We start from the raw sequence: 57,671 nt of genomic DNA, 5'->3' as shown, positions 1-57,671 counted from the left end.
ACCCGCCGTGTTGCTGCTGCTCGGCATCGGAGCAGGCGCCATCGCGGCGGTCGCGAACGGGCCGGGAACGCCCGGCACCGGAGCAGCCGCATCCGCACCGACCGCAGCCCGCGGGCGTCGGTTCGGCTACGGCGTGCTCGTGTCTACCCTCGTCGCGGGCCTCCTCACCGAGGTGCTCGCGCTCGACTTCGCGCCGCTCGCCGAGCCCCGCGTGATCCTGCTCGCCTGGACCTTCGCCGCCGCGCACGTCCTCGTGGTGCGCTTCGACCGCAGCGGTGAGGGTCGCTCCCTCGGTGGGGTCGCGATCGCCGCAGCCGGTGTCGCCGTGCTCGCCGCACTGACCGCAGTCTTCCCCGAGCCGATCGAACTCGTGACCGTTCCGGTGGGCGTCGCCCTCGTGCTCGGCCGGCTGCTGGCCGGCCGTCGGAGTGGGATTGGTGGCTGTGGCCCTGACGACCGGGGCCCGCATCCTGCCGCTGCTGCGGCAGACGCCGCTCGGCCCGGACGCCCGACTCGAGGCCTGGCTACTGCCCACCCTGCTCATCGTGGTCGCGGCGGCCACCGCTCTGGTGACCGCCGCCCGCCGCACCCCGCACGACGAAATCGCCCCTTCGACGGATGCCGCCCGCCGCACCGGCTACGGCCTGTTCGTCCTGGCGATCCTGGGCACCCTCGCGGCCGAGGTGTTCGCTCTCGGCTACGTGCCGCTGGCGACCATCCGCGTGATCCTGCTGGTCTTCACCTTCTCCGCACTGCACCTCGCGGCCTTCTGGTTCGACGCCAGCCGGCCGGGCCGCCTTGTTGCCTGGGGATCCATCGGGGCCGGCGCTGTGGCCGTGGCTGCCGGAGCTGCCTGGGGCGCACCAGACACAATCGAGATCGTCAGCGTTCCGCTCGCGATCGCCCTGCTCGCCAGCGGCCGGCTACACCTCGACGCGGTGCCGCACTCCCGCAGCTGGCCGTGGCTCGCCCCTGGCCTGCTGGTGCTCCTGGTGCCCTCACTGCTACAGGACGTCACCGAGGGCGCGCTCTGGCGGATCGTTGTGCTGGGCCTGGTCGCCACGCTTGTGATCGTCGTCGGGCTGATGCGCAAGCTGCAGGCACCGTTCGTGATCGGTGCCGTGGTGCTGCTCATCCATGGGGTGGCGCAGCTCTGGCCCTGGATCTCGCGGGCCTACGGCGCGGTCCCGTGGTGGCTGTGGCTGGGGGCCGGAGGCATCCTGCTCATCGTTCTGGCCGCCCGCTACGAGCAGCGGATCGCCAACTTCAAGGCGATCGCGCTGAACGTGTCGGCGCTGCGGTAGCGGCGCTGCGGTAGCGGCGCTGCGGTAGCGGCGCTGCGTGGCGGCGCTGCGGTAGCGGCGCTGCGTGGCGGCGCTGCGTGGCGGCGCTCGAGGCCGCGCTGCTCAGGATTGCGCAGCGTGGCTGATTGTCAGCTGCACGAAGTCCGTGTTGATCAAGGCTTTCGAGAGGTAGAACGGCTGGCCCCTCAGCTCGAGGGTCTGGGTGAGAATGAGCACCGGACTGCTGGCCGGCAGCCCGAGCAGCTTGCCGCGCGTGGCACCGGGGACGCCGAGCGTGAGGTCGGTTTCGCCGGGTCCGAAGGTGGGTCCGAGCACCGCGATGAGCGCGGCGAGCGCGCTGCGCTCCGAGCCCTCGGACACCGCCGCCACCGCCGCCACCGCCGCCTCGCCGAGCCCACTCAGCCGACCGGCCGGAACGTGCTCCTGGATCAGGGCGATGGGGGCGCCGTCCCTCGAGATGACGCTCTCCAGGAACCACGACGGCTCCTCGGTACGGATACCGATGGCGTCGGCGGTGAACGCGGGCGACTCGGACTGCAGCGCGTTCTGGGTGCGCCGCACAAGCACGGCGGGGCCGGTCTCGCCCAGGAGGTCCTCGATCGGACGGATCCTCTGCAACCCGAGGTGCGGCATCCGGTCAGCCACGAAGCGTCCGATGCCCCGGCGGGAGCGCACGAAACGGTCCTCCTCCAGCAGCATGAGGGCCTCCCGCACCACGGTGCGGCTGACTCCCATGGCCGTGCCGAGCTCGGACTCCGAGGGGAGCAGGGATGCGACCGGCAGGGACCCGTTGCGAATTGCCTCCGTGATACGGGAGTACACGGCCACCCGCAGCGGCAGGCTTCCGTTCGTCTCCAGCGGACCTGCCAGGGCCGCTTCGGTGCGTCGATCCATTTTTCTCCCCAGGTCGGTGGGATGAGCATATCCTGCCATCGCACGCACTTGTATAACAAGCATGTACACTAAGCGTGTCGACCTTGTGGTTGCTCCAATGAAGGAGTCTTGTCATGCTCGTGCTTCCCCCCGAAATAGCTCCGGTTGCGGTGCGCGCGCGGGCTCCCCGGTCGGCCGCGGTGCTGATCGGCACACTGGTCTTGGCGATCCTGACCTTCCAGCTGAACGCCACTCTCCTCTCCGCCGCACTGCCGGCCGTGGGTCGGCAGCTGGGCGAGAGCATGCAGGACGTCGCGCGCGTGCAGTCGGTGTTCTTCCTCGCCGGCGCGGTCTTCAGCATGGTCTTCTCCCGCTGGAGCGACTTCCTCGGCCGTAAGCGCAGCCTCGTGATCGTGCTGACCATGGTGTTGGTCGGCACCGTGATCTGCGCGCTCGCCCCGAGCCTGCCGCTGCTGCTGATCGGGCGGGTGCTCCAAGGTGCTGCCAATGCCACCTTCACCATTTCTTTCCTCCTGCTGTCGGAACGACTCAACAGCCGCCTGTTCGGCGTGTCGGTGGGCATCATCACGTCGGTCAACGGCGGCCTGTTCGGGGTCGACGGCTTCGTCGGCGGATTCGTGACCGACACCATCGGCTGGCGATTCCTGTTCGTGATCACCCTCGCCCTCGGGCTGGTCGCGATCAGCTGCGTCGCCCTCTTCGTGCCGCGGGATGAGCCGCGCACCCAGCAGGGGTCGATGGACTGGTGGGGCGCGGGCATCCTCTCTCTCTTCCTGGTCTTGCTGACGAGCCTGATCGCGCAGATCTCCGCCGCCGGCTGGTCCAACGCGCTGACGACGGCCTATCTTCTCGGCGCGGTCGTGAGCGGCGTCGTCTTCGTGATGATCGAAACCCGCACGCGTCAACCGCTGATCCCCATCCACGCGCTGCGCTCGCGTCAGGTGTGGCCGCTCCTGCTCTCTACCGTCTTCACGCTCGCGGGCGTCTACTCCGCGGTCAACTTCACCCTGGTGCTGCTCAGCCAGAACGCGCAGGTGGGCTACGGGCTCTCCGCGTCGATGTCAGCCCTGCTCTACCTCACCCCCACCGCTTTCTTCGGCGTCACGGCGGCGATCTTCTCCGGCTGGATTGCCGTGCGGATCGGCTGGATCACCGCCCTGCGGCTGAGCAGCGGCGTCATCGCGCTGATCTCGGTGGCCATCGCCGTGTTCGCATTGGACCGTTGGGTGATCTTCGGCCTGCTGATCGTGATGGGCGTCTTCTACCTCGGCCTGTTCCAGAGCTCAGTCAACGGCGTTTCCGTGCTCAACTCCCCGCCCGAGGCCCGTGGGGCCCTCCCGGGCCTGAACGGCGCCTGCTTCGGGATCGGAATCGGCGTCGGCATCGCCCTCGTCGCGCCAGTCGTGGCCGCGGGCACGGCCGCCGGATTCCAGTCGGCCCTCTGGATCTCCGTGGGCCTCACCCTGGCTTCGTTCCTCACCTCCCTTGCTCTGCGCCCCGCAGCGAAAATCGGCGCATGATCACCCGCACTTCTTTTCCACACCCGAACGATGAGATGGATGGTCGACGATGACTCCCACACTGGCTCCGCAGCCCCGGCCGATCTACCTCGATTGCGATACCGGGATCGACGACGCCTTGGCGATCGCGTTCCTGCTGGCGACGCCGGGCATCCGTCTGGTCGGAATCGGCACGGTGAACGGATGCGTCAACCCGGCCGTCGCCGCGGCGAACACCCTCAGCCTGCTCGCGACCGCCGGGCGCGACGACGTGCCGGTGGCGGTCGGAGCCTGTGAGCCCGTGAGCGGGGTGTCCCGACGCGGGGCCACTCATATGCACGGCCGCAACGGGATCGGGGACGTCGTGCTGCCCCGGTCGCGGCGGAATCCGGTGGCGGGGACCGCGACGGAACTGCTGATTCGCCTCGCGCACGAGCACCAGGGCCGGCTTGAGATCATCGCGGTCGGCCCGCTGACGAACCTCGCGGAAGCGCTCTACCTTGACCCGGAACTGCCCCGCCTCGTGCGCCGGGTGACCATCATGGGCGGCACCGTTTTCGCGCCCGGCAACGCGGGCAAGTTCGCCGAGGCCAATATCGCCGCCGATCCCACGGCCGCCGCCGACGTGTTTGCCGCCAGCTGGCCGGTCACCCTCGTGCCGCTCGATGTTGGCGCAGAGCACGCCTTCGGCGAAACCCACCGGCGCGAACTGGTCTCGGCGTCTGGGCTGACTCAGCAGGCGCTGGCCGCCATGCTCGATACCTGCCTGTCGCAGTGCGGGAAGCAGTTCAACACCCGGCGCTTCGCCCTACCCAACTCGCTCGCCGTCGCGTTCGCGACCGGTGATATCGATCCGGAACGCGCGCCGACCCTGCGCGTCTGCGTGGACACGAGCGCCGGCCCGCGCCGCGGCCAGACCCACTTCGCCAAGCTGGAGGGGGCAGCCGGCCCGGCGGGAAGCTCTGCTGGCGGTGGTGGTCGCGCGGCGGCTGCCGCAGGTAGTGCAGGTCGCGCGGCGGCTGCCGCGGCCCACCGTGCCGGAAACCCCGGGGCGCCCGGACAGAACCCCCACGAGGCCCGCGTCGTTCTGTCCTTCCGGCACAACGCGGCGCCCGTGCTCCTGGAGCGGATCCTCACCCTCGCGCTGACACCCGCCCGCCAGTCCGTTCCTGCACCCGCGCGGGCGTCCGTCCCCGCTGCTGCCGCTGCGAGCCCCGTGCTCACTCCTTCCACCAGCCCGCTAGGCCGAGCGCCCGCTCTCGCGCGGCGGCAGGCGGAACCGGTCCCTGCCTGAGTGCCCGCAGGAATCCGTCGGCCTGAACGCCATGGCCAGGGCTCGCGGCGCAGGTTGTGGAGACGGGCGCACGGTCGAGCGTGCGCCCGCCTCCACAGGGTGCGCCGCGCGCGCAAACCGCCGGAGGACTGCGCACCGCGGTGCGACGGCGGAGCGCGCAAGCGGGCGCGGCGCGAGTCTGAGAAAATGGACGGATGACCGCAACACTCGTGGCCAAGGGCCTGGCCGGCGGGTACGCGCACCGCACCCTCTTCGAGTCACTCGATCTCACCGTCGCGCCCGGCGACGTCGTGGGCGTCGTCGGCGTGAACGGATCGGGCAAATCCACCCTGCTGAGCCTGCTCGCCGGCCTGGCCGAGCCGCAGTCCGGCACCGTGAGCCTCGCGCCGGCCGATGCCTTCGTCGGCTGGCTACCGCAGGAGCACGAGCGCATTCCCGGCGAGACCGTGGCCGGCTACATCGCCCGCCGAACCGGTTGCACCCAGGCGACCCTCGAGATGGATGCTGCGGCATCCGCTCTTGGAGACCTCTCGCCCACCCCCCACCCGAACGGCCTCGACCCCGCCGACGTCTACTCCGCCGCCCTCGAACGCTGGCTGGCCAGCGGCGCCGCCGACCTCGATGAGCGGATGCCCGTGGTGCTCGCCGACCTCGGCCTCACGCTCGGCGCTGCCGACGCCACCCTGATGACCGCACTGTCCGGCGGCCAGGCCGCCCGGGTCGGGTTGGGTGCCCTACTGCTGTCCCGCTTCGACATCGTGCTGCTCGACGAGCCCACCAACGACCTCGACCTCGACGGCCTGGAGCGTTTGGAGTCATTCGTCACGGGCCTGCGCGGCGGGGTCGTTCTCGTCAGCCACGACCGCGAGTTCCTGGCCCGCTGCGTGACGCGGGTGCTCGAACTCGACCTCGCGCAGGGCGCGAACCGGATCTTCGGCGGCGGCTACGACTCCTACCTGGAGGAGCGCGAGACGACCCGCCGGCACAAGCGCGAACACTACGACGAGTTCGCCGAGAAGAAGGCCGACCTGGTGGGCCGGGCCCGCACCCAGCGCGAATGGTCGAGCCAGGGCGTGCGGAACGCCCTCAAGAAGGCGCCAGACAACGACAAAATCCGGCGCAAGGCATCCGCCGAATCCAGCGAGAAGCAGGCGCAGAAGGTGCGCCAGATGGAGAGCCGCATCGCGCGCCTCGAGGAGGTCGACGAGCCGCGCAAGGAGTGGCAGCTGGAGTTCACGATCGGCTCCGCGCCCCGGTCGAGCTCGGTGGTGTCCACGCTGAGCAACGCGGTGTTCCGCCAGGGCGACTTCACCCTTGGGCCGGTGTCGTTGCAGGTCAACGCGGGCGAACGCATCGGCATCACCGGTCCTAACGGGGCCGGCAAGTCCACGCTGTTGCGCGCGCTTCTCGGTCGCCAGGTTCCGGATGCCGGCCTGGCCGGCCTCGGCGCCAGCGTCAGTATCGGCGAAATCGATCAGGCCCGGGCCCAGCTCGACGGCACCCGGGCCCTCGCGTCCAGCTTCGAGGAGCTCGTGCCCGATCTGTCTACGGCCGAGGTGCGCACTCTGCTCGCGAAGTTCGGGCTGAAGGCCGACCATGTCAACCGTCCGGCCGCCGACCTTTCCCCCGGCGAGCGCACGCGCGCCGGACTGGCGCTGTTGCAGGCGCGCGGCATCAACCTGCTCGTGCTCGACGAGCCCACGAACCACCTCGACCTGGCCGCCATCGAGCAGCTCGAGCAGGCTCTAGAGTCCTACTCGGGCACACTGCTGCTGGTCACGCACGACCGACGGATGCTGACCAACGTGCACACGGACCGGCACTGGCAGGTCGAGAACGGCCAGGTGACCGAGGCCTGACTTGCCCGGGGGCAGCGACGACGCCACTGCGGGCGCAGCTGACGACGCCTGCACGGGAGGTCAGCTCCCATTCCGGAAGTCTGCCGGAACGTCGGTGCTGTAGCCGATGCTGTCGAACTCAGCGTCACACCGGTCGCCCATCGGTGCCTGTGCGAGGAAGCCGACACGCACGGGACCGGCGAAATCAAGCCGGAAGACACGGACGAATGCCCAGTCGCGACCATCGGCGGACGAGTGGAAAGCCCAGCCGGCACCTGATCGAACAATGCGGAGATAGACCACCTCCTCAGCGACCAGCACCGAGTTGCAGTCATCCGAGAACCCGTTCGTCACCACTGAAACGACCATGGCGTGACCCTGGGGCGAATTCTCGAAGCAGAGCTTGGCCCAGTGGTCATTGTCGCCCCAGATCGCCAGGACGGCAGCGTCGAACGTTGTTCGTGCACCCCTGACCCGTACGCGTGCCGACAGCGAGAAGTCCTCCGTCGGCACGAAACCGAGCAGGGTCGCGGCGTGCTGTTGCGCCCCGCCGAAGGCATCATTGGTCCAATCAACGCCGGCAGCGGCAGTCAGGTGGAGGACATCCGGTGCGGACGTCTCAGCCAGACCATCACCGTTTACCCATTCGAGCGGAGGCAGCCCCGGTACGACGGTATTCACGCGAATCATCCCCCCGTCGCAGGCACCGAACAGGCGCTGCCGCCAGCCTCAGCGTACAGATCGAAGCCGACCTCCGCCTGCCTCCCGGGGGCAGTCGCGGGTCAGAGCCAGCGCTTCAGGGCCACCGAACTTCCTCAGGAGGGCCGCCGTCGTGGAGTCAGCCCTGGGTTGAGCGTGTCGATGTCGGCGGCTCTGCACCCCTCCGGGCTCAGCCCGGAGGGGCTCAAGACGGTTAGTAGCTGCCGGCCGATTCGGCCGGAGTGGCACCGGAGAGCAGAGCGGCGCTGCCGGAGACGCCGAGGCGGGTAGCACCGGCTTCGATCATGGCCAGGGCGTCATCGAAGCTGCGCACCCCGCCCGACGCCTTCACCTCGGCCTGGTCACCCACGGTCTGCTTCATCAGGCGCACCGCGTGCACGGTGGCCCCACCAGCGGGGTGGAAGCCGGTGGAGGTCTTGACGAAGTCGGCTCCGGCGGCAACGGATGCCTCACACGCGGCGACGATTTCGGCATCGGTCAGCGCAGCGGATTCGATGATCACCTTGAGCACACCCGGCGCGGGGACGCCGGCGCGCACGGCCGCGATGTCGGCCTGCACATCGGCGAATCGGCCGCCCTTGAGAGCCCCGATATCGATGACCATGTCCACCTCGTCCGCGCCCTGCTCGATGGCGAGTGCGGCTTCTGCGGCTTTGATGATGCTGTGGTGCTTGCCACTGGGGAAACCGCAGACAACCGCGACCTTCAGGTCGGTGCCGGTCGGGATGCTCAGCGGCAGCATCGACGGGGAAACACAGATGGAGTAGGCGCCGAGCTCGACGGCCTCTGCAATGAGCGCAGTCACCTCGGCGTCGGTGACCTCAGGCTTGAGGAGGGTGTGGTCGATGTAACGGGCGACGCCTGCGGCGTCTAGGGACCGTGCGGAGTCGAGGGAGATGGTGGATGTCATTGTGGTGCGTCCTTCGTTCGTGACGAGTTCGGGGTGCCTTGCGACGTCGAGACGACGTCGGCGGGTGTGGCGATGCCCGATTCGCCGAACTCCTCTGCCAATATTACGCGCCCATCCTCCACAGAGCCCACCACCCCACGCCCTCGACGACTCCGTCAGGACCTCGGTCGGGTGGCGCCTGCGGGCCTCGGTCGGCGCCGCGATGACCGCACTTTCTGGATCGCGGCCTTGCCCTGCCGGCTGCGCAGGTATTTGGTGACCAGGGTCACGACGACGGGGATGTATTTGAGCAGGCGAGCCATTGCTGTCTTTTTTCGTTGGCTGGGTGTGATGGTGAGAGTGCGGAAAGGGCTGGGCGAATCTAAACCCGCCCACCGGCGTTCCCGGAAGCGTCTCCGGCAATGTGATCGGCGCGATCGGCCGCGCCCCGGGAGCAGTATTGCTCCCAGGAGCTGCCCGACACCGGCTCGCGGGTTAGCCGACGAGCCTGGGTCTCCGACATAGAGCTCGAGGGCCGGTACGCGCATCTTCGCCACGGCGTGTGTGTCGACTCGGTCGATTCGTTCCCGGGTCAGATAACGAGAGTCTGGTCCACGAGTTCCTGGGCAACCTGGGACAGCATCACGCGGTTGCTGCGAGCGTAATTCCGAAGCAGAACGAAGGCCTCCTCCATCGAGACTCCGCGGGAATGCGAAATCACTCCCTTGGCTTGCTCAATCACGACTCGAGAGGTCAACGCGTTCGTCAGTTGCTCCCGCACCGAATTGCTCTCTCGGAGGGTGCGTTCCTGCAGAATCCCGATCGTGGCCACATCGGCCAACGCCTGGGCTGCCCGCACATCCTGTTGCCGAAGGGTGCCGGGAACAGTGGACAGCAGGTTCAGGGCGCCGATTGTCGTCTCCCGCAGCCGCAACGGGATGGCATGGACCGCAGCGAAACCCTGTTCCCTGGCGCTGTCACGAAAACGCTGCCACGCGGGCGGGCTGTTCTCCACGTCAGACAGTGAGACGACCGCGCCGGTGGCGAAGCACTCCACGCACGGGCCCGCACGGGCGCTGAGTTGCATCACCTCAACCAGCCGGCTGGCTTCGCTGGTCGAGGCGACGACTTCGAGCTCGCCGTCTCCGTCGGCCAGAAGGATGCCTGCTGCCGCAATGTCGAAGAGGGCGGCGCAGCTCTCCACCAGCGTTTGCAGGAGATCCACCACGTCGTAACCGGCAACAAGGGTGTCCGCCAAGGTCGCGAACGTATCGATCAAGCGGTCTTCTCTCGTTGCATCAATCATGAGAGCCCTCGATCTGGTTCTCATTCACCGCAAAACTCAGGCGCCGGTCGATGATCTCCTGCGCGACCTCCTGCATGGGCCGGCCGGCGGCAAACGCGTGGCCCTGGATGACCAGGAGCGCGTCTGTGGCGGGAATCCCCAGTTGGGCCAACACCATGCCCGTGGCCTGATGCACCTCGCGCCGGGAGAACTGTCGGCGGGCGTCAGCGTCGCCCTCGATGTCGCCCTCGGCCAGCCGGATGGCGCGAGCGAGGACGAGGCGGCTGACAACGGTCGCGAGACCGGAGGTCTGCCGGATACTCAGATCGCTGAGGCGTCCCGGCCTGTTTGTGTACAAATCAATGGCCCCGATTCGCAGGGGGCCCAGCAGCAGGGGAAAGGCGAACAGCGCACCCAGGCCTTCGGCGATGATGGCCTCCGAGAACGCCGGCCACACCCGTGTCGGTCGGTGACGGATGTTCGGTTCAAGAATCGGGGCCCGGGTCGCCAGCGCATCCCAACAGGGACCCTCGCCAAGATCCAATTGCAACTCGTCCAGTCGAATCGATTGCGCATCGCTGGCCGAGATCGTCTCGGCAGGAAGAAAATCGCCGAACGTCGAGATGGACAGCCCGTCCACCGGCAGCACCCCCAACAGGGGCTCATACAACCGCGATTCATCACCGGCCAACGCGGTCAACGCTCCTTCGGCTGCCTCAAATCGATCACGCATGGCACTCGCACCTGCGCTTCCGGCTGCTGCTTCGATTGAGAACTGCCCACTTCATAGTCCGAACGTACTCCGCCGTGCCGGAAACGGGCGATTCTGCGGCATCCGTCACGCGCTGTTCGCTGCTGGAATCTGAGTTCCGGCAAGTCCTTCTTCCAGGTCGTAGCCAAGCGCCGCCGCGATACTGAGCAACTGCGCCTCGAGAAGCGATTGTTCGGCGAAGGACTGCTGTTCCAGGACAGTGCCGATCCTCGCCCGAAAATCGCCGTAAATGCTGCTCATCAGCGTCTCGCCCGTCGCCGTCAGCTCCAGGAACAGACTTCGCCGGTCAACCGGGTTGGCGACTCGACGCACAACGTCCCGAGCGACCAACCGGTCACAGATCGCGGTGACCGCCCCCATCGAGAGGCCTGTGGACCCGGCCAGCATCTTCGGCGTCACCCGGCCCGCCTCCGAAATCCGAACGAGCACGCGAATCTCCGACCCCGTCAAACCTGCCGCCGCCGCCATCCCCGCACGGGTCTTGTCCAAGGCTCGCAGCAGAACGATCACGGCAGCGGTAACACCCTCAAGAACCTGGACAGTGCCACTTTCCTTGAACATGGTTTCTCCCGAGATTAACAACGCGAACCCAGCCGAATCGCCGGCAATTCCGCCTCTACCCTAACGACGACTCCTCTATTATTCCAACACAGAAGATTACGTGTCTTGAATAGTTTGAAATTCAAACTAATCGCTATATATTACTTCCCGACGCTGATTCCGAGCGGCATCGTCCGATCCCTGCTGGGCCACCGCATGGCGCTTCAGGGTCTGCTGAGAGACAGGGCCTGCATCCATGAACGAATACCGCCTGACCGTGAATGGCGACCGCTACGTCGTCGACACCGACGATGACCTGGCGGCATGGAAAACCTCCGTCGCCGACGCTGTGCGGGCCGGCGGCGGATTCATCAACGTGACCAATTCCACCGGGTTCCTGACCACTCTGCTGATCACCCCGAACTCGACAGTCACACTGCAGCGGGTCCGCCCCCCACGTCCTGAACCGTGGCCTCAGCTCCTCGCAGACGAGGCCTTCACCTACGAGGACTTCTGAGGCGATCTCCTCGATAAACCTCGAATGAGTGTCTTCGGAGCCTTCGTGCCGGGCCCGTGGCAGCGGTCCGCGCCGACAACGGTTTCGTTGAGTCACGGCCCCGTTCGTCCCCCTGGCCGCCACGGAGACGGGCGTGTTGCTGCCGGTGCGGGAACCTGCCCTCGGCACCTCACATGCGTTGAATACGGCACCGCACGAGGTGACCACGCCGTCTGGGGTCACCGTGAACGCCGATAAGGGGCCGTGGACGGCACCCTGCTCGTGCGCGACTCCCGCATCAATCTGGTCACCCGCATGCAGAAGTGGGACTCCCGCCTCGGCATCGCTGCGGTGAGGCGCATGCGGGGGCTGTGGCGGTCCTCGCTCGTGGCCCCGAGCGCGTTCTCGGTCTACCGCACCGGGAAGTCACGGCCATCGGCGGTTGGCCGGATGCCATCGGCGAAGACATCGTGATGATCTGGAGGCTGCTGGAGCAGGGCACCCTGGCGCTGTTCGTCGCGTTCGGCACCATGGACGTTGTCCCGGCCTGAGCGCTGACCGTGCTCCCGATCACGCTGGTGATTCACGGAAGCCCGCGCGCCGCTGGAAGTAGGCGCACTCTGGCGCCGCGATCAGCCCGCGGGAACTCAGCCGGCTGGAATCGAGTAGCGGTGACGCACGTGCTTGCGGCCGGGATCGGCCTGCCAGAACTCGACCTCGACCGGGCGCAGGGCGTACAGCTGCCAGGTCGGGTTGGGTGTGCCGTCGGTGCTGGGCCGTTCGGACCAGTCGGCCGCCGAGGCCTCCGCCGACAACTCCACGACCGGGCCGACCACGCGCACCTGACGGCCGAGCGCCGACCAGAAGAAGTTCATCGCGGCCAGTGGATGCTGCGTCAGCTCCCGGCCCTTGCGTGACGCCAGCGAGGTGGCGAAGTGCCAGCCCTCGGCGTCGAGGTTCTTCAGGATGAGCATTCGCGACGACGGCATGCCGTCGGCTCCGACGGTCGCGAGGCTGAACGAGTGCGGCTGGGGAACCCCGGCCGCGAGGGCCTCGTCTAGCCAGCTCCGGAACAGCTCGGCGGGGTCTTGCGGCGCGGAAGCCGGGTCGAAGACCGGTAGATCGGCGGGGAAGTCCGGCAGGGCACGCAGCATGCTGCGGAATGATTCGCTCACGCCGCGAGCCTACTGCCCCGACTGTCAGCGCACAGAAATGCCCGCTAGCGTTGACGGTGATCAGAGGAGCGAGATGACGGTACTCATTGCGGGATGCGGCGACCTCGGCACAGAGGTCGGCCTGCGTTTCGCGGCGCTCGGGCACACGGTGGTGGGGCTGCGTCGCAACGCGGCCGTGCTCCCCGCCGCAATCCAGGGCCAGTCCGTCGACCTCAGCGCGCACAAGCCGGTCGTGCCTGCCGACACGGAGATCGTGATCGTGGCGATCGCCGCGGGTAACCGTGACCCCGTGGCTTACCGGGCCGCCTACGTCGACGGCGTGCGAAACCTGCTCGACGCCTTCGACGAAGTCCACGTCATGCCCCGGCGCGTGCTGCTGGTGTCTTCGACCGCCGTCTACAACGTGACGGATGAAAGCTGGGTCGACGAACAGACCCCAGCGAATCCGAAGCCCGGGACCGACGCCATCCTGGTCGAGGCCGAACAGCTGCTGCACGCGCGCATCCCTCACGCCGTCATATTCCGCCTGTCAGGAATCTACGGTCCCGGCCGGGAGCGGCTGATCACCCAGGTGCGGGCCGGCCGCGCCACTCTGTCCGCCTCGGCCCGGCACACCAACCGCATCCACCGGGACGACGCCGCGGCCGCGATCGTGCACCTGATGCTGCGGGAGGAGGAGCCCGCCCCCCTCTATCTCGGCGTCGACAGTGCACCGGTACGCAGCAACGAAGTGCTGGTCTTCCTAGCCGAGGAACTCGGTCTGCCGGCACCGGCGGCGGAACCGACGCCGGGGCCGAAACCGCGGCCCGCGGGTGAGCCCCCTGCCACGCGCGAAAGCCGGCGCGGAGGTGACAAGCGTCTCCGCAACCGGCTGTTGCTCGACACGGGTTTCACGTTCAGCTACCCGACCTACCGCGAGGGCTACCGGGCCGTGTTGGCGGGTGGCGGCATACGACACCCGTAGCTGACGCCGCACCGGTTCGGGAACGAAACGTCCCGAACCAGACGTCCCGAATGAAACGACCAGAACGAATCGTCTAAAACGAGACGCCGCAGACCAGCGCTGCGTTCGCGAACGGCGTCGCCTCACCCGAGCGGATGAACAGCTTGGCCGATGCCGCGAGGTCCTTGAGCTCGGAGTGGCTGATGTACTCGATCGCGTCGAAACGGTCGGCCAGCCAGGTGCCCGCGGGCGCGGACTTCGCCTCCTCCGCAGCCACGCAGTGCTGAAACACCATCTCCCCGAGCAGGGCGTCTAGCACCTGCTCGAAGCGCGGAACACCGTGCACCAACGCCAAGTCGATCACGGGAACGCCGGCCGGGATCGGCATGCCGCAATCTGCGAGGAGAACGACATCCGTGTGCCCGAGGCGGGCCAGGGCGCCGGAAAGGTCGGCGTTCAGAATGCCGCGTCGCTTCATGCGTGCACCAGCGGCAGTTGGTCGTCCAGAGAAGGGTAGGACGTTTGCGTACCGCGCCCCTGCACCGCAAACGCACCCACGCGCACGGCCCGGCGAACGGCCTCGGAGAGGCTTGACCCTGCGGCGAGCTGCGCGCTCAGGGCGCCGACGAACGCGTCGCCGGCTCCGGAGCTGTCCACGGCGACGACCTGGGGCGACGCCATACTATGCGTGCCGTCCCGGTCGCCGCAGATGGCGCCCTTCGCGCCGCGGGTGAGCACGACTGAGGGAACGCCCCATTCGAGGAGCCGGGCGACGAGCTCGGCGTCCTCGGCAGGGATGACGGTGTTCGGCGCGAGTTGGGCGAGCACGAGGGCAGCCTCGTGCTCGTTGACGACGAGCGGGTCGGCCCGACGGATGCTCGCGGCATCCAGTTCGATCACGGGCGCCAGGTTCAGCACCACCCGCCCCGTGGCCAACTTCATGGCCGCCAGAATGCCGGCTGCGGGGATCTCCCCCTGGAGTACCACTACGGCGGCCTCGGCGATGACGGACGCGCTGGCCTCGACGGCCTCCGCGTTCAGCTGGGCGTTGGCGCCCGGGATGATCACGATGGTGTTCTCCCCATTGGCGTCCACGGTGACCAGTGCCAGCCCGGTCGGGCCGTCCACCGCGTGCACATTCGACAGGTCCGCTCCGGCGCGGGCGAGGATCGCTGTCGCGACCTCAGCCTGCGGGTCCCGGCCCACGCGACCGACCATGAGCACCGTGGCGCCCAGCTGGGCGGCCGCGACGGCCTGGTTGGCCCCTTTCCCTCCGGGGAGGAACTCCATCGACGTTCCGATGAGGGTCTCACCGGGCAGCGGGTGGCGTTCGATGGTGATCAGCTGATCGACGTTGATCGACCCGACGACGACGACCGTGCTGGCAGTGCCACTCATTTGGTGAAGTCGCCGACATTCGTCTTCGTGACGGAGACGACCTCAACCGGGACGGTCTTCTCGATGGTGTCGCCCGCGATGGCCTTGATGGCCAGCTCAACGGCGAGTCGGCCGAGTTCGGCCGGCTGCTGCGCGACGGTGGCGACCAGGGTGCCAGCCTCGATGGCGGCGAGTCCGTCGGAGGTGCCGTCGAAGCCGACGACGGAGACCTCGGTGCCGGCACGGGAGCCGAGAGCCTGGATGGCGCCGAGCGCCATTTCATCGTTCTCGGCGAAGAGGCCGGTCACACCGGGATTAGCCTGCAGCAGGTTGGTGGTCACGTCGAGCGCTGCGGCGCGGTCGAAGTTGGCGGTCTGCTTGGCGACGACGGTGATGTTCGGGTAGGCCTTCATGCCCTCTTCGAATCCGGCGCCACGGTCACGGCTGGCGGAGGTTCCCGAGACACCCTGCAGGTGGATGACGGTGCCCGTCTCGCCCATCGACTCGGCGAGGGCGTCGGCGGCCTGACGGCCTCCGGCCACGTTGTCGCTGGCCACCAGCGAGTTCAGCTCGGCGCCATTGACCGTGCGGTCGACCCCGATGACCGGTATCTTCGCGTTCAGCAGGTCGTTGACGGCGGATGCCGCGGCATCCGAGTCGACCGGGTTCACGATGACGGCCTTCGTGCTGCCCGATGCGGCGGTGGCGAGTTGGTTGGCCTGCGTGGCCGAGTCGTTTTGGGCGTCGACGATGCTCAGCTTCACGCCGGCCTCGTCGGCAGCGGCCTGTGCGCCGTCACGCAGTTCGACGAAGAACGGGTTGTTCAGGGTGGAGACGGCCATCACGATCTTCGTGCCGGACGCCTCGGCCCCGCCGCCGCGGCCACAGGCCGTGGTGCCCACCAGGATGAGGGCGGCGGTGGCGGTCAGGGCCGCAATTTTGCGAAACGAGGAGGACTTCATTGTGTGTTCCTTATGGTTGTGGATGGTGGTCGAAAAAGTGGGCAGGTGCAGCGGATGCCGGTCGGCAGCCGGATCAGCTGCTGCGGGTCTTGCGGCGCAGCACGTCGACCCCAACGGCGAGGGCGATCACGAGGCCGATCACGACCTGCTGCCAGAACGAGGTGACGTTGAGCAGGTTCAGGCCGTTGCGGATGACGACCAGGACCAGTGCACCAACGAAGGTGCCGGAGATCTTGCCGAGGCCCCCGGAGAGAGAGGCGCCGCCGATCACGACGGCCGCGATCGCGTCGAGTTCGTAGCCGGCTGCGGCCTGCGGCTGCGCGGAGTCGAGGCGTCCGGCGAGCAGCAGCCCTGCGAGGGCGGCGAACAGTCCGGCCAGCGCGAAGACGGTGACGAGGATGCGCTTGACCGGCAGACCCGAGAGGCGTGCGGCCTCGGCGTTGCCGCCGACCGCGTACATCGAGCGGCCGATGACGGTGCGGTTGAGCAGGAAGGAGGCCGCCAGTGCGGAGAGCACGAGGATGACGATGGGCATCGGTACGGGGCCCAGGTTGCCGCCGAGGAAGGAGACCTCGGCCGGCGTCGAGATCGGGCGGCCGTCGGAGATGACCAGGGTCAGTCCGCGGGCCACGCTGAGCATGGCGAGGGTGGCGATGAAGGAGGGCAGTTTGCCGTAGGCGTTGGCCAGGCCGTTGATGGTTCCGGCCAGGGCTCCGACGAAGAGGCCGCCAAGGAGGGCGAGCCAGCCCGGGAGGCCGGCGCTGGCGAACATCCAGCCCGACGACATGGCTGACAGCGCCGCAACTGCGCCGACCGACAGGTCGATCCCGCCGGCGACGATGACGAAGGTCATGCCGAAGGCCAGCACGGCCACAGTGGAGACCTGGATGCCGATGTTGAGCAGGTTCTGCGCGGTCAGGAAGTCCGGGGTCGCGATGAACAGGGCGAGGCAGAGAACGACGAGGCCGACCAGGGCGCCGTTGTTGGCGAGGAACTTCTTGTAGTCGATGCCGCGGCGTTTCGCCGGCAGAGTTGTGGTGGACATGGTGATTTCCCTATCTCTGTTCGTGCTTCTCGTCGACATCGCGGGCGGCGAGTGTCATGACTGCGTCTTGGGTGGCCTCGGCGGCGGTGAGCTCGCCGGCGAGTCGGCCGTCGCGCATCACCAGAATGCGGTCGCTCATGCCGAGAATCTCGGGCAGTTCGCTGGAGACCATGAGAATCGCTCCCCCGGCCGCCGTGATCGCGTTCATCAGTTCGTAGATCTCGACCTTGGCACCCACGTCGACGCCGCGGGTGGGTTCGTCGAGCAGCAGCACCGTCGAGGCGGCGATGATCCAGCGGCCGAACACGGCTTTTTGCTGGTTGCCTCCGGAGAGTGCACCGATCGGCTGGTCGATGGTGTGCATCCGGATGCGCAGTTTCTTCGCAACCTCGCCGGCGCGGCTGCGCTGACCGGCGAAGTCGACCAGGCCCAGCTTCGCGGTGGACGCCAGCGTGGCATAGCCGAGGTTGTCATTGACGGATGCGTCAAGCACCAGCCCCTGCCCCTTGCGGTCTTCGGGAACGTGCCCGATGCCCGCGGCGATTGCCGCCGAGATGCTGCCGTTGGGCAGGTACCGGCCGCGCACGGCGACCGTGCCGGAAGTGTATCTGTCGACGCCGGCGATGGCGCGGATCAGTTCGGTGCGACCGGCGCCGACCAGCCCGGCGATGCCGAGCACCTCGCCGGCCTTGACGGTGAAGCTGATGTCGTCGAACGAGCCGGCCGCGGTGAGCCGGTCGACCGTGAGGATCTCGGATGCCTGGCTCATATCGCCGGTCACCCGCGGGAACTGGTCCTCGATGCTGCGGCCGACCATGAGCTTCACGAGGTCGTCTTCGGGGGTGGAGGCTGGCACCTCGGCGATGAACTCTCCGTCGCGCAGCACGGTGACGGTGTCGCCGACCTCGGCGATTTCGTCGAGGTGGTGGCTGATGAACAGCATGCCAACGCCGCGGCGGCGCAGGTCGGCCATCACGGCGAACAGGCTCTCCGTCTCGTGGCGGGTCAGGGCCGCGGTGGGCTCGTCCAGGATCAGGATGCGGGCGTTGATGCTCAGCGCCTTGGCGATTTCAACCAGCTGCTGCCGGGCGATGCCGAGGTCGCCGACCAGAGTGTCGACGTCGACGTCAAGGCCGATCAGGGCGAGGGCGGCACGTGCCCGGTTGCGCAGGGCGCTGCGGTCAACCATGCCGCGCTTGGTGGGCATCCGCCCGAGCATGACGTTCTCGGCGATGCTCATGGTCGGCACGAGGTTCAGTTCCTGGTGGATCGTCGCGATGCCTAGTTCTTCCGCCGCGCGGGTGGTGGGCAGCGTGACCGTCTGCCCGTCCACCACGATGTGGCCGGCATCCGGCTGATACACCCCCGCCATCATCTTGATCAGGGTGGACTTGCCGGCGCCGTTCTCGCCCAGCAGCACCTGCACCTTGCCGGCGTAGACGCTGACGGTGACGTCTTTGATGACTGTCACCGGGCCGAAGGTCTTGCCCACGTTCTGCAGGGTGACCAGAGGTTGTTGACTCATGTCAGTTCTTTCTCAGGCTCTGCCCGGCTGCGGGTGAAACGAATTCGGGTGAGACGGATGCGGGTGAGACGGATGCGGGTGCGCCCGTTGCGCCCGCTGCGCCCGCGAGGGGCATCGCCGACGACGCCCGGATGATCAATTCACTGGGCAGCACCACCGACTCGGGGGTGCCTCCGCCGATGACCTCGAGCAGCATCTTCACGGCGATGCGGCCCATCTCCTCAACGCTGTGTGAGATGACGCTCAGCGCCGGGTCGAGCAGCGCGAACCACTCGATATCGTCGAAGGCGATCAGGGCCACGTCGCGGCCGATGCGCATTCCGCGCTTGTGCAGGATGGCGATCGCGCCCACGGCCATCGGGCTGTCGGCAGCGAGCAGGGCGGTGGGCGGCTGGCGCAGTTCGAGCAGTGCGTGCACTCCCAGCGAGCCGCTGGCGGCCTGGAAGTCACCGAAGTAGACGAGCTCGGGATCCTGGCTGAGACCAAACTCGGCCACGGCGCGGGTGAAGGCGGCGAACCTGTCCCGCCCGGTCGAGATTGCCTGCGGGCCCGAGATGTAGCCGATGCGGGTGTGGCCGGCCGCGGCGAGATGTTCGACGGCCTGACGAATGCCGGTTTCGCTGTCGGTGGTCACGCTCGGCACGTCGACGCCGTCCACGGTGCGGTCAACGAAGACTGTCGGGATCTTGCGCTGGATCAGCGAACGGATGCTGCCGCTGCCGTCCCCGAGAGGGGCCAGAACGATGCCGTCCACCCGCCGTGAGATCAGGGTGTCCAAATACCGGTCCTGCTGTTCCTTGCGCTCGTTCGCGTTACCGAGCAGCGTGACGTAGCCGGCGGCCAGTGCGGCCTGTTCGACCGTGTGGGCGAGGTCGGCAAAGAAGGGGTTGCGCACATCCGACACCAGCAAGCCGATGGACTCGGTGTGGGTGCTGCGCAGGGCCCGCGCCTGGGCGTTGGGTCGGTAGTCGAGCCGGGCAGCCGCGGCGACGACGCTCGCTCGAGCCTCGGGCGAGGTGGCGGGGCTGCCGGAGAGCACCCGGGACGCGGTGGCGACGGAAACGCCGGCCAGAGCGGCGACATCCTTGATCGTGATGGCAACCATCTCTCACCTCTTCGTGTTCGTGCGCTACTCGTCGTCGTGTTCGCATCCCGTGGAATCGTTTCCATGGAAACGATTCCATACTAGATCGCCCAGGAGGCGGCTGTCAATGCGCCGCGGTCGTCCCGGCGCACCTTCTGGAAGCAGGCGCAGGAGAGAACACCCGCCGCGATCCATAACCTGCGCCGCGAGGCTCTCCGCAGCTCTATCGAACGCTGTTTGGAAAGACTGTCGACAGCTGGGTGACAGGCTCTCGACTCATGTTCGCAAATTCTCAGACCCTGACCACCACCGCGGACGACGGCTGGCAAATGACGGATGCCCTCGCTCGTCTGGGTGCGACCGGCGCAGATCCTGGGGCTCTCGCCGAGGCTGAGGTCGCGTCGCTGAACGTGGACACGGTCTTCACGCGGGCCCGGCGTTTGAGTGATCGTCTCGATGCGGCCGGTATCGCTGCCCGGGAGAAGAAGGCCCTCAACGATGCCGGGCCGTAGACTCGGTGCCTGCCGGATCTGCCACTCACGGGCAGATCGAGGGCAACCGTGCACACCGGAAGCCATCCTCAGACATCCCTCGAACCGGAAGCCGATCTTAAACCTGCTCCGCTCACAGTCTGTGCAGTTTTTTCCCTCGGCTCCAGCTCCAGCTCCAGCTCGAGCTCCAGCTCAGACCGAGATAGGTCAGGGACGACCGGTGAACTTGTCCATCGATCCGTAGACGCCGAAGATGCGACCGGCGACGACGTCCCACAGGGGCAGGGGCAGCACTCCTCGCGCCACCTTCGAAAGCTGGACCGACCAGGGCATCGTGAGCATTGGTGTTCCGGCGAGCATCGCCCTCCAGACCCGATCGACCACGTACTCCGGGGTCATCACCGGTGTCAGCAGCGGTCCGCGGGCACCCTCGAACATCCCCGTCGAAATGTAGCTGGGGCAGACGGTCGTGACCTTCACCTGTCCGTAACGCTGCTGGCGCAGCTCCAGGCGTAGCGAGTCGCTCCATCCGATCAGAGCCGCCTTCGACGCGGCGTAGACACTCATACGCGGGTTCGAGAGCGTTCCAGCCGCCGACGCGATGTTCACGATGCGCGACGCACGACCGCGATTCGCCATCATCGCCGGCAGGAACTCGCGGGTGATGTACATCGGCGCGAGCGCGTTGATCTGCATGGTCGGCCGGGTGTCGGCGCCATTGTCGTGCTCCCAGAAGAAAGCGCCACGCACGATGCCGGCGTTGTTGATCAGGATGTCCGGGTCGCCGACCTCGGTGCGCACCCGCTGGGCAGTTTGGGCGATTGCACCCAGATCGGCAATGTCCACGACGTACGGTGCCACGATCGTTCCCGCTCCGGCCCGATCACCGAGGATGCCGGCGACCCGGGTGAGAGCCCCCGCGTCACGATCCCAGAGAATCACGGCCCTCGCCCCCTCGGCTACGGCCCGCTCGGCGTAGAGGCGGCCCATGCCGCTGGCGGCACCGGTGATCAGCACAAGAGCTCCGGAAACAGTTCGAGTCATGGGCCCATCATCCCAAGAAGATGAGCCGCGTGTTACGTCCAGTTGCGTGCGGACCGGCAGCATCCGCCCGCCCTCGGCTAACGTCAAGCAACTCATCACCGCCCCCGACCGAAAGACCCCCATGCCGCACAGCGCCACACCTCACACAACGACCGGCCTTCCGGCGTCCGTGCGCGCCGCCGCGGCCCGGATGCCTGCCTCGCCGCCGGCCTTCGCTGTGGAGTTCGAGGCCATCGGCCGCACGTTCGCCCCGGCGAACACCCGCGGCGCGGCGAGCAGACTGCCCCCGGTGCTCCGCGACGTCTCGCTCTCGGTGCGCCCCGGCGAGGTCGTTGCGATTCTGGGCACAAGCGGATGCGGCAAGTCCACTCTGCTGCGCATCGCCGGCGGCCTCGACACACCGAGCTTCGGCAGGGTCAGAATCGACGGCGCTCCGGTCGCCGGAATCGACCCGCGCTGTGCCGTCGGATTCCAGGAACCGCGCCTGTTGCCGTGGAGAACGGTCACCGAGAACGTCGCACTGGGACTGCCCCGCGGCACCCCTCGCGTCTCGGGCCGCGCCCGCGTGACCGAGCTGATCGAGCTGGTCGGCCTGTCCGCGTTCGCCGACCACCGCCCCCGTGCCATCTCTGGCGGCATGGCGCAGCGCACCTCCCTGGCCCGCGCGCTCGCCCGCCGCCCTGGCGTCCTGCTGCTCGACGAACCCTTCGGTGCCCTCGACGCACTGACTCGCCTGAAAATGCAGGACCTCCTTCTTGACGTGCACGCCCAGGCGCCGACCACGGTGCTGCTCGTGACGCACGACGTCGATGAGGCGCTGCAACTGGCCGACCGGATCATCCTGCTCGGCCGGGACGACAACGACCACCGCGCCGGCGCCACCATCGTGCAGGAGCTCACGGTTCCCGGAGCGCGCCCCCGCGACCGCGGTTCGGCCGAACTCGCCGAACTGCGCGGGCGGCTGCTCGCGGGCCTCGGCATCGACCGCCACGGCGAGGCGCGCGGGCTCGCCGCGACCTCCACCATCCCGGCCTTTCCCTACTGACCACCCCCTGCTGCACCCGTACTGATTGATCCCCCTGATCCCCCACCCGCTTTGCTCCCCCACCCGTCCATTTCCCGCCGCACACCGCTTTCCCCCACCCGGCCGCAACATCCGTTGCCCACCACCTGAGAGAACCCGATGACCCAATCCCGCTCCAATACCCGAATCACGCTCCTCGCCGTGGCCGCCTCCGCCGCGCTGCTGCTCAGTGGCTGCGTCGCCGGCGAGAACCAGCCGGCCGCGGAACCGGCGGCTGCCGCCGGAGAGGACACCGTCACAACCGGCGGCACCCTTGACATCGACTTCGCCACCTACAATCCGCTCAGCCTGGTGATCAAGGACCAGGGCTGGCTGGAGGATGCCCTCAGCGAGCAGGAGATCGCGGTGAACTGGGTGCAGTCGGCCGGTTCCAACAAGGCCAACGAGGCCCTGCGCGCCAACGCCATCGACGTGGGTTCCACGGCAGGCTCGGCCGCGCTGCTATTCCGGTCCAACGGCTCGCCGATCCAGGTCATCGACATCTTTTCCCAGCCGGAGTGGGCGGCTCTCGTCGTTCCCGGCAACTCCACGATCACCGATGTCGCCGACCTCAAAGGCAAGCAGATCGCCGCCACCAAGGGCACCGACCCCTACTTCTTCCTTCTCCAAGCGCTGGAGGAGGCCGGCCTCACCCTCGACGACGTGACCGTGCAGAATCTGCAGCACGCCGACGGTTGGGCGGCCCTCCAGAACGGCTCGGTCGACGCCTGGGCCGGACTCGACCCGATCATGGCCGGCGCCGAAGCGGCCGGTGCGGAGCTGCTCTACCGAAACGTCGACTTCAACAGCTACGGCTTCCTCAACGCCACCGAGAGCTTCCTGACCGAGAAACCCGATGTGGCACAGACCGTCGTCGACGTCTACGAGCACGCCCGCGCCTGGGCGTTGGCGAACCCGGAAAAGACCGCTGAGATCTTGGCCGGCGTCTCCGGTCTCGACCTCGCCGTGGCCACCACGGTGATCAGCGAACGCTCCAACCTCGATGTGGACAACGTGCCCGGCAAGGCCCAGCTCACAGTGCTGAAGAAGATCGGCCCAACCTTCGTCGCCGCCGGTGATGTGGCCGCCCAGAGCCAGATCGACGATGCCCTCGACACGATCATCAACGACACCTTCGCCATCAAGGCCGATCCGTCGGTCGTCGAGTAGCGGTCATGACCGAGACCGTGCCCCACCCGCTGCCGCGCTCGGCGGCAGGCGTCGAGCGCGCCGCCGCGCGCGCCAGTCGCGACGGCAGCACGGCGAGCGCCCCTCGCCGCCCGCTCACCTCGCGCGGCTGGGTCACGCTCATCGGCGGTGCACTACTGCCGGTCCTGATCCTCGCGGCCTGGCAGGTCACCACCGCCCTCGGCGTATTCACCATCGCCCAGCTGCCATCCCCCGCCTTGGTCTGGCAGGCCGGACTCGACCTGTTCGCAAGCGGACTGCTCGGCCAGTACGCGGCCATCTCCACCCAGCGGGTGCTCATCGGCTTCGCGGTCGGCGCCGCCCTCGGCATCGCCTTGGGTGCCCTCGTGGGTCTGTCGCGGTCCGCCGACGTTCTGTTCGCCCCCACCCTCGGCGCCATCCGGGCGGTGCCCTCGCTCGCCTGGGTTCCTCTGCTCATCCTCTGGTTGAAGATCGGTGAGGAGTCCAAACTCACCCTGATCGCCATCGGCGCCTTCTTCCCCGTCTACACGACCGTGTCGGCGGCGCTCCGGCATGTGGACCGCCAGCTCGTGGAGGCCGGCCGTGCGTTCGGCCTGAGTGGAGTGCGCTTGTTCACTGCCGTGCAGCTGCCGGCCGTGATCCCCTCCGTCGTCTCCGGGTTGCGACTGGCCCTGGCCCAGTCCTGGCTGTTCCTCGTCGCCGCCGAGCTGATCGCCTCCTCGATGGGGTTGGGCTTCCTGCTGATCGACTCTCAGAACAACGGCCGCATCGACCGCATCCTGCTCGCCATCATCCTGCTGGCCGTCCTCGGCAAGCTGACGGATGCCGCCGTGGGCGTCTTCGAGCGCTGGGCGAACCGCAAATGGGCGTGACGCCGGTGCCGGCCACCGGCAGGCAGGGCGTGGCGACGCCACCCACCGGGGCCCCGCACCCAATTGATCCGGCGAGCGCCACCATCCGTAATCTCCTGACCGAGACCCGGCGCTACCCGGCCCCGGCCGCCTTCGCGGCACAGGCCAACGTCGACGCCACGTGGTGGGATCGGGCCGCCGCCGATCCGATCGCGTTCTGGGCCGAGCAGGCCAACCGCCTCGACTGGGCCGTTCCATGGCACACCGACCACAGCTGGCAGCCGGCCGAAACGGATGACGACGGCGTGCTGTCCGTTCCCCGCGCCGAGTGGTTCACGGGTGGCATGCTCAACGTGGCCGTCAACTGCGTCGACCGTCACGTGGCCGCCGGCAAGGGAGACAAGGTCGCCTTCCACTTCGAGGGTGAACTCGGCGACCGCCGCACCATCACCTACGCCGCCCTCGAACGTGAGGTGAACCGGGCCGCCAACGCGCTCACCGACCTCGGGATCGTTCAGGGCGATCGGGTGGTGCTCTACCTGCCGGTGATCCCCGAGACCATCATCATCACCCTCGCCATCGCGCGCCTCGGCGCCGTGCACTCGCTCGTCTTCGGCGGGTTCTCGGCCGAAGCGCTGCGGTTCCGGGTGCAGGACACCGGAGCGAAGCTGCTCGTGACCACCGACGGCCAGTTCCGCCGGGGCCAGGCCGTGCCGGTCAAGGCCGCAGCCGACGAAGCCGTCGCGGGCGTGGACGCGATCGAGCATGTGCTCGTGGTGCGTCGCACCGGCGACCTGACCCCCGACATCCCCTTCACGCCCGGCCGGGATGTCTGGTGGCACGAGAGCGTCGACCTCGCATCGTCTGTGCACGAACCCGCGTTCTTCGACGCCGAGACTCCGCTGTTCATCATCTACACCTCAGGCACGACGGGCACCCCCAAGGGGCTCGTGCACACCAGCGGAGGCTACCTCACCCACGCGTCCTGGAGCCACTGGGCCGTCTTCGACGCCAAAGAGGACGACGTGCACTGGTGCACCGCCGACCTGGCCTGGGTCACCGCGCACAGCTACGTGCACTACGGGCCGCTCTCCAACGGCACCACCTCGGTGATCTACGAGGGAACCCCGAACACCCCACATCCGGGTCGGCACTTCGAGATCATCGCGCGCTACGGGGTGACCACCTATTACACGGCGCCGACGCTCATCCGCACGTTCATGACCTGGTTCCCGGAGGGGTTGCCGAGCGAGTTCGACCTGTCCAGCATCCGTCTGCTCGGTTCGGTCGGCGAAGCCATCAACCCGGCGGCGTGGGTGTGGTTCCGGGAGAACATCGGGGCCGGCAGCGCCCCCATCGTGGACACCTGGTGGCAGTCGGAGACGGGCGCCGCCGTGATGGCGCCGCTGCCGGGCGTCAGCACCCTCAAGCCCGGTTCGGCCCTGCGCGCCCTGCCCGGCCTGACGACGCACGTCGTCGACGACCACGGCCGGCCGGTGCCGTTCGGCTCCGGTGGCTACCTGGTGATCGAGGGAACCTGGCCCGGCATGGCCCGCACGGTCTGGGGCGACCCGGAGCGCTACCGCGACTCCTACTGGGCGCGGTTCGCGAAGCAGGGCTTCTTCTTCTCCGGCGACGGCGCGAAGTACGACGACGACGGTGACATCTGGCTGCTCGGCCGGGTCGATGACGTGATCAACGTGTCCGGGCACCGCCTGTCGACGATCGAGATCGAGTCGGCGCTGGTGGCGCATCCGCTGGTCGGCGAGGCCGGCGTGGTCGGCGTGACGGATGCGAGAACAGGCGAGGCCATCGCGGCCTTCGTGATCCCGGCCGTGGCACCAGCCGCCGACCTGGGCGACCCCGCGGTCTGGCTGGCCGCTCGGGACACCCTCGAACTCCTACTGCGGGCTCACGTCACGCAGTCGATCGGGGTCGTCGCCCGGCCGCGGGAGTTGTTCGTCGTGCCCGACCTGCCCAAGACCCGCTCGGGCAAGATCATGCGCCGACTGCTCGGCGACATCGTGGCCGGTCGTGCCCTCGGCGACGTGACCTCACTGCAGGACGACACAGTTCCGGGCCGCATCGCCTCGATCGTCGCGGCGTCACGGCAGAGCTGAACCGGCGATTCCAGTGGTTACAGCGCCTACCCAGCGACGGGTGGAATCGTAGTGGACAATCGCCCCGATCCCCCGAGCCAAGGAGCACACCATGGGATTCTTCGACCGCATCTTCGGCACCGAGCCCCAGCAGCCCCAGCACCAGGGCACCGCCGCACCACAACGAACCGACGACGAGATCGCCGTCGAACGCTACCAGTACCTGCTGCGCACGGCACCGCCCGAGACGATCGAGCAGGTGCACGCGGAGGCCTTCAGCAAACTCACCGATGAGCAGCGCGACCTGCTGTTCCGCCAGCTGAGTGAGAACGCCAGCGCCGGCGAACGCCCGGCGAATGCCGAACCGGCAACCCTGGCCCAGGCTGCGACTCGGGCGGAACTGCGCCAGCCCGGCACCCTCACCCGCGCCTTTGGCAATCAGGGTCAGAGCGGTCAGGGTCAGAGCGGTCCGAGCTTCGGCAGCATGGTCGGCAGTTCCCTACTCGGGACCGTTGCCGGCTACGTGGTCGCGTCAACGCTCATGAGCGCCTTTCTGCCGACGGATTCCGGTGGGGCGGATGCCGCGGGCGCCGACTCCGGCTCTGAGTCCGGCTCCGGTGACTCCGGTGGCGACTCCGGCGGCGGTGGCGACTCCGGCGGCGGTGGCGGTGGCGATTTCGGCGGCGACTTCGGCTTCTAGGTGAGCCTGTCGGAATAGCGGTTGGCGACGACAGTTCCCGGCAGGGCCGAGGCGTTAGTCGTGCCCGAGTCCGGCAGCAATTCCGTCCCAACGAATTCGACGGAGATTTTCCGAAAAACCGGCTCAACCGCTCCGGAAGGGCGCATTTTCCGCAAATTCTCCGTCGAATCGATTTGCCCCCCTCCCCCGCGAGAGCGCACAATCTGCCCCCCCATGGCGCCGCCGAGGGGGCAGATTTCGTGCTCTCGCGAGGGGGGGCGACCGGCGGGCAGGTGCAGGTGCAGGTGCAGGTGCAGGTGCAGGTGCAGGTGGACTGTAACCTGAGGGATCGTGGCGGACGATCCGCTACGGGCGGGCTGCGGTATCCGTTGCCGGGGGCACCTGAGACTGAACAGGACTGGTAGCCGTGCGCACACCGGGGGTATTGATCGTGCTTCGGCATGGTGAGAGCACCGCAAACGCCGCCGGGCTGTTCACGGGCGTACTGGATGCGCCGCTGTCGGAGCAGGGAATCCGCGAGGCCAACGGGGCCACCGCACTGCTGAACGCGGCGCTGTCCTTGGACGTGCCTCAGATCGACGCTCTGCCTCACCCCGCAGTACCGGTCACCCTCTTCACGTCGACGCTGGCGCGCGCCCGCCAGACCGCCACGATCGTCGCCGCCGGGCTGGCCCGCCCGCTCGAGGCGCTGGTGTCGGACTGGCGCCTCAACGAACGCAACTACGGCGCGCTCACCGGTCGATCCAAGGACGATGTGCGCGCCGAGTTCGGCGAGGCGCAGTTCCTGGCCTGGCGCCGCTCGGTGGCCGAGGCCCCGCCCGCCATGGACGACCGGCTCTTTGACGAGTTTGCCGCCACCGCCCTGTTCCGAGCGCTGCCGCCCGCCGCGCTGACCCGCACCGAGGCGCTCAGCGACGTCATCCGTCGAGTGGATGCCTTCCTCGCCGAGTGCGTCGACCCCCTTCTCGCTCGCGGCCGTACCGTGCTCGTGATCGCGCACGGCAACTCCCTGCGCGCCCTGTGCGCGGTGCTCGACGATCTGGACGCCGCGCAGATCCGCGACCTGAACCTGCCCACCGGACAGCCGCTGGTATACCGTTTCGATTCTGGTGGACACCCGACCATGCCTGGCGGCCGCTACCTCGACTCCGTCACGGCGCTGGCTGCCGCCATCACGCTCGCCAACGAGGGCGGCACCTAGCGCTCCGGCGGGCGCACGGCCATCTCAGCCACTCAGGGCCCAGCGCTCGGGGCTCATAGGGCTCAGGCGCTCAAGCGCCCGTCGCCCAGCCCGCCTGTGCCTCGCGCGGCACCCCGGCTGAACGTCCGAGGGCGAGGATACGACACACCGTCGCGGCGGCCCTTTCGAGGTTCGCCGGGCCATCCGTCAACGCACGTGGCAAGTCGCTGACCTCGTGAACGATCGGTACCAGCGCGGCGAAGCCCTGGTCGTAGAGCACTTCGGCCCCCGGCCCAATCCGACCGGCGAACGCGATCACGGGCACGCCGTGGCGCGCGGCCGCCTCGGCCACCCCGAGCGGGGTCTTGCCATGCAGGGTCTGCCCGTCGATGCTGCCCTCTCCCGTGAAGACGAAGTCGGCCCCACTCAGGCGTTGCTCGAGGAGGGCCACCTCCATCACGACCTCCACGCCGCGCCGCATACGGGAGTCGAAGCAGGCCAGGAAAGCCGCGCCGAGCCCGCCGGCCGCGCCGGCGCCGGGCAACTCCGCAACGGAACGGCCGGAGTCCGCGGCGAGCACCCCCGCGTAGACCGTGAGGGCTGCCTCGAGGTCCTGCACGGCCTGCGGGTCCGCGCCCTTCTGCGGGCCGAAGACGACGCTGGCGCCGCCAGGCCCGAGCAGGGGGTTCGAGACATCGCTCGCGATCTCGAACTCTGCCGAGCGCGCCCGAGGGTCGAATCCCTCAAGATCGATCGTGCTCAGCCTCGCGAGCGCTGCGCCGCCGCCGGACAGGTTGCGTCCGTCGGCGTCGAGCAGCCGCGCACCGAGGGCGTGCAGCATTCCGGCCCCGCCGTCGTTGGTGACCGATCCACCCAGCCCGATCACAAACCGGATTGCGCCGCGATCGAGCGCGTCGGTGATGAGTTGCCCCACGCCGAACGTGCTCGCGGTGCGTGGGTCGCGCTCGGCTGCCGCGACGAGGTGGATGCCGGCCGCCGCCGCGATCTCCATGATCGCCAGTCGATCGTCCGCCACGTAGCCGTAGGCCGCCCGCACCGGGCGACCACGGGCATCCTGAACCTCGACCTCGACGATCTCGCCGCCGCAGGCCGTGACGAGCGCCTCCACGGTGCCCTCGCCGCCGTCGGCCATCGGCACCCGCACGCACTCGGCGGTCGGGAACACAGAACGGATGCCGCGCTCCAGGGCCGCGGCGGCCTCGGCGGACGACATGGACTCCTTGAACGAGTCGGGGGCCAGAACGAACTTCATGCTGTTGATCCTTCCCGGTCTCGGGCGGGCGCTGCAACCGTGTGAGGTCGCCGAAGCATCCGCTGCCCAAGCGTAGGCTCGAAACCATGCGATTCGGACTCTTCATACCTCAGGGCTGGCGACACGACCTGGTCGGCATCGACCCGACCGAACAATGGGCGACCATGAGCGGACTCGCCGCACACGCCGATGGCGGTGAGTGGGAGTCGATCTGGGTGTACGACCACTTCCACACCGTTCCGGTGCCGAGCGAGGAGGCCACCCACGAGGCCTGGACGTTGATGAGCGCGTTCGCCGCCACCACGAAACGGGTGCGCCTCGGCCAGATGTGCACCTGCATCAGCTACCGCAACCCGGCATACCTCGCAAAGGTCGCCGCGACCATCGACGTGATCTCCGGCGGACGCGTCGAAATGGGCATCGGCGCCGGCTGGTACGAGCACGAGTGGCGTGCCTATGGCTACGGCTTCCCACGCGCCGGCGAGCGCCTCGCCCGCCTGGACGAGGGCGTGCAGATCATGCGCCAGGCCTGGACCACCGGCACGGCCACTCTGGCCGGACAGCACTACCAGGTGGACGGCGCCATCGTGCGCCCGCTCCCCCTGCAGAACGGGGGAATCCCGGTCTGGATCGCCGGCGGTGGCGAGAAGGTCACCCTGAAGATCGCCGCGAAATACGCGAACTACACCAATTTCGACGGCTCCCCCGAGGGCTTCTCGCACAAGAGCGAGCTGCTCGAGGCGCATTGCACGAGGGAGGGCACCGACTTCGGCGCCATCACCCGTTCGGCGAACTACAACACGGTGATCGGAGCAACGGATGCCGAGGTCGCCGACCGACTCGATGCCATCCAGGCCCGGGTCATCCCCTATCTCGGCGAGGCCGGCGCGGTCGCGTTCATGGCCGAGTATCGCAGCGGCGAGGCGCAGGGCGTGGGCACGCCCGAGCAGATCGTCGAGCGCCTGACCGGCATGAAGGAGCGCGGCCTCGGCTACGCCATCCACTACTTCCCCGAGGCCGCCTACGACCGGTCCGGTCTGGAGCTCTTCGAGCGCGAGGTCATGCCGGCCCTTCGCTAGGCGGCCGCGGCGCCCGGCCCGCACACCGTCCCCACCCGCCGACCTCGGCACTTCCGGTCGAGTTCGACCGGCACACCACTCGAACTCGACCGCACCGGTCGAACTCGTCGCGTTGAGCGCGAGGATGGAACACATGAGCAGCACGAGCACCGCCACCGAGCCCGCCCGGATCACCTGGCAGGAGGGCGGGCAGGCCCGGTCGGCCCTCTGGCACTCGGAGAGCGGCTGGGCGCCACCCAAACGAATCGTCATCGCCGATGACCAACTGACCGCGGATGCCGCCTACCGCCTCGTCCAGAATGGCACCGGCATGCTCTGGCGCGGCGACTTCCACAATGCCCGGCAGTTGCTCACCGCACTCGGTCGCCGCGTCGACCGCGGCCGGCACTCGCCCACGACCGACGCGGCCGCGGCGTTCCGCCGCTACCGGTCCGAGGCGCTCCGCCGCTCGCAGCTGCTCGGACTGCTGCTCGTGCCGCTGGACGCCGACTACACCGTTCCCCTCCGCCGCGCGCCCGACGTGCGCCAGGCCTGCACCGAAACCTACGGCCCGGCGACGGATGCGTCGGTCACCGCCCTGCGCGAGCTCGTCGGCGTCATCGGGGCGCACGAGTGGCGCACGACCGGCGTCGACGTGCCCGCGCTCGGCGCCCGCATCCACCCGCACTACGGAGTCTTCTCGCCGGTGCGCGGCGAGTACCTCGACCTGGTCAATACGGCGCCGCTGCCGGCAGCCTGGGCTGCGGCCTCCGGAGGTTCTGAGGCCGAACCCGGCCTGAGCGCCTCGCCCGCCACCGCATTCGACGTGGGCACGGGCACCGGGGTGCTCGCTGCGGTGCTGGCGCGACGCGGCATCCGTCGCGTGGTCGGCACCGATCAGGAACCGCGGGCACTGGCCTGCGCGCGCGAGAACATCGAGCGGCTCAGTCTGACCGGCTCGGTCGAGATCGTCCGGGCCGACCTGTTCCCGATCGGCCGCGCCGATCTGGTGGTCTGCAACCCGCCATGGATTCCCGCGTCCGCCGTCACCGCCACCGACTTCGCCGTCTACGACCCAGACAGCCGGATGCTGCGGGGCTTCCTGTCGGGGCTGGCGGACCACCTCGAGACGGCCGGGGAGGGCTGGCTCGTGCTCTCTGACATCGCCGAGCACCTGGGCCTGCGCTCTCGCGGGGAACTCCTCGACCTGATCGAGGATGCCGGACTCGAGGTCGTGGCCCGCCTGGACACGAAGCCGGTGCACCGCCGCGCCGCCGACGCGTCCGATCCCCTGCACGCTGCCCGCTCGAAGGAAGTGACGTCCCTGTGGCGGCTGCGCACCGCTTCCTCGGACCAGCCTCCCCGGTGACCCGACACCTTTGAGGGGTGGGCGCCGTCGCCGACCCCCGAACGTGTCGGTTCATGCGTCCGTACTGGCTACCTGGGGTTCTGCGTTCTGGTCGCCGCGAGGCGCCAGCGCGCCCAGGGCCAGACGCCATCCATCTCCACCTCGAGCGAGAAGCTGAGCAGCACCCGGATCACCACGATCGACCCGAGCACCAGCACGCTCTCCGGGGTGGGTGCCACGACGATGGTGCGGATGATGTCCGCGATGATCAGAACTTCGAGTCCGAGAAGGATGGCTCGGCCCAGATTGCGGCGCAGCTCCTCGTAGGCCCGCTGCCGGGTGGCGGTTCGCAGTCCGGCCGGTACGGCCGCGATCACGGCGGCGGCCCCACCCAGCACCATGATGGCCGCGCCGGCCGCCTCGACGACCCGCACGACAGCGGAGATCACCTCGTCAAAGTTCACCGCGGCACTCCTCGCTCTCTGGTCGGTGCGACGATAGCGCGGGCAACCCCGCAGAGCGAGCGTCGCGCCAGTCGGCGGAGGACACGTGCGGCGCGCGTCGTGCGGGCCGCGTCATCACGGGGGGCGCCATCACGGGGCGCGCGCCGGTGGCCGCGCAGGTGGCCGCGCAGGGTGGCCGCGCAGGGGCGCGCGCAGGTGGCCGTTCCGGCTGAGAGTGACCGGCGCAACGGTCACTCTCGACCGGAACGGGGATTTTCGGCGACCCGAGACCGGGAACACGGCGATTCGTTGCGAGCAATGGCAAGAAAACGCCCGCACCCTCCCGCTACTCTGGACCGTGGCGCCGGTTGGCACCACCCCAGTCACCACCACAGCCGGCACCACCACACGCGTAGCCCGCCGCGCCCGCGGCACTCACGAAGGACGGGAGGTTCCCATGTCGAATTATGTTGCGCAAGATGCACTGGTCGGTGAGCCCGAGGTTCTCGAGGATGCCGCCGCCGACTCCGGCGCCGGCCCGGCCGCCCACCCGGCCTGGCTCCGCCTCAAGTCCGCGGCCACCGCGCTGCAGGCCAGCCAGGTGCAGGACGGCTCGATCCCGAACGTCGACGCCCACTCGGATGCCTCAGCTCACGTCGCCGTGATCACCGCGGCCATCGACGCGCTCACCCCGCTGTTCCCGCACGATGCCGCGTACCTCACCGCTGTGAACAAGGACTTCGCCCGCTGGTGCACCGACGGCTTCGGCGTGCCGGACTTCTACGACTCCTTGATGGCATTCCAGCCGCAGAGGAACCGGATTGACGGCATCCGTCACCTGGTCGTGTTCCCGATGTACACGCAGAACGGAAGCGCCAACCGCTTCGTCGAGGCCGTACTGGTCGAGGTCATCTGGCCGGAGTTCATCGATGAGCTGGAGCAGGAGTACACGAACGGCCTGTTCGTGCCGATCCGGTTCCTCGACTTCACGCCCGGCTACGACACCAACTCGGCCGTTCTGTTCCCTGAGACCGTAGCCATGCGCGAGATCCCAACGTTCACCTGGGGTGCGATCTTCGCCGACCGTGAGGCCGCCCGGTTCCGCCGGGTGGTGCGTGCGGCCGCCGAGATCACGCGACTCGAGCTGCCCGCCGACGCGGCGGCGCTGCTCGACGACCAGCACCTGACGGAAGAAACCTTCGTCATGTGGGACCTCATCCACGACCGCACGCACATGCGCGGTGACCTTCCGTTCGACCCGTTCATGATCAAGCAGCGGATGCCGTTCTTCCTCTACTCGCTGGAGGAACTGCGCTGCGACCTGACCGCATTCCGCGAATCGGTCGCGATCGAACGCAACGAGAAGGCCAGCCCGGAGGCGCAGAAGCACGCGAAACTCGTGCAGTACGCCGTGATCTTCGACCGGATCTTCCGGTTCGCAATCAGCGGCAGCCGGGCGCGCAACTACGACGGTCTCGGCGGGCAGCTGCTGTTCGCGTGGCTGCACCAGCACCACGTGCTGCACTGGACCGACACCCGGCTCACCTTCGACTGGGATGCCGTGCCCGATGTCGTGATCGCTCTCGGAAAGCAGATCGACGACCTCTACTGGGCATCGATCGACCGCCCGAAGAAGTCCCACTGGCTGGCCGCCTACGACATGATCGCGAAGACGCTGACGCCCAACCCGGCATCCCAGTGGTCTCGCGGTCTGCCGCTGGACGTGCTCGCCGGCCCACCGAAGGGCTACACCGACCTGGTGCTCGACGACGAGTTCCCCCTGTCCATGTTCTTCGAGGCGCTCGACAAGAAAATGAAGCCCGTGATCGAGTCCACCGCCGGGCTCACCGGGCGTGACTGATGTCGTGACCGGCGAAACTGTCAGGGCCGTCGCTGGCCGCACCGTGCTCATCGCCGGTGCGACCAGCGCGGCCGGCCGCGCCGTGGCCACCGCGCTGACGGATGCCGGCGCGCGCGTGATAGCGGTCGGCTCCAACGAAGAGCGCCTGCAGGGCCTCCGCACCGAGGTCCCCGGCATCAAGGCGTACCTCTGCGACCTCGGCGACTTCGCGGAGGTCACGGCGCTGGCCGATGCCGTGCACGCCGAGCACGGTCACATCGACGGCCTGATCCACCTTGTGGGCGGCTGGCGTGGCGGCGGCGGCCTGGCCGGCCAGTCCGACGTGGACTGGGATTTTCTGCACACCCACGTCGTCACCACGCTCCGTAACACCACCCGCGCGTTCAACGACGACCTGTTGGCCTCGCCGGCGGGTCGCCTGGCGATCGTATCCTCGGTGTCGGTCGACAAGCCGGCTCCCGGAGGCGCGAACTACGCCACCGCGAAGGCCGCCGCCGAGACCTGGACCCGCGCGGTCGGTCAGGGCTTCGCGAAGGCGGGCACGGATGGCGCGGCGGTCATCTTCGTCGTGCGGGCCCTCGCCGGGCTGGAAAGCGAACTCGCCACCGCGGTCGTCGGGCTGTGGGACGGGCCCGCGGCATCCGTCAACAACAGTCGGGTACTTTTGGCCCTCTGATACCGCCCCGCGCAACCCCCTGGCGCGATAGCGTGAGTCGCATCGGCTACGGAGGGGTAGACATGCTCGAGATCAGGAACGTGAACAAGCACTACGGCACCCGGCAGGTGCTGAATGGGGTGAGTTTCGGCGTCGAGAGTGGGCGGCTGACCGGGTTCGTCGGCGCGAACGGTGCCGGCAAGACCACAACCATGCGAATCATCTTGGGTGTACTGTCGGCCGACTCCGGCACGGTGCTGCAGGACGGCGTTCCGCTGACCAGCGACGACCGGCGCCGTTTCGGCTACATGCCGGAGGAGCGCGGCCTCTACCCGAAGATGAAGGTCGGTGAGCACCTCGTCTACCTGGCCCGCCTGCACGGGCTGAGTCCGGCATCCGCCCGCCGCAACACGGCCGAGCTACTCGACCGGCTCGGCCTCGGCGAGCGCGCCGGCGACCTGGTGCAGTCCCTGTCGCTCGGCAACCAGCAGCGCGCCCAGATCGCGGCCGCACTGGTGCACGACCCTGAGTTCCTGGTGCTCGACGAGCCGTTCTCCGGCCTCGACCCGATCGCGGTGGAGGTGGTCATGAACGTGCTCTCCGGCTTCGCCGCCCAGGGCGCGCCGGTGCTGTTCTCCTCGCACCAGCTCGACATCGTCGAACGCCTCTGCGACGACGTCGTGATCATCGCCGACGGCCAGATCCGGGCGAACGGCCCCCGCGAACAGCTGCGCGAGCAGCACAGCAGCCCTCGGTTCGAGCTCCGCACTGAGGCCGACGCGGAGTGGATCCGCGCCACGCCTGGCATCTCCGTGCTCGACCTCACCGCCGGCCTCGCCGTGTTCGAGGCCGAAACGGAGGCCGCCAGCCAGGCCGTCCTGCGCCAGGCTCTCGACCGAGCACCGGTCACGTCCTTCAGCCAGCAGCGGCCGAGCCTCGCCGCCATCTTCAAGGAGGTCGTGCAGTGAGCACTCTCCAGAACAGCCGCGCTCAGGTACACCCCCGCCACCCGACCCCGAGCTTCGCCCGAAGCGTGTGGCTCGTCGCCACCCGCGAGATCGTGGCGCGGCTGCGCAGTAGGGCGTTCCTGATCTCGACCGGGCTGCTGCTGCTCATCTCGATCGGTTCCGTTGTCGCCGGCGGCATCGCGAGCCAGAACCAGAGCCTGCCCCGGGTTGCCGTGGTCGGGTCCGCCACCCAGATCGTCAAGCAGACCGAGGCGTTTCGCATCGTGGAGGCCGATGACGTCGCAGCCGCCGAGAAGCTCGTGCGCGCCGGCGACGTTTCCGCGGCCGTCGTGCCCGCCACGGGAGAGGATGCTCCTCTCGGCGTGCGCATCATCGCCCTCGACTCTCCACCTCTGGACGTGCTCGGCACCCTGAGCGTGGCCCCAGCAGTGAGCCTGCTCGAACCGTCCCCGCAGAGCGGCGGCCTGGTCTACCTCGTCTCCCTGGGCTTCGGGCTCGTCTTCTTCATGTCCGCGATCACGTTCGGTTCGACCATTGCGCAGAGCGTGGTGGAGGAGAAGCAGACGCGGGTCGTCGAGATCCTGATGACCACCATCCCCGTGCGCGCCCTGCTCGGCGGCAAGGTGGTGGGCAACAGCATCATGGCCTTCGGGCAGATCGTGGCGATCGGGTTGCTCGTGGCGATCGGCATGGCCACCACAGGCCAGACCGGGCTGCTGGGCACCGTGGGGCCGTCGATCGTGTGGTTCGCCGTGTTCTTCGCGTTCGGCTTCGTCATGCTCGCGGCGCTGTTCGCCGCCACCGCATCGATGGTCTCCCGTCAGGAAGACGTGGGCTCAGCCACCTCGCCCGTGTTGTTCCTCGTGATGATTCCTTATTTCCTGGTGATCTTCTTCAACGACAATGCCACCGTGCTCGCGATCATGTCCTACATCCCGTTCTCGGCGCCTGTCGGCATGCCGATGCGGATCTTCCTCGGCACCGCGCTCTGGTGGGAACCGTTACTCTCCCTGGCCATCCTGCTCGCCTCGACGGTCGTCGTTATCCTGCTGGGCTCGCGCATCTACTCAAACTCCCTGCTCCGCATGGGTGCCCGGGTCACGTTCCGGCAGGCCCTGCGCGGCTGACCCCCGGCCCCGAACCAATTCGACGGAGATTTTGCTCCCACAGCCCCGTGTCGGCCCGATATGGCCATTTCAACGCAAAATCTCCGTCGAATTCGCACACCGAGCGCACAGAAGCGGAGCGGCCGGATGCGCCAAGATGGAGGGGTGACTCAACTCCATGACCTTTCTTCGCGCGGGTTCGCCTCTGACAACTACTCCGGGGTGCATCCCGAGATTCTCGAAGCGATCGTCGCCGCCAACGGCGCGCACCAGATCGCCTACGGCGAAGACGTCTACACCGCCCGGCTGCAGGAGGTCTTCGCCCTCCACTTCGGTGCGGGTGTGGAAGCCTTCCCGGTCTTCAACGGGACCGGCGCCAATGTGATCGGCCTGCAGTCCATGCTTCCGCGCTGGGGCGCCGTGATCTGCGCATCCACTGCTCATATCAACACGGATGAGGCGGGGGCCCCCGAAAAGGTGGCCGGCATCAAGCTCCTCACCGTCGACACCCCCGACGGCAAGCTCACCCCCGCGCTGATCGACCAGCAAGCGTGGGGTTGGGGCGACGAGCACCGCGCCCAGCCGCTCGTCGTGTCGATCACGCAGACCACCGAGCTCGGCACCGCCTACACGGTCGACGAGGTGCGGGCCATCGCCGACCACGCGCACGCCCACGGCATGAAGCTGCACATGGACGGTGCCCGCCTGTCCAACGCCGCAGCCTCGCTCGGACTGCCGTTCCGTGCGTTCACCCGCGACGCCGGCGTCGACGTGCTCAGCTTCGGCGGCACGAAGAACGGCATGATGTACGGCGAGTGCGTCGTGGTGCTGAACCCGGAGGCATCCGCAGGCCTCATCTACCTGCGCAAACTGAACATGCAGCTGGCCTCGAAGATGCGTTTCATCTCGGCCCAGCTGATCGCGCTGCTCGGCGGCGACTTGTGGCTGCGGAACGCCGGCCACGCCAACGCCATGGCCCGACGGATGCGCACCGCCCTCGAGTCCGGCGTCGCGTCCGGGGAGATCAAGGGTCTCTCCTTCACCCAGAACACTCAGGCCAACGCCATCTTCGCAATCCTGCCGCCCGGCGTGGCGGACCGGCTGCGCGGGCATTTCCGGTTCTACGATTGGGATCCCGCGACCAACGAGGTGCGCTGGATGTGCGGCTTCGACACTCAGGAGGCCGACATCGACGCATTCGTCGCGGCCCTGATCCGAGAGCTGGCCGCCCGATGAACGTCTTCGAGAACAAGCCCTGGCTCGGCTCCTACGCCCCCGGCGTGCCGAGCACCATCCAGGAACCGACCGACACGCTGTCCGACATGATCGAGACCTCCGCGCGCCGGTTCGGCCCCAAGGTGGCCCTCGACTTCTTCGGCGCCACCACCACCTATACCGAGCTCGACGAGCAGATCGCCCGCGCCGCGAACGGTCTGCTGCGCCTCGGCGTCAAACCCGGTGACCGGGTGGCCCTGGTGCTGCCGAACTGCCCGCAGCACGTGGTGGCCTTCTACGCGGTGCTGCGCTTGGGCGCGATCGTCGTCGAGCACAACCCGCTCTATACCGAGCGCGAGCTCCGGCACCAGTTCGAGGACCATGGCGCCCGCATCGCCATCGTCTGGGACAAGATCTACAAGGTCGTCACCGATTTTCCGGCCGACCTCGGCCTGCGCACCGTGATTGCGGTCAACTTGACCGAGGCGATGCCCCTCGCCAAGCGGCTCCTGCTCAAGCTTCCGATCACCAAGGCACGCGAATCCCGCGACGCCCTGACCTCCGGTCCGCTGGGCAAGGATGTCTTCACCTGGGCCGGGATTGTCGGCTCACGCAAGCTGCGCGCAAGCCACCCACGCCCGAAGATCACCGATACGGCCGCGCTCCAGTACACCAGCGGAACCACCGGCATCCCGAAGGGCGCCATCCTCAGCCACTTCAACCTGCGCTCTAACGCCCTGCAGGGCGAGGCCTGGGTGCAAGGGCTGCGCCCCGGCGAAGAGGTCTTCTATGCAGTTCTGCCCATGTTCCACGCCTACGGCCTGACACTGTGCCTGTCGTTCGCGATGGCCACCGGCGCGCGGCTCGTGCTGTTCCCCAAGTTCGACGAGGGTCTGCTGCTCGAAGCGGCCAAGCGCACCCCACCCACGTTCATGCCGGCCGTGCCGCCGATCTACGACCGGCTCGTGACGGCCGCCGCGAAGCAGAATGTGAGCTTGCGCAACATCCGTTTCGCCATCTCCGGCGCCATGAGTCTGCCGGTCTCGATCGTGGAACGCTGGGAGTCCGCCACCGGCGGGCTGCTGGTCGAGGGCTACGGAATGACCGAAGCCTCCCCCATCGCCGTGGGAAACCCGATGGGCCCCACCCGGCGCCCGGGCACGGTCGGCGTGCCGTTCCCGAGCACGGAGATCCGTGTCGTCGACCCGGAGGACCCCACCGTGAACCGCGGCATCGAAGAGGAGGGCGAGCTGCTCATCCGCGGCCCCCAGGTTTTCTCCGGTTACTGGGACCAGCCCACCGAAACAGCCAAGACACTGCTCGATGGCGGCTGGCTGCGCACCGGTGACATCGTGCGGGTCTCAGCTGACGGTTTCGTCACGGTCGTCGACCGAATCAAGGAACTCATCATCACGGGCGGCTTCAACGTGGCCCCCTCCGAGGTCGAGGCTGCCCTTCTCTCGCATCCGGATGTCGCCGACGCCGCCGTCATCGGGCTGCCGAGCGCGAACGGCGGTGAAGACGTCTCCGCAGCGGTCGTGCTCTCGCCCGGCGCCACCCTTGACGTGGACGCCCTCCGCACCTACTGCCGCACGCGGCTCTCCGCTTACAAGGTGCCGCGCACCATCGTTGAGGTCGACGAGCTGCCTCGGTCGCTGATCGGCAAGGTGCTGCGCCGCGAGGTGCGGGCCGGCCTGATCAAGGAGTAGCCGCACCACCCGCGTGGTCGCCCCTGGTTGAGCCTGTCGAGATCCCCGCCTCACGCCGCCGCAATCAGTAAGTCCACAGCACCGTCGGGTAGATATAGTGTCCTACTATTTCTCCCGGCCCTGCGCTCGGGCGGTGACAGCAGTGACGACGTGTGGAGACCTCGATGACCGAATACGCCCCCGATCACTTCGATGTCGTCGTCATCGGCGCGGGGCCGGCCGGGACGGCCGCAGCACTCCGGGCGGCCGAGCTGGGAGCCCGGGTTGCCGTTGCGGAGGCCGACCGGCTCGGCGGAACCTGCGTGAACACGGGCTGCGTGCCAACGCGGGTGCTCGCCAAGGCGGCGCGCCTGATGCGCGAAGTGCGCACAGCGAATACCTATGGGATCGTGGTCGCTGATCCATACATCGACTGGGCCACCATGGTCGATCGGGTGCAGTCGCGGGTGGATCAGGTGCGCTCGATCAAGAGCGAGGCCGAGCACTTCGCTGACGCGGGGATCGAACTGGTACTGGAAGGTCGGGCGCGTTTCCTCGATCCGCACTCCGTGATCCTGGACACCGGTCGCATCCTCACCGCCGACACGTTCCTGGTCTGCGTCGGCGGGCACTCCCGTCGACTCCCCGTGCCGGGGGCGCACCTCGCGACCGTCCCGGAAGACATCCTGAACCTGACGGAACTGCCCCGACGGGTCGCCGTGATCGGCGCGGGCAACACCGGCGCACAACTGGTCACGGTGTTCAATTCGTTCGGCTCGGCCGTGACCGTGCTCGACGTCGCGCCGCGTATCCTGACGGCTTCGGATTCCGACATCTCCGCCATGGTGTCGGCGGCGTTCCGTCAGCAGGGTGTTGCTGTGCACACGGGCATTGAAACGGTCACGGCGATCGAGCAGGAATCCGACGGATCCCTCACCCTGTCCTGGCGCGAGAACGGAACGGCGCAGTCGTCAACCTTCGACGCTGTCGTCATGTCCACGGGCTGGCCGGCGGATGTCGACGACCTGGGACTCGACAAGGCCGGCATCACCACGGCGCGGTCGGCGATCCCGGTGGACCTGTACTTTCGCAGTGAGGTGTCCCACATTTTCGCGGTCGGCGACGCGAACGGGCGGGACATGCTCGTGCAGGCCGCCCAGTTCGAGGGCGAGGCAGCGGCCGAGAACGCAGTGCTGGGCGCCAATCGCAGAACGCCGCACCATCTGCTTCCGGCCGGCGGATTCACCGATCCCGACTACGCCGGAGTGGGGTTCACCGAAGAGGAGGCCCGGTCTCGCGACCCTTACTGCGTCGTCGCGACAGTGCCCTACACCGAACTCGACCGCGCGGTCATCGACGGTCGGGAACCGGGATTCCTCAAGCTGATCGCAGACCGACGGCGGGAATTGATCCTCGGTGCCCATGCCACCGGGGAGAACGCGGTCGAGGTGATCCAGTCCGTGACGACAGCGATGGCCGCCGGCGTCGACGTCGCCACCCTGGCCGGGGTGCGCTTCGCCTATCCCACCTATAGCGCGGTCATCGGCCTGACCGCGCGTCGACTCCTGCTGGAGCAGCCAACGCCGACCCGTTGAGACTCGCGGTGCGGGTTGGACTGCGTGTCAGCGTTGCCGCTCCGCGAGCGAACAGCTTCCAGCGTGAAAGCGAACCGTGACCCTCATCACCGACACCCTCAGCCGTGCCGCCGAAACGACGTCGCCCTGCTCTCCCCTGAATGTCGGAGCCATCCGGCATCTGAGCCCTAGGCTCACTGAGATGAACACAGATAGGTTCTCCATCCGATCAACGGATGAGTCCGACTGGCGTGAAATTCGTGACCTGCGCTTGGAGATGATTCGTGACACGCCGACCGGTTACGCTGAAACTCTGGATGACGCACTGAGCCACGACGAGGCCGAGTGGAGAATGCGCGGACGGCGCGGCGCCAGTGAACACGGCATCGCGATTGCGGCAATCACCGAGTCCGGGCGCTGGGTGGGAACGATGGCAGGATTCGTGCCCGATCCAAACACCGGCCCCCTACTCGTGGGCGTGTATGTGGCACCTGACTTTCGAGGCGGCGAGGTCGGCCTGACCGATGCCCTGCTGGCGGCCGTTGAAGACTGGGCCCGTACCGAGAGCGACAGGTTGACTCTCCATGTGCACGAAGACAACGCTCGCGCGAGACGGGCGTACGAAAATCGGGGCTTCGCGGCCACCGGGAACAGCGCGCGATACAACCTGGACCCCAGCAGGCACGAACTGGAACTGGTCAAGATACTCTAGCGAGACGCTGGCGGCCGCTCTGGTGCGCGGCAGGCCCAGGTCGATGCGCCGTGTCGCAATCACGGGGCGCCGCCATCGAGCGCCCAAAAAATCACCTCACCGGCAGCGCACACCAGCGGTTTTGCGGACATGGCCCCCTCACACCAGTGAGGGGGCCATGTCCGCGCTCTCGCGAGCTCGGCTATCGAGGCTCAGTCACGGGCGCAGCAGCACCTTGATGGCGCGGCGCTCGTCCATGGCGGCGTAAGCCTCGGCGACCTCGGACAGCGGAAGCTGCAGGTCGAACACGCGGCCGGGATCGATGGCGCCAGAGAGCACCTCCGGAAGCAGCTCTTCCACATAGCCGCGAACGGATGCGACGCCGCCGTTGAGTCCGACGTTGCGCCCGAAGAGCGGGCCAACCTCGATCGGACCACCGGTGGGAACACCGACGTAGCCGACCATTCCGCCCGGACGGGCCGACGCGATGGCCTGCTCCATTGACTCCTTGGTGCCGACGCACTCGAGCACGCAATCCGCGCCGATGCCGTCGAAGAGCTCACGGATGCGGGCCACGCCGGCCTCGCCGCGCTCCTCGACGATGTCGGTCGCACCGAACTCGCGGGCCACGACCTGACGTTCGGGGTGCCTGGACATGGCGACGATGCGGGAAGCCCCGAGCCGCTTGGCCGCGATGATGGCGCAGAGGCCCACTGCGCCGTCGCCCACGACGACGACGGTGCTGCCGGTCGTCACGCCGGCGGAGATGGCGGCGTGGTGGCCGGTACCCATGACGTCGGCGAGGGTCAGAAGACCCGGAACCTGGGCATCCGTGGGCATCTCCGGCGTCGCCACGAGCGATCCGTCGGCGTGCGGAACGCGCACCTTCTCGCCCTGAGCGCCATCGGCGAAGCCGCCGAGCCGGTCGTCCGCGCCCCACCATCCGCCGTGCAGGCACGAGGTGCTGGTGCCGTTCTGGCAGTTGATGCAGGTGTTGTCGCAGTCGTAGAACGGTGCGATGACAAAGTCGCCGACCTTGACCCGGCTGACGTCGGCGCCGATTTCTTCGACGATGCCGACGAACTCGTGGCCGATCCGTTTGGGTTCGTCGGTGGGCTGGACGCCCCGGTAGGGCCAGAGGTCTGAGCCACAGACGCAGGCTGCGACGACACGCACGATGGCGTCACCGCCGGTGGAGAGAATCGGATCGGGTACTTCTTCGAGGCGGATATCCCGTTCCCCGTAAATCACTGTTGCACGCATGGTTCGAGCCTATGCCAGCCCCCTGACCGGCGCCGGGTCAGGGGGCCCAATCCGCCGTATTCCCACCGAATTCCGCTGGACGCGAAAACCCGGCGGGAATGCCCGGCGAACAGCCCAGGCCGACACCCCCGGCCATCGGCGAGCCGAAGTTACAGCAGCGCGTCGTCGTCGAGGTCGGCCGGATCCACCACCAGGACCGGGGCGGATGCGACGCTGAGCGAATCCCCGTCCGGCGCCAGATCCACGCGCACCGTGTCGCCGTCCCGCACAGCCCCGGACAGGATCGCGGTCGCCAGGCGGTCGTCGATCTCGGTCTGCATCAGCCGGCGCAGCGGGCGCGCGCCATAGATCGGGTCGTAGCCGCGCTCGGCCAGCCAGGTGCGGGCATCCGGGGTCACCCCGAGCTCGAGCCGACGCTCGACCAGTCGTTTTTCCAGCCGGTCGACCATCAGGCCGACGATCTGGCCCAGGTCATCCATCGACAGCGTCTGGAACACAACGATGTCGTCGAGGCGGTTGACGAACTCGGGCTTGAAGGTCTGACGCACGAGGGTCTGCACGGCCGTCTCCTTCTCCTCCCGGCTCAACGACGGGTCGATCAGGAACGCAGACCCGAGGTTCGACGTCAGCACCAGGATCGTGTTGCGGAAGTCCACCGTGCGACCCTGGCCATCCGTGAGCCGGCCGTCGTCGAGCACCTGCAGCAGAACGTCGAAGACCTCCGGATGCGCCTTCTCCACTTCGTCGAACAGGATCACCGAGTAAGGGCGCCGGCGCACGGCCTCGGTCAGCTGACCGCCCTGCTCGTAGCCGACGTACCCGGGAGGGGCCCCCACCAGGCGGGAGACGGAGAACTTCTCCCCGTATTCGCTCATGTCGATACGTACCATGGCTTTTTCGTCGTCGAAGAGGAACTCGGCGAGCGCCTTCGCGAGCTCGGTCTTGCCCACACCGGTCGGCCCGAGGAAGAGGAACGACCCGGTCGGCCGGTCTGGGTCGGAGATGCCCGCCCGACTGCGGCGCACGGCGTCGGAGACCGCACGCACGGCCTGCCTCTGCCCGACCAGGCGGTGGCCGAGCTCCGCTTCCAAGTTCAGCAGTTTCTCTGTCTCTCCCTGTAGCAACCGACCCACCGGAATACCGGTCCACATCGCGACCACGGCGGCGATGTCCTCGGAGGTGACCTGGTCGTTGACCATGCGCGGGCCGCCGGACTCGGCCTGCTCGGCAGCGGCGAGCTCCTTCTCCATTTTCGGGATGTCGCCGTACAGCAGCCGGGACGCCTTCTCCAGGTTGCCCTCGCGTTCGGCCCGGTCGGCCCCGCTGCGCGCGGTGTCGAGCCGCTCCTTCAGCTCGCCAACCCGGTTCAGCGAGGCACGCTCCTTGTCCCAGCGGGCCTGCAGCTCGGTCAGTTTCCCCTCGCGTTCCGCGAGGTCGCCGCGCAGCTTCTCCAGCCGCGCCTTCGAGGCGTCGTCTTTCTCCTTCTTGAGGGCAAGCTCCTCCAGCTTGAGCCGGTCCACGCTGCGTCGCAGCTCGTCAATCTCCACCGGGGCGGAATCGATCTCCATCCGAAGCCGGCTGGCCGCCTCGTCGATCAGGTCGATGGCCTTGTCGGGCAGTTGGCGGGCCGTGATGTACCGGTTGGAGAGGGATGCCGCGGCGACCAGCGCCGAGTCCGCGATCGACACCTTGTGGTGGGCCTCGTAGCGCTCCTTGAGCCCGCGCAGAATGGCGACGGTGTCCTCCACGCTCGGCTCGTCGACCAGGACGGGCTGGAAGCGGCGCTCCAGGGCGGCATCCTTTTCGATGAATTCGCGGTACTCATTCAGGGTGGTGGCGCCGATCAGACGCAGCTCGCCGCGGGCGAGCATGGGCTTGAGCATATTGGCGGCAGCCACGGAGCCCTCGCCGCCGCCGGCACCCATCAGGGTGTGCAGCTCGTCGACGAAGGTGATGATCTGTCCCTCGGCGTCATTGATCTCCTTGAGCACGGCCTTGAGCCGTTCCTCGAATTCGCCGCGGTACTTCGCGCCGGCCACCAGCGCAGCCAGGTCAAGGGACACCAGCTGCTTGCCCTTCAAGGAGTCGGCCACGTCGCCGGCCACGATGCGCTGAGCCAGGCCCTCCACCACGGCGGTCTTGCCCACGCCGGGTTCCCCGATCAGCACGGGGTTGTTCTTGGTTCGTCGAGTGAGCACCTGACTCACCCGACGAATCTCGGCGTCCCGGCCGATCACCGGGTCGAGCTTGCCGCTTTTGGCGATCTCGGTGAGATTCACACCGTACTGCTCCAAGGCCGTCTTGGCGTCGTCCTGGGATGGTTGCTGGCCTGCTTGCATCGGAAGATCCTCTCTCGGGCCGGCCGCTCTCGCTGCAGGTAGGGGAAAAAGCTGAGTCTGATGGACTCAAGTTTAGGTGACATCGGTCACGCGCGCCAGCGGTTCGGCGGCGGGCAGCGCCCAGGCTTATGAAAACCCATTTCCTCCCGGGGTATCCGGATTCGTCCGTCTGCTGCCATACTTACCGAACTAAAGACCCGTTTCCACACTCAGCGCAGAGGATCAGGCCCGTGGCCACCCCCACCCTAAAAAACTTCGTCAACGGCCGGTTCATCGATCCAGCGGGCACCGAGCTGCTCGACATCATCGATCCGACCACGGGTGACCTGGTCGCCCGGGCTCCGGTCTCGACCGCCGCCGACGTCGACGAAGCAATGACCGCTGCGAAGACCGCCTTCCGCACCTGGGGTCGCACCACCCCCGCCGAACGGCAGCGTGCGCTACTGCGCCTCGCCGACGCGATCGACGCCGAGAGCGACGCCATCGTGGAGGCCCAGCACCGCAACACGGGCCAGCCCCGAGCCACGATCGCGGCCGACGAGGTTGCGGCCGGCGCCGATCAGCTGCGCTTCTTCGCGGGTGCTGCCCGCCTGCTCGAGGGCAAGTCGGCCGGCGAATACCTGCCGGGCATGACCTCCTGGGTGCGCCGCGAGCCGATCGGCGTGGTCGGCCAGGTCACCCCGTGGAACTTCCCGTTCCTGATGGCGATCTGGAAGATCGGGCCGGCACTTGCAGCCGGCAACACTCTTGTGCTCAAGCCCAGCGACACCACCCCAGAGTCGACCCTGGAACTCGCCCGGATCAGCCAGGGCATCCTTCCCGACGGAGTGATGAACATCGTGCTCGGCAACGGTGGCACCGGGGCCGCGATCGTCGAGCATCCGGTGCCCGGCCTGGTCTCGATCACCGGCAGCGTGCGGGCAGGCATGGCCGTCGCCGCTGGCGCTGCCAAAACGCTCAAGCGGGCGCACCTCGAGCTCGGCGGCAAGGCGCCGGCGCTGGTCTTCGCCGACGTGGACGTCGCGAAGACCGCCGCCGCCATCGCCGACTTCTCCTTCTACAACGCCGGGCAGGACTGCACGGCCGTCACCCGCGTGCTGGTGCACGAATCCATCCACGACGAGTTCGTCGACGCCTTCGTCACCGAGGCCCGCAGCCGCACCACCGGCTCCGCCGACGACGCCGACAACTACTTCGGCCCGCTCAACAACGTCAACCACTTCGGCGACGTCGTGCGAAAGGTCGCCGAGCTGCCCGACCACGCCGTGATCGCCACCGGCGGCCACCAGATCGGCACCGCGGGCTTCTTCTTCGAGCCCACCGTCGTCACGAAGGTGCGTCAAACGGATGCCATCGTGCAGGAGGAAACATTCGGCCCGGTGATCACGGTGCAATCCTTCACCTCGGAGGACGAAGCGGTCACCCTCGCGAACGATGTCAGCTACGCCCTCGCATCGAGCGTGTGGACCCGCGACCACCCCACGGCCATGCGCGTCTCCCGCGACCTCGACTTCGGCGCGGTGTGGATCAACACACACATCCTGCTGACCGCCGAGATGCCGCACGGCGGGTTCAAGCAGTCCGGTTACGGAAAGGACCTTTCGATGTACGGCGTCGAAGACTACACCCGGATCAAGCATGTGATGAGCTCACTGGAATAGGTCTCGGCCCCGACCATCCGCCGCCGCTCAACGAGAATCGAGGACCATCGATGACATTCCATCCGCTCGACCCGCTCTCCGCCGCTGAGTTCACCGCAGCGGTCGCCATCCTCGCCCGTGAGCGCGGGGTCGCCGACGGCTGGCGGTTCACGTCGATCGAGCTAGTCGAGCCCACCCGGAGCGCCGTCGCCGCGTTCGCGGCCACGAACGCGGTACCCGATCGCCGGGTGCGTCTGGTCGTCTTGAACAGGGCCGAGAACACCACCTGGGTGGGCGTAGTGTCGCTCTCGACCGACGCCCTGCTCGACTGGGACACCGTGCCCGGGGTGCAGGCGAACTTCACCGTCGACGAGTGGGAGGAGGCCGACGCCGCCCTCCGCTCGCACCCCGACGTGATCGCCGCCCTCGCCCGCCGGGGCATCACCGACCTCGACCTGGTCTTCATCGACACTTGGACCTACGGCGACGCCGTCATCCCCGACCGGTACCGCGGCCTCCGCCTAGGCTGGTCAGACGTCTGGGTCAGGGCCTCCGCGGAAGCCAACCCCTACGCGGGCCCGGTCAGCGGTTTGCACTTCGTGCTCGACGTGAACAGGATGGAGCTCCTCGAGGTCGAGGACTCGTTCACGGTCGACCCACCGGAGGGTATGGGCGAATACGTGCCGCACCTGGTGCCGGGGCGCATCCGTGACCGTAGCCCGCGCCCGCCGCTCAAACCCCTCGACGTGGTGCAGCCCGACGGTCCGAGCTTCACCCTCGACGGCAACCTGGTCGAGTGGCAGAACTGGTCGCTGCGGGTGGGCTTCAACTACCGCGAGGGCATGACGCTGCACACCGTGGGCTACCGCGACGGCGGCCGGGTGCGCCCCATCGCCAATCGGCTGTCGTTCGCGGAGATGGTCGTGCCCTACCGCGACCCCAGCGTCGACCACTTTCGGCGCACGGCCTTCGACATCGGCGAGTGGGGTCTGGGCTTCATGACCACGTCGCTCGAACTCGGCTGCGACTGCCTTGGCGAGATCCGCTACCTCGACGCCGTTCTGCACAACAGCAAGGGCGAGCCGTACAGCATCCCGAACGCGTTCTGCATCCACGAGGAAGACAACGCGGTGCTCTGGAAGCACGTCGACCACAACGGCAGTGCCGAGGTGCGCCGGATGCGCCGTCTCGTCGTGTCCTTCCACGTCACGGTCGCGAACTACGAGTACCTCGTCTACTGGCGCTTCTACGAGGACGGCAACATGGAGTGCGAGGTTCGCGCCACCGGGATCATGGTGGTGACCCACCTCGCCGAGGGCCAGCCACACCCCAACGGAACCCTCGTCGACACCCGCACCTACGCCCCGTTCCACCAGCACTTCATCGTGGCCCGGATGGACCTCGACGTGGACGGCCCGAACAACACGGTGTTCCGCACCGAGACCAGGGCCGAGCCGATCGGCCCCGCGAACCCGCTCGGCCTCGCGATAACCCAGCAGAACACCGCCATCGAGACCGAGGGCTTCGACGACTACAACTGGGACACCCAGCGGTCTTGGAAGGTCGTGAACGAGAAGTCGTTCAACGGCCTCGGCACCAGCGTGTCCTACAAACTGGTGCCGGGCGGGGCCATCCCCTCGTTCTTCGACCCTGCCGCGCCCGCACTCCGACGCGCCCAGGTGATCGGGCACACGGTCTGGGTCACCCCGAACGACGAGGCCGAGCGCTGGCCCTGTGGCGAGTTCGTGAACCAGAGCGCGGTCGACCTGGGCCTGCCCAATTGGATCCAGGCGCGCCGACCAGTGCGCGACACCGACGTCGTGCTCTGGTACGTTTTCGGCATCCATCACATCACCAGACCGGAAGACTGGCCGATCATGCCAGTCGACACCGTGTCCTTCTGGCTCAAGCCGGTCGGCTTCTTCGACCGCAACCCGTCGCTCGACGTGGAACCGACTTCGGCGCACTGCGCGCCGGGCGAGCACGCCGGGCACACGCATGAACACTGATCAGTGCGACACCCGTCGCGAACCGAGGGAGAGACCCGCGTGACCCGAGTACCCAACTATGTCGTCGCCTACGAAGCGACCGAGCGGGGCAATGACACCATCGAGCTGGGTGTCGCGCTGGCCCGCCTGACCCGCTCCGAGCTGCGTCTGTGCCTTGTGCTTCCCCATCATTCCTCCACCGTGCCGGCCCGCGTCGGCGCCGTCTCCTCCCCGGACTATCAGGCGCTGCTCGAGGCACAATCCCTCGAATGGCTCGAACAGGGTCTGGCGCGGGTGCCGGCCGATGTCGTCGCCACCACGCATCTGCTCTACGCCGAGTCCACCACGGAGGGTCTGCTCCAGGCCGCCCGCACCTTCGACTCGGACCGTATCGTCGTCGGTGCGTCCCGTCGCGGCCTGATGAACCGATTCACGATCGGCAGCGTCGCGAATGCGCTCCTGCACTCGTCTCCCGTGCCCGTCGCCCTTGCGCCCCGCGGCTATCAGGCCCCCGCTCAGCTGACCCGGATCACGTGCGCCATCGGCACCCGGCCCGGGTGGCGAGCGCTGCTCGATTCTCTGCTGGCCTTCTCCGAAGACCTCACCGTCGACCTGCGGTTCGTCACCCTCGTGGAGGTCGACGCCGGTCGCCGGCACCCGACCGAGGAGAGCGCGAGCCAGTCGCATCTGGCCGAAGTGCTGGAGTACTTCCACAGCCGGTCCAAGGCGCACGGCGCCATCAGCACCGAGGTCGCCTCCGGGCACAGCGTCGAAGCCGCGGTCGAGGCTCTCGACTGGCAGCCCACCGAGGTTGCCTTCGTCGGATCAAGTCGACTGGCCCAGCCCACCACGATCTTCCTCGGTATCACCGCGCATCGCATGCTGCACGCGCTCCCCGTTCCCCTCATCGTGGTTCCCACCGGCACTGACGCCCGTAAGCCGCACTGACCCTAAGGACAGTCCTATGACTAGCCAATCTCCTTCCTCGGGCACGACGCCCGGAACCTCCACCCTCACCGGCGGTCTGTCCGAGAAGGGCCTCAGCGCCGGATCGATCGGTCTGCTGGGCGCCACGGTCATCGGCATCTCGTGCATCGCGCCGGCCTACACCCTGACGGCCTCCCTCGGCCCGACAGTTGCGGCCGTCGGCACCCAGATGCCGGGCATCTTCCTGGTCGGGTTCATCCCGATGCTGCTGGTAGCGCTCGGCTACCGTGAGCTCAACAACGCCATGCCGGATGCCGGCACGTCCTTCACCTGGGCAACCCGCGCCTTCGGTCCGTGGCTGGGCTGGATGGGCGGCTGGGGTCTCATCGTCGCGACCGTGGTCGTGCTCTCAAACCTCGCCGGAGTCGCCGTCGACTTCTTCTATCTCATGCTCGCCCAGCTGTTCGGCAACCCGGGCCTCGCCGATCTGACCAACAACGTGATCATCAACGTGCTCACCTGTCTGGTGTTCATGGTGGCGGCCGCGTACATCTCCTACCGCGGCATGGAGACCACCAAGGCCGTGCAGTACGTGCTCGTCGCCTTCCAGCTGATCGTGCTGGTCTGGTTCAGCGTGGCGGCCCTGACGCAGGTCGCCGAAGGCACCGCCTTTGACGCCATCGCGCTCAATGCCGACTGGTTCAACCCGTTCCTCACCCCCTCGTTCTCGGCCTTTGCGGCCGGGGTCTCGCTCTCGATCTTCATCTTCTGGGGCTGGGACGTCACCCTGACCATGAACGAGGAGACCAAGAACCCGAAGACCACCCCCGGGCGGGCGGCAACGTTGACAGTCGGCATCATCTTCGCGCTCTACATCCTCGTAGCCGTCGCCACCCTGATGTTCTCCGGCATCGGCACCGGCGAATTCGGGCTCGGTAACGAGGAGATCCAAGGCAATGTGTTCGCCGCCCTGGCCGGACCGGTGATGGGTCCCTTCGCCATCCTGATGTCGCTGGCCGTATTGTCGAGTTCGGCCGCATCGCTGCAGTCGACCTTCGTCGGGCCGGCGCGCACCATGCTCTCGATGGGTCATTACCAGGCCTTCCCGAAGCGGTTCGCCTCGATCAGCCCGCGCTACAAGTCCCCGGCCTTCGCCACCGTGATGGCAGGCACCGTGGCCTGGGGCTTCTATGCGGTCATGCGCGTACTCAGCACTGATGTGCTGACCGACACGATTCTCACCCTGGGCATGATGATCTGCTTCTACTACGGGGTCACCGCGTTCGCCTGCGTCTGGTATTTCCGTGACTCGCTGCGCGGACCTCGGGCCATTCTCCTGAAGCTGCTGGCACCGCTGGTCGGCGGAGTCATCCTGCTGGTCATCTTCGCGACCACGCTGTACGACAGCATGAATCCGGACTACGGCAGCGGATCAAACATCGGCGGAGTCGGGCTGGTGTTCATCCTCGCGATGGTGCTGTTCATCGGTGGCATCGTGCTGATGCTCGTCCAGCGCCGCGTCAACCCCGCCTTCTTCCAGGGCAAGACGTTGACGAAGGGGTCCTCCACGGAGCACGGGCACGTGAAGTAGTCCTCCCCTGCGTCCGGCCGGGCCTGCCCCGGCCGGGCGCATGGGAGAATGGTGCCCGCCATGGCCCACACGCTCAGCTCCCACGACATCGCGCTCCTCGTGGGCAGCCAGGCCTTCACACGCGGCGAGCGCTACCTGCGCAACGGTCACGTCGGCGCAGAAACCTGGTTCGGTTCGGGCACCCAGCTCTTCGGAACGGTGCGCGGCTCCCGACCCACGCCCTATTCGGTGACCGTCTCGTTCACGCTCGATTCCGCGGGCGCAACGGTGCGGGCATCCGGCGTGTGCACCTGCCCGGTGAAGCGCAATTGCAAGCATGTCGCCGCCCTGCTACTCGGCAGCCGGGGTGGGTCCGTGGCGCGCAGCCGCGGCGGTGTCGCCGCCGACCCCGACTTCCCCGATATCGGCAACGCCACCGGCGCCTCCACCGGCACCGGCACCTACGATCACCGACGCCAAGCCGGCACGCCCACCGGCACCGATGCCGGCTATCCAGCGCGGGCCGCGTGGCGCAACGCTCTGGCTCCGCTGGCGCGGCCGGATGCCGCGCCATCCGCCGTAACCCGGCTCGCGCTCCAGTTCCAACTCCTCGCTCCAGAGAATAGGCGTTTCGCCAGCCAGCCGGGGCTTCGCCGGCTCGCGGCGCGGCCCGTGATGATGGGCAAGCAGGGCAAGTGGATCCGGGGCAGTGTCACCTGGGAGAACCTGACCACGGACGGGTCGCTCGACCGCGGTCAGCTGCGCGTGCTTTCCGCACTGTACGCGCTGCAATACGCGGCGCGACCGTATTACGCGAGCGCCCCCCACTGGGTCCCGGTTGACGCGTTCCCCGACCGGGCGCTCTGGACTCTCCTCGACGACGCGGCGGATGCCGGGCTCACTCTGGTCTCCGCCACCGAGCAGCAGCACCCCGTGCTCGTCTCGCCCGCGCCTGCGGGCCTGGAGCTGGACATCCGCCGCTCGGCCGACGGGTTGACGTTGCGCCCCACCCTGTTGCTGGGCGATGAGCCGCAACCGCTGGGAACCTTCGGCTTCATCGGCAACCCCGCCCACGGTGTCTACAGCTGGGCGCCCCAGGCCGGCACCGACTCCCCGCAGATCACCCTCGCGCCGCTCGCGGGCGAGCTCAGCCGAGAGCTGCGCACCATAGCCGCCTCCGACAGCATCGCCGTGCCCGGCGCCGACGAACCCGACTTTCTGGCCGAGTTCTACCCGTTCCTGCGCAACCGGGTCACCGTCACCAGCCGCGACGCGTCGTTCACCCTGCCCGAGACCCCACAGCCTGTGCTGGCCCTCACCATCACGCACCAAACGGATGCCCGCATCACGCTGCATTGGGTGTGGCACTACCCGGAGTACCACCAGCCGCTCCGGCCGGTGCCCGGCGACATCCGTTACCGCGACGACATCCGCGAGGGGCAGATCCTGCTCGGGGTGCAGGGGCTGCTGGCGCCCGTGCCTGCGCTGGTCGGTCAGCGGGGCGGCCTGCCGGTGCTGATCGAGCAGGCGACCCTGTCCGGGTCCGCCATGCTGGGCTTCCTCGACACAGTCGTCCCGACCCTGGAGGGCGCCCCGCACGTCACGGTGCTGGTCGCCGGAGACGCCACGGAATACCGCCGGGCCGATGAGGCGCCGGTGATCGCAGTGGGAACCACCGAACGCGCCGACGACCGGGACTGGTTCGACCTGCAGGTGTCGGTCAGCATCGACGGCGAGGAGATCCCGTTCGACAGCCTGTTCCGCGCGCTGGCCTCCGGCCAGCAGCTGATGATCCTGCCGAGCGGCACCTGGTTCAGTCTCGACCGGCCCGAGCTGCACACGCTCCGCCGGTTGATCGAGGAGGCCCGCGGGCTGCAGGATGCCGGTGCCGAGTCCCTGGGGATCAGCCCGTTCCAGGCTGACCTCTGGGGAGAGCTGCAGGCCCTCGGAATCGTCGCCGGACAGGCGGCCGCATGGCGCGACACCGTGGCCGGGCTCACCGACATCACCCAGATCCCGGAACAGATTCTCCCGACCGGGGTTGACGCCACCCTGCGCGCCTATCAGCGGTCCGGTTTCGGGTGGCTGAGCTTTCTCTACGACCACCAGCTGGGCGGCATCCTCGCCGACGATATGGGCCTCGGCAAGACCCTGCAGGCGATTGCCCTGATGGAGCGCGTGCGGGAGCAGCCTGGGGCGAGCGCACCGTTCCTGGTCGTGGCACCCACCAGCGTCGTCTCCAACTGGGCCGCCGAATGTGCCCGGTTCGCGCCAGGGCTGCGAGTCGCCGCCATCACCGAGACCGCCGGCAAGCGCAGCACGACCCTGGCCTCCCTGCACGCCGAAGCCGATGTCGTCGTCACCTCGTACACGCTGTTCCGGCTCGACTTCGACGACTACGACGCCCTCACCTGGTCGGGCCTCCTGCTCGATGAGGCCCAGTTCGTGAAGAACCGCAAATCCCGGGCCCACCAGTGCGCCCGCCGCCTCGCCACCCCGTTCAAGCTGGCGATCACCGGAACCCCGCTCGAGAACAACCTGATGGAGTTCTGGTCGCTGCTGTCGATCACGGCGCCTGGCCTGTTCCCCAACCCCGGCCGCTTCGGCGACTATTACCAGAAACCGATTGAGAAGGATGCCGACGGCGACCGGCTCGACCAACTTCGCCGTCGCATCCGCCCGTTCATGCTGCGCCGCACGAAGGAACAGGTCGCCGGTGACCTGCCCACCAAACAGGAGCAGGTGCTCGAGCTCACGCTGCACCCGAAGCACCGCGCGGTGTACAACACGCACCTGCAGCGAGAGCGCCAGAAGGTGCTGGGCCTGATCGACGATTTGAACGCGAACAGGTTCGAGATCTTCCGCTCCCTCACCATGCTGCGCCAGTTGAGCCTCGACGCAAGCCTCTACGACGACAAGTACGGCGACGTGCCCTCGACCAAGCTCGACGTGCTCCTGGAACTGCTGGAGGACATCGTGGCCGGCGGCCACCGCACCCTCATCTTCAGCCAGTTCACCCGGTACTTGGGCAAAGCCCGCGCGCGCCTCGACGCCGCCGGGATCAGCTATTCCTACCTCGACGGCAAGACCCGCAACCGGGCGAAGGTCATCAGCGATTTCAAGACCGGCGACAACTCGGTCTTCCTCATCAGCCTCAAGGCCGGCGGCTTCGGCCTCAACCTGACCGAAGCCGACTATGCCATCCTGCTCGACCCGTGGTGGAACCCCGCCACTGAGGCGCAGGCCGTGGACCGCATGCACCGCATCGGCCAGACGAAGAAGGTCTTCGTCTACCGCTTGGTCTCCCGCGACACGATCGAGGAGAAGGTGATGGCCCTCAAAGCCACGAAAGCCCGCCTGTTCGAGAGCGTGATGACGGATGACCCCGCGCGCGGCACCGCTCTGACCGCCTCCGACATCCGCGACCTCCTGGCGTAACGCACCCGCACGAAGGAAGGCACCGGACACGCGAGTAGGCTCTCTGTGCCGGTCACGAGACCGCTGTCCCAGCAAGAGGTGTCCATGCCGCAGCACAGCCCGTCCGTTCCCTGGGTCGCAACCACCGTCATCGGCGCCGAGGGGTGGCCGGCCGAGCTGGTCGCCGCCGTGCGCGCCTCTACCGAGGCGGCAGCCCGGGCCACGCGCCCCTGGGTCGGCCGGGGCGACAAGAATGCCGCCGACGAGGCCGCGGTCGCGGCCATGCGCGCCGTTCTCCTGACAGCGCCGTTTTGCGGCACCGTCGTGATCGGCGAAGGCGAGAAAGACGAGGCCCCGATGCTCGCCAACGGCGAGCGACTCGGCACGGGGAACGGTCCGGAGTGCGACATCGCGGTGGACCCGCTCGACGGTACACGTCTTGCCGCTGAGGCCTTGCCCGGGGCGGTCTGTGTGATCGCCCTCTCCCCCCGCGGCACGATGTTCGACCCGGCTGGAGTCTTTTACATGGAGAAGCTCATCGCCGGGCCGGCCGGGCACGGCGTGCTCGATCTCCGAGTCTCCGCCACCGACAATCTCCGTGCCTTCGCGGCTGCCACCGGCATCCGCGAGACCGCGCTAACCGTCGCCGTACTTGACAAGCCTCGCCACGCCGCGCTCATCCGCGAGATCGAGTTCGCGGGCGCGCGCGTACTCCGCGTTCTCGAGGGGGACGTCTCCACCGCAATCGCCGCCGCGTCGACGGATGGCGCCGTCGACCTTTCGATCGGGATCGGCGGCACCCCGGAGGGTGTCATCGCGGCCTGCGCCGTGCGCGCCCTCGGCGGTGTGATGCTCGGGCGCTTGGCCCCGCAGTCCGCCGCCGAACGGCGAGGAGCCCTCGCCGCCGGTCTGGACCTCAACCGAATTCACACCGTGAACGACCTGGTCGCGAGCGACCGAGTGCTCTTCGCCTCCGCCCCCATCACCTGACCCGGTCGGTTCTCATCCGTCGTGACCATCAGGCCCGTCGACCACGAGAGCCATCCGTGGCAAACCTATCCGTGTCCAAGCCCATCGGTGGCTGAGCCCATCGGTGCCCAAGCCCATCGGTGGCTGAGCCCATCGGTGGCTGAGCCAATCGGTGGCCAAGCCAATCGGTGGCCAAGCCAATCGGTGGCCAAGCCAGTCGGTGGCTGATCCCATAGGGGGCTGATCCTGTAGGGGGCTGAGCCAATCGGTAGCTGAGCCCGTCGAGACCCGATTCATGTCCCGGCACCTGCTCGAGGGAGAATAGTCCAGTGAGCTCCACAACTACCTTCGCCCTCATCCGCCACGGACAGACCGATTGGAATGCTGCTTTGCGCATCCAGGGTCATTCCGATATTCCCCTGAACCAGATCGGCCGTGGCCAAGCGGCGGACGCCGTCGGCGACCTGGCTGACTACGAGTGGGACTTCGTCGTCTCCTCCCCGCTCAGCCGCGCGGCGGAAACGGCGGACCTGATCGCGCACGGCCTTGGTCTCACCGTCACCAGGCGGATCCCCGAGATCGTCGAGCGCAACTACGGCCCAGCCGAGGGAATGAGCGCCGGCCCCGAGTTGGACGCGCTCCGAGAACCGGGCGGCCCCACCGGCATCGGGGGCTTCATGGGCGCCGAATCGGAGTCCACCGTGGCCGCTCGTGGTCTCACCGCCCTTCAGCTGCTCACCCGGGACCACCCCGGCGCCCGCATCATCGTTGTGAGCCACGGAACGCTGATCCGATTGACACTGATGCAGGCCCTCGGCCAGCCTGTCGACACAATCAGGAACGCATCCCTCAACGTGCTTGCGCACACGTCGTCGGGCTGGAGCCTGGACATCCTCAACGGAGCTCCGGTCCCCGCCACCGACCTCCTCCCCACCGCCAGCTAGCTTCCCGAACGCCAGGATCGCTGGTGGGTCCGGAGTACCCGCTGGAGCACGTACTCGCTACCGGAACGGCAGCATTCAGCACCGTTCAACGTCACGAGGCCACCCTGCGCGGTGGCCATTGTCTCTTGGTGGAGTGCGCCCCGCCACCAGGCCCCCGCGTGAGTGGCCAACTCAGGAGAACCCTCGCCCACATTGATCGGCTGTCTGAGACCAGTCCGGCTTCTGTGCCGATGCTCGGCATGGCTAGTCCGGATCTCAGGAGTTAGCCACAAGTATCGGCTCGTCTGGGGCCGAATGCACCCACGACTGTTCCCATACCGGACGTTCGTCCTCGGTAAAGCGGCGAGTCTCGAGCGGATCGGTGACAGGCGGTGACGCTTAACGGTAGAAGGCCACCTCGTGGGGTGGCCTTCTACCGTTGGCGGGTGGTGGTTAAAGCAGGAAAGCCACCCCGTGGGGTGGCTTTCCTGGTGTTTCTAAGTTAAGTCCGGCGG

At 68.0% G+C, this 57,671-nt stretch carries 50 protein-coding genes; 31 read left to right on the top strand and 19 right to left on the bottom strand.

Features of this window, described 5'->3' with window-relative positions; all coding sequences use genetic code 11:
* Positions 1 to 428 precede the first annotated feature (428 nt).
* Positions 429 to 1,304, top strand: a complete 876-nt coding sequence (locus E3O65_RS17620; protein ID WP_422386429.1) for an SCO7613 C-terminal domain-containing membrane protein — start codon at positions 429 to 431, stop codon at positions 1,302 to 1,304.
* A gap of 102 nt (positions 1,305 to 1,406) precedes the next feature.
* On the opposite strand, the gene E3O65_RS13485 is transcribed toward E3O65_RS17620, so the two are convergent.
* Complete coding sequence (locus E3O65_RS13485) at positions 1,407 to 2,198, bottom strand: GntR family transcriptional regulator (protein WP_134364252.1); 792 nt, start codon at positions 2,196 to 2,198, stop codon at positions 1,407 to 1,409.
* Between the two features lie 113 nt (positions 2,199 to 2,311).
* Between E3O65_RS13485 and E3O65_RS13480 the strand changes: the two genes are divergently transcribed.
* From E3O65_RS13480 to E3O65_RS13470, 3 genes are all read left to right on the top strand, one after another.
* Positions 2,312 to 3,718, top strand: a complete 1,407-nt coding sequence (locus E3O65_RS13480) for an MFS transporter (RefSeq protein WP_134364251.1) — start codon at positions 2,312 to 2,314, stop codon at positions 3,716 to 3,718.
* Positions 3,719 to 3,767: 49 nt separating this feature from the next.
* A complete protein-coding gene (locus tag E3O65_RS13475; RefSeq protein WP_134364250.1) occupies positions 3,768 to 4,991 on the top strand; it encodes a nucleoside hydrolase in 1,224 nt (407 codons plus the stop codon).
* A 194-nt stretch (positions 4,992 to 5,185) separates the two neighbouring features.
* A complete protein-coding gene (locus E3O65_RS13470) occupies positions 5,186 to 6,850 on the top strand; it encodes an ABC-F family ATP-binding cassette domain-containing protein (protein WP_134364249.1) in 1,665 nt (554 codons plus the stop codon).
* Between the two features lie 60 nt (positions 6,851 to 6,910).
* Here E3O65_RS13470 and E3O65_RS13465 read toward each other — a convergent pair whose 3' ends face one another.
* The 6 genes from E3O65_RS13465 to E3O65_RS13445 all read right to left on the bottom strand — a co-directional run bounded on the left by E3O65_RS13465 (position 6,911) and on the right by E3O65_RS13445 (position 11,005).
* Positions 6,911 to 7,519 carry a DUF1349 domain-containing protein gene (locus tag E3O65_RS13465; protein ID WP_134364248.1) on the bottom strand — a complete coding sequence of 203 codons (609 nt, stop codon included), beginning with the start codon at positions 7,517 to 7,519 and terminating at the stop codon, positions 6,911 to 6,913.
* Between the two features lie 223 nt (positions 7,520 to 7,742).
* Positions 7,743 to 8,459 carry a deoxyribose-phosphate aldolase gene (deoC, locus tag E3O65_RS13460; RefSeq protein ID WP_134364247.1) on the bottom strand — a complete coding sequence of 239 codons (717 nt, stop codon included), beginning with the start codon at positions 8,457 to 8,459 and terminating at the stop codon, positions 7,743 to 7,745.
* A 155-nt stretch (positions 8,460 to 8,614) separates the two neighbouring features.
* Entirely contained in the window at positions 8,615 to 8,761 is a 147-nt protein-coding gene (locus E3O65_RS16755) for a hypothetical protein (RefSeq protein WP_166785754.1), read from the bottom strand.
* A gap of 269 nt (positions 8,762 to 9,030) precedes the next feature.
* Positions 9,031 to 9,744: a GAF and ANTAR domain-containing protein gene (locus E3O65_RS13455; RefSeq protein WP_134364246.1), complete on the bottom strand. Its 714-nt coding sequence runs from the start codon at positions 9,742 to 9,744 to the stop codon at positions 9,031 to 9,033.
* Positions 9,737 to 10,423, bottom strand: a complete 687-nt coding sequence (locus E3O65_RS13450; RefSeq protein ID WP_166785753.1) for a GAF and ANTAR domain-containing protein — start codon at positions 10,421 to 10,423, stop codon at positions 9,737 to 9,739. Before E3O65_RS13450 ends, E3O65_RS13455 begins: the two co-directional genes overlap by 8 nt.
* Positions 10,424 to 10,561: 138 nt before the next feature.
* Positions 10,562 to 11,005 (bottom strand): MarR family winged helix-turn-helix transcriptional regulator, encoded by a 444-nt coding sequence (locus E3O65_RS13445; protein WP_166785752.1) that lies wholly within the window; start codon positions 11,003 to 11,005, stop codon positions 10,562 to 10,564.
* Between the two features lie 286 nt (positions 11,006 to 11,291).
* Between E3O65_RS13445 and E3O65_RS13440 the strand changes: the two genes are divergently transcribed.
* On the top strand, positions 11,292 to 11,552 hold the full coding sequence (locus E3O65_RS13440; RefSeq protein ID WP_134364243.1) for a hypothetical protein: 261 nt from the start codon (positions 11,292 to 11,294) through the stop codon (positions 11,550 to 11,552).
* A 350-nt stretch (positions 11,553 to 11,902) separates the two neighbouring features.
* Positions 11,903 to 12,082 (top strand): hypothetical protein, encoded by a 180-nt coding sequence (locus E3O65_RS13435; protein WP_134364242.1) that lies wholly within the window; start codon positions 11,903 to 11,905, stop codon positions 12,080 to 12,082.
* 96 nt (positions 12,083 to 12,178) lie between these two features.
* Here E3O65_RS13435 and E3O65_RS13430 read toward each other — a convergent pair whose 3' ends face one another.
* Positions 12,179 to 12,706, bottom strand: a complete 528-nt coding sequence (locus tag E3O65_RS13430; RefSeq protein WP_134364241.1) for a pyridoxine/pyridoxamine 5'-phosphate oxidase — start codon at positions 12,704 to 12,706, stop codon at positions 12,179 to 12,181.
* Positions 12,707 to 12,779: 73 nt separating this feature from the next.
* Between E3O65_RS13430 and E3O65_RS13425 the strand changes: the two genes are divergently transcribed.
* The gene (locus E3O65_RS13425; protein ID WP_134364240.1) at positions 12,780 to 13,670 is read left to right on the top strand and encodes an NAD-dependent epimerase/dehydratase family protein; all 891 of its coding nucleotides are present in this window, start codon (positions 12,780 to 12,782) and stop codon (positions 13,668 to 13,670) included.
* Between the two features lie 73 nt (positions 13,671 to 13,743).
* On the opposite strand, the gene rbsD is transcribed toward E3O65_RS13425, so the two are convergent.
* From rbsD to E3O65_RS13395, 6 genes are all read right to left on the bottom strand, one after another.
* Complete coding sequence (gene rbsD / locus E3O65_RS13420; protein WP_134364239.1) at positions 13,744 to 14,127, bottom strand: D-ribose pyranase; 384 nt, start codon at positions 14,125 to 14,127, stop codon at positions 13,744 to 13,746.
* The gene (locus E3O65_RS13415; protein ID WP_134364238.1) at positions 14,124 to 15,047 is read right to left on the bottom strand and encodes a ribokinase; all 924 of its coding nucleotides are present in this window, start codon (positions 15,045 to 15,047) and stop codon (positions 14,124 to 14,126) included. The genes rbsD and E3O65_RS13415 overlap by 4 nt, the downstream gene beginning before the upstream one ends.
* Entirely contained in the window at positions 15,044 to 15,988 is a 945-nt protein-coding gene (locus tag E3O65_RS13410) for a substrate-binding domain-containing protein (RefSeq protein WP_134364237.1), read from the bottom strand. Before E3O65_RS13410 ends, E3O65_RS13415 begins: the two co-directional genes overlap by 4 nt.
* Before the next feature lie 73 nt (positions 15,989 to 16,061).
* Positions 16,062 to 17,033 (bottom strand): ABC transporter permease, encoded by a 972-nt coding sequence (locus tag E3O65_RS13405; protein ID WP_134364236.1) that lies wholly within the window; start codon positions 17,031 to 17,033, stop codon positions 16,062 to 16,064.
* A gap of 10 nt (positions 17,034 to 17,043) precedes the next feature.
* Positions 17,044 to 18,558: a sugar ABC transporter ATP-binding protein gene (locus E3O65_RS13400; protein WP_134364235.1), complete on the bottom strand. Its 1,515-nt coding sequence runs from the start codon at positions 18,556 to 18,558 to the stop codon at positions 17,044 to 17,046.
* A gap of 1 nt (position 18,559) precedes the next feature.
* Positions 18,560 to 19,663 (bottom strand): LacI family DNA-binding transcriptional regulator, encoded by a 1,104-nt coding sequence (locus tag E3O65_RS13395; protein WP_134364234.1) that lies wholly within the window; start codon positions 19,661 to 19,663, stop codon positions 18,560 to 18,562.
* A 257-nt stretch (positions 19,664 to 19,920) separates the two neighbouring features.
* On the opposite strand from E3O65_RS13395, the gene E3O65_RS13390 reads away from it, so the two are divergent.
* Complete coding sequence (locus E3O65_RS13390; RefSeq protein WP_134364233.1) at positions 19,921 to 20,154, top strand: hypothetical protein; 234 nt, start codon at positions 19,921 to 19,923, stop codon at positions 20,152 to 20,154.
* A 186-nt stretch (positions 20,155 to 20,340) separates the two neighbouring features.
* Here the strand turns inward: E3O65_RS13390 and E3O65_RS13385 are convergent, their stop codons facing one another.
* A complete protein-coding gene (locus E3O65_RS13385; RefSeq protein WP_134364232.1) occupies positions 20,341 to 21,177 on the bottom strand; it encodes an SDR family NAD(P)-dependent oxidoreductase in 837 nt (278 codons plus the stop codon).
* A 190-nt stretch (positions 21,178 to 21,367) separates the two neighbouring features.
* On the opposite strand from E3O65_RS13385, the gene E3O65_RS13380 reads away from it, so the two are divergent.
* The 6 genes from E3O65_RS13380 to E3O65_RS13355 all read left to right on the top strand — a co-directional run bounded on the left by E3O65_RS13380 (position 21,368) and on the right by E3O65_RS13355 (position 28,261).
* A complete protein-coding gene (locus E3O65_RS13380) occupies positions 21,368 to 22,222 on the top strand; it encodes an ABC transporter ATP-binding protein (RefSeq protein WP_134364264.1) in 855 nt (284 codons plus the stop codon).
* A 138-nt stretch (positions 22,223 to 22,360) separates the two neighbouring features.
* Positions 22,361 to 23,410 carry an aliphatic sulfonate ABC transporter substrate-binding protein gene (locus tag E3O65_RS13375; RefSeq protein WP_134364231.1) on the top strand — a complete coding sequence of 350 codons (1,050 nt, stop codon included), beginning with the start codon at positions 22,361 to 22,363 and terminating at the stop codon, positions 23,408 to 23,410.
* Between the two features lie 5 nt (positions 23,411 to 23,415).
* Positions 23,416 to 24,282 carry an ABC transporter permease gene (locus E3O65_RS13370; protein ID WP_134364230.1) on the top strand — a complete coding sequence of 289 codons (867 nt, stop codon included), beginning with the start codon at positions 23,416 to 23,418 and terminating at the stop codon, positions 24,280 to 24,282.
* On the top strand, positions 24,273 to 26,381 hold the full coding sequence (gene acs, locus E3O65_RS13365; protein WP_134364229.1) for an acetate--CoA ligase: 2,109 nt from the start codon (positions 24,273 to 24,275) through the stop codon (positions 26,379 to 26,381). The genes E3O65_RS13370 and acs overlap by 10 nt, the downstream gene beginning before the upstream one ends.
* Positions 26,382 to 26,472: 91 nt before the next feature.
* The gene (locus tag E3O65_RS13360; protein WP_134364228.1) at positions 26,473 to 27,060 is read left to right on the top strand and encodes a hypothetical protein; all 588 of its coding nucleotides are present in this window, start codon (positions 26,473 to 26,475) and stop codon (positions 27,058 to 27,060) included.
* A 406-nt stretch (positions 27,061 to 27,466) separates the two neighbouring features.
* A complete protein-coding gene (locus E3O65_RS13355; protein WP_134364227.1) occupies positions 27,467 to 28,261 on the top strand; it encodes a 2,3-bisphosphoglycerate-dependent phosphoglycerate mutase in 795 nt (264 codons plus the stop codon).
* Positions 28,262 to 28,331: 70 nt separating this feature from the next.
* On the opposite strand, the gene E3O65_RS13350 is transcribed toward E3O65_RS13355, so the two are convergent.
* Positions 28,332 to 29,513 (bottom strand): glycerate kinase, encoded by a 1,182-nt coding sequence (locus tag E3O65_RS13350; RefSeq protein WP_134364226.1) that lies wholly within the window; start codon positions 29,511 to 29,513, stop codon positions 28,332 to 28,334.
* An 86-nt stretch (positions 29,514 to 29,599) separates the two neighbouring features.
* Between E3O65_RS13350 and E3O65_RS13345 the strand changes: the two genes are divergently transcribed.
* Positions 29,600 to 30,592: an LLM class F420-dependent oxidoreductase gene (locus tag E3O65_RS13345; protein WP_134364225.1), complete on the top strand. Its 993-nt coding sequence runs from the start codon at positions 29,600 to 29,602 to the stop codon at positions 30,590 to 30,592.
* A 133-nt stretch (positions 30,593 to 30,725) separates the two neighbouring features.
* On the top strand, positions 30,726 to 31,940 hold the full coding sequence (locus tag E3O65_RS13340) for a methyltransferase (protein ID WP_166785751.1): 1,215 nt from the start codon (positions 30,726 to 30,728) through the stop codon (positions 31,938 to 31,940).
* 68 nt (positions 31,941 to 32,008) lie between these two features.
* Here E3O65_RS13340 and E3O65_RS13335 read toward each other — a convergent pair whose 3' ends face one another.
* Complete coding sequence (locus E3O65_RS13335) at positions 32,009 to 32,383, bottom strand: DUF1622 domain-containing protein (protein WP_166785750.1); 375 nt, start codon at positions 32,381 to 32,383, stop codon at positions 32,009 to 32,011.
* A 436-nt stretch (positions 32,384 to 32,819) separates the two neighbouring features.
* Between E3O65_RS13335 and E3O65_RS13330 the strand changes: the two genes are divergently transcribed.
* From E3O65_RS13330 to E3O65_RS13295, 8 genes are all read left to right on the top strand, one after another.
* On the top strand, positions 32,820 to 34,223 hold the full coding sequence (locus E3O65_RS13330) for a DUF6421 family protein (protein WP_134364223.1): 1,404 nt from the start codon (positions 32,820 to 32,822) through the stop codon (positions 34,221 to 34,223).
* A 4-nt stretch (positions 34,224 to 34,227) separates the two neighbouring features.
* Positions 34,228 to 34,899 carry an SDR family NAD(P)-dependent oxidoreductase gene (locus E3O65_RS13325; protein ID WP_241985694.1) on the top strand — a complete coding sequence of 224 codons (672 nt, stop codon included), beginning with the start codon at positions 34,228 to 34,230 and terminating at the stop codon, positions 34,897 to 34,899.
* Between the two features lie 62 nt (positions 34,900 to 34,961).
* On the top strand, positions 34,962 to 35,846 hold the full coding sequence (locus tag E3O65_RS13320; protein ID WP_134364222.1) for an ABC transporter ATP-binding protein: 885 nt from the start codon (positions 34,962 to 34,964) through the stop codon (positions 35,844 to 35,846).
* Positions 35,843 to 36,973: an ABC transporter permease gene (locus E3O65_RS13315; RefSeq protein ID WP_134364221.1), complete on the top strand. Its 1,131-nt coding sequence runs from the start codon at positions 35,843 to 35,845 to the stop codon at positions 36,971 to 36,973. Before E3O65_RS13320 ends, E3O65_RS13315 begins: the two co-directional genes overlap by 4 nt.
* Positions 36,974 to 37,099: 126 nt before the next feature.
* Complete coding sequence (locus tag E3O65_RS13310; protein ID WP_134364220.1) at positions 37,100 to 38,188, top strand: threonine aldolase family protein; 1,089 nt, start codon at positions 37,100 to 37,102, stop codon at positions 38,186 to 38,188.
* Entirely contained in the window at positions 38,185 to 39,876 is a 1,692-nt protein-coding gene (locus E3O65_RS13305; RefSeq protein WP_134364219.1) for a long-chain-fatty-acid--CoA ligase, read from the top strand. Before E3O65_RS13310 ends, E3O65_RS13305 begins: the two co-directional genes overlap by 4 nt.
* Before the next feature lie 164 nt (positions 39,877 to 40,040).
* Positions 40,041 to 41,450, top strand: a complete 1,410-nt coding sequence (locus E3O65_RS13300) for a dihydrolipoyl dehydrogenase family protein (protein WP_134364218.1) — start codon at positions 40,041 to 40,043, stop codon at positions 41,448 to 41,450.
* A 181-nt stretch (positions 41,451 to 41,631) separates the two neighbouring features.
* Positions 41,632 to 42,141 (top strand): GNAT family N-acetyltransferase, encoded by a 510-nt coding sequence (locus tag E3O65_RS13295; RefSeq protein ID WP_134364217.1) that lies wholly within the window; start codon positions 41,632 to 41,634, stop codon positions 42,139 to 42,141.
* A gap of 195 nt (positions 42,142 to 42,336) precedes the next feature.
* Here E3O65_RS13295 and E3O65_RS13290 read toward each other — a convergent pair whose 3' ends face one another.
* Both E3O65_RS13290 and E3O65_RS13285 read right to left on the bottom strand, forming a co-directional pair.
* Positions 42,337 to 43,383, bottom strand: coding sequence for a zinc-dependent alcohol dehydrogenase family protein (locus E3O65_RS13290; RefSeq protein ID WP_134364216.1), 1,047 nt, complete (start codon positions 43,381 to 43,383; stop codon positions 42,337 to 42,339).
* Between the two features lie 149 nt (positions 43,384 to 43,532).
* Positions 43,533 to 45,722 carry an ATP-dependent Clp protease ATP-binding subunit gene (locus E3O65_RS13285; protein WP_134364215.1) on the bottom strand — a complete coding sequence of 730 codons (2,190 nt, stop codon included), beginning with the start codon at positions 45,720 to 45,722 and terminating at the stop codon, positions 43,533 to 43,535.
* A gap of 230 nt (positions 45,723 to 45,952) precedes the next feature.
* On the opposite strand from E3O65_RS13285, the gene E3O65_RS13280 reads away from it, so the two are divergent.
* The 7 genes from E3O65_RS13280 to E3O65_RS13250 all read left to right on the top strand — a co-directional run bounded on the left by E3O65_RS13280 (position 45,953) and on the right by E3O65_RS13250 (position 57,177).
* Complete coding sequence (locus E3O65_RS13280) at positions 45,953 to 47,383, top strand: gamma-aminobutyraldehyde dehydrogenase (protein ID WP_422386428.1); 1,431 nt, start codon at positions 45,953 to 45,955, stop codon at positions 47,381 to 47,383.
* A gap of 50 nt (positions 47,384 to 47,433) precedes the next feature.
* A complete protein-coding gene (locus tag E3O65_RS13275) occupies positions 47,434 to 49,371 on the top strand; it encodes a primary-amine oxidase (protein ID WP_134364213.1) in 1,938 nt (645 codons plus the stop codon).
* Positions 49,372 to 49,410: 39 nt separating this feature from the next.
* Complete coding sequence (locus E3O65_RS13270; RefSeq protein ID WP_166785749.1) at positions 49,411 to 50,298, top strand: universal stress protein; 888 nt, start codon at positions 49,411 to 49,413, stop codon at positions 50,296 to 50,298.
* Positions 50,299 to 50,314: 16 nt separating this feature from the next.
* Entirely contained in the window at positions 50,315 to 51,868 is a 1,554-nt protein-coding gene (locus E3O65_RS13265) for an APC family permease (RefSeq protein ID WP_134364211.1), read from the top strand.
* Between the two features lie 60 nt (positions 51,869 to 51,928).
* The gene (locus E3O65_RS13260) at positions 51,929 to 55,285 is read left to right on the top strand and encodes a DEAD/DEAH box helicase (RefSeq protein ID WP_241985696.1); all 3,357 of its coding nucleotides are present in this window, start codon (positions 51,929 to 51,931) and stop codon (positions 55,283 to 55,285) included.
* Between the two features lie 84 nt (positions 55,286 to 55,369).
* On the top strand, positions 55,370 to 56,254 hold the full coding sequence (gene glpX / locus E3O65_RS13255) for a class II fructose-bisphosphatase (RefSeq protein ID WP_134364209.1): 885 nt from the start codon (positions 55,370 to 55,372) through the stop codon (positions 56,252 to 56,254).
* Positions 56,255 to 56,562: 308 nt separating this feature from the next.
* Positions 56,563 to 57,177, top strand: coding sequence for a histidine phosphatase family protein (locus E3O65_RS13250; RefSeq protein WP_134364208.1), 615 nt, complete (start codon positions 56,563 to 56,565; stop codon positions 57,175 to 57,177).
* Positions 57,178 to 57,671: the final 494 nt, after the last annotated feature.

Source organism: Cryobacterium breve (genome assembly GCF_004402375.1).
Classification (GTDB): Bacteria; Actinomycetota; Actinomycetes; order Actinomycetales; family Microbacteriaceae; genus Cryobacterium; species Cryobacterium breve.
This window is presented reverse-complemented; position numbering and strand designations above follow the sequence as displayed.

Coding starts and splice junctions, on each gene's coding strand:
- glpX (WP_134364209.1), top strand. CDS start 55,370: ATGCCGCAGCACAGCCCGTCCGTTCCCTGGGTCGCAACCACCGTCATC.
- E3O65_RS13300 (WP_134364218.1), top strand. CDS start 40,041: ATGACCGAATACGCCCCCGATCACTTCGATGTCGTCGTCATCGGCGCG.
- E3O65_RS13395 (WP_134364234.1), bottom strand. CDS start 19,663: ATGGTTGCCATCACGATCAAGGATGTCGCCGCTCTGGCCGGCGTTTCC.
- E3O65_RS13350 (WP_134364226.1), bottom strand. CDS start 29,513: ATGAAGTTCGTTCTGGCCCCCGACTCGTTCAAGGAGTCCATGTCGTCC.
- E3O65_RS13455 (WP_134364246.1), bottom strand. CDS start 9,744: ATGATTGATGCAACGAGAGAAGACCGCTTGATCGATACGTTCGCGACC.
- E3O65_RS13295 (WP_134364217.1), top strand. CDS start 41,632: ATGAACACAGATAGGTTCTCCATCCGATCAACGGATGAGTCCGACTGG.
- E3O65_RS13470 (WP_134364249.1), top strand. CDS start 5,186: ATGACCGCAACACTCGTGGCCAAGGGCCTGGCCGGCGGGTACGCGCAC.
- deoC (WP_134364247.1), bottom strand. CDS start 8,459: ATGACATCCACCATCTCCCTCGACTCCGCACGGTCCCTAGACGCCGCA.
- E3O65_RS13405 (WP_134364236.1), bottom strand. CDS start 17,033: ATGTCCACCACAACTCTGCCGGCGAAACGCCGCGGCATCGACTACAAG.
- E3O65_RS13485 (WP_134364252.1), bottom strand. CDS start 2,198: ATGGATCGACGCACCGAAGCGGCCCTGGCAGGTCCGCTGGAGACGAAC.
- E3O65_RS13480 (WP_134364251.1), top strand. CDS start 2,312: ATGCTCGTGCTTCCCCCCGAAATAGCTCCGGTTGCGGTGCGCGCGCGG.
- E3O65_RS13330 (WP_134364223.1), top strand. CDS start 32,820: ATGTCGAATTATGTTGCGCAAGATGCACTGGTCGGTGAGCCCGAGGTT.
- E3O65_RS13260 (WP_241985696.1), top strand. CDS start 51,929: ATGGCCCACACGCTCAGCTCCCACGACATCGCGCTCCTCGTGGGCAGC.
- E3O65_RS13340 (WP_166785751.1), top strand. CDS start 30,726: ATGAGCAGCACGAGCACCGCCACCGAGCCCGCCCGGATCACCTGGCAG.
- E3O65_RS13310 (WP_134364220.1), top strand. CDS start 37,100: ATGCGCCAAGATGGAGGGGTGACTCAACTCCATGACCTTTCTTCGCGC.
- E3O65_RS13370 (WP_134364230.1), top strand. CDS start 23,416: ATGACCGAGACCGTGCCCCACCCGCTGCCGCGCTCGGCGGCAGGCGTC.
- E3O65_RS13305 (WP_134364219.1), top strand. CDS start 38,185: ATGAACGTCTTCGAGAACAAGCCCTGGCTCGGCTCCTACGCCCCCGGC.
- E3O65_RS13345 (WP_134364225.1), top strand. CDS start 29,600: ATGCGATTCGGACTCTTCATACCTCAGGGCTGGCGACACGACCTGGTC.
- rbsD (WP_134364239.1), bottom strand. CDS start 14,127: ATGAAGCGACGCGGCATTCTGAACGCCGACCTTTCCGGCGCCCTGGCC.
- E3O65_RS13385 (WP_134364232.1), bottom strand. CDS start 21,177: ATGACTCGAACTGTTTCCGGAGCTCTTGTGCTGATCACCGGTGCCGCC.
- E3O65_RS13425 (WP_134364240.1), top strand. CDS start 12,780: ATGACGGTACTCATTGCGGGATGCGGCGACCTCGGCACAGAGGTCGGC.
- E3O65_RS13360 (WP_134364228.1), top strand. CDS start 26,473: ATGGGATTCTTCGACCGCATCTTCGGCACCGAGCCCCAGCAGCCCCAG.
- E3O65_RS13375 (WP_134364231.1), top strand. CDS start 22,361: ATGACCCAATCCCGCTCCAATACCCGAATCACGCTCCTCGCCGTGGCC.
- E3O65_RS13275 (WP_134364213.1), top strand. CDS start 47,434: ATGACATTCCATCCGCTCGACCCGCTCTCCGCCGCTGAGTTCACCGCA.
- E3O65_RS13475 (WP_134364250.1), top strand. CDS start 3,768: ATGACTCCCACACTGGCTCCGCAGCCCCGGCCGATCTACCTCGATTGC.
- E3O65_RS13390 (WP_134364233.1), top strand. CDS start 19,921: ATGTTCGCAAATTCTCAGACCCTGACCACCACCGCGGACGACGGCTGG.
- E3O65_RS13320 (WP_134364222.1), top strand. CDS start 34,962: ATGCTCGAGATCAGGAACGTGAACAAGCACTACGGCACCCGGCAGGTG.
- E3O65_RS16755 (WP_166785754.1), bottom strand. CDS start 8,761: ATGGCTCGCCTGCTCAAATACATCCCCGTCGTCGTGACCCTGGTCACC.
- E3O65_RS13465 (WP_134364248.1), bottom strand. CDS start 7,519: ATGATTCGCGTGAATACCGTCGTACCGGGGCTGCCTCCGCTCGAATGG.
- E3O65_RS13290 (WP_134364216.1), bottom strand. CDS start 43,383: ATGCGTGCAACAGTGATTTACGGGGAACGGGATATCCGCCTCGAAGAA.
- acs (WP_134364229.1), top strand. CDS start 24,273: ATGGGCGTGACGCCGGTGCCGGCCACCGGCAGGCAGGGCGTGGCGACG.
- E3O65_RS13265 (WP_134364211.1), top strand. CDS start 50,315: ATGACTAGCCAATCTCCTTCCTCGGGCACGACGCCCGGAACCTCCACC.
- E3O65_RS13410 (WP_134364237.1), bottom strand. CDS start 15,988: ATGAAGTCCTCCTCGTTTCGCAAAATTGCGGCCCTGACCGCCACCGCC.
- E3O65_RS13380 (WP_134364264.1), top strand. CDS start 21,368: ATGCCTGCCTCGCCGCCGGCCTTCGCTGTGGAGTTCGAGGCCATCGGC.
- E3O65_RS13400 (WP_134364235.1), bottom strand. CDS start 18,558: ATGAGTCAACAACCTCTGGTCACCCTGCAGAACGTGGGCAAGACCTTC.
- E3O65_RS13285 (WP_134364215.1), bottom strand. CDS start 45,722: ATGCAAGCAGGCCAGCAACCATCCCAGGACGACGCCAAGACGGCCTTG.
- E3O65_RS13440 (WP_134364243.1), top strand. CDS start 11,292: ATGAACGAATACCGCCTGACCGTGAATGGCGACCGCTACGTCGTCGAC.
- E3O65_RS13415 (WP_134364238.1), bottom strand. CDS start 15,047: ATGAGTGGCACTGCCAGCACGGTCGTCGTCGTCGGGTCGATCAACGTC.